The following is a 55,966-nucleotide window of genomic DNA, read 5'->3' as shown; positions in this document are numbered from 1 at the left end:
GCGCCCGGGCGGAACAGGTTCGGCAGCACCGGCACGGCGTTGGCGATGTCGGCGTAGATGTTGCGGTGGGTCAGCACGCAGCCCTTGGGGCGGCCGGTGGTGCCGCTGGTGTAGATGATCGTGGCGACGTCGTCGGCCTTCAGCGTCGAGCGGCGTACCTCGACCTCGGCCGGGTCGACCGACGCGCCGGCGGCGACCAGCTCGTCCACCGCGCCCAGCTCGATCTGCCAGACTTCGCGCAGCTCGGGCAGCCGGTCGCGGACCCCGGCGACGAGGGTGGCGTGCGCGGTGCTCTCCACCACGACGGCGACCGCGCCGGAGTCGGAGAGGATCCAGGCGGCCTGCTCCGCGCTGGAGGTCTCGTAGATCGGCACGGTGACCGCGCCGGCGGCCCAGATCGCGTAGTCGACGAGGGTCCACTCGTAGCGGGTGCGGCTCATCAGCCCCACCCGGTCACCGGGGGAGATGCCGGCCGCGACCAGGCCGCGGGCCACCGCGACGACCTCGTCGCGGAACTGCCGGCAGGTCACGTCGATCCAGGCGCCGCCCGTGCCCTCGGCGCGCCGCACGAACTGCACGGTGTCGGGGGCGGACTCGGCGTTGTCCCAGACCGGGTCGGTCAGGTTGGCCGCGTCGCCGACGGTGACGATCGGCGGAACGGAGAACTCGCGCACCTGCACTCCCTCGTGCTCGCACTGGCGGGCCGGCCCGGGTCCGGCTCTGTCGAAACCTACCCGGCCGCTTCCGGGGAGAGGGTGGGGAGGTTGCCCGCCCGGCTGATGGGACACGCCCCCGTTCCCCGGCGCGCCCGCGATGGGCGGGGGTGGAGCGCCGCGCGGGGGTCGGCCGCCGGGTAGCCTCCCCCCATGGCGGACTCCTCCACCCAGTCGATCGTCGTCGGCGCGTCACCGGACCGGGTGGCGGCGGTCATCTGCGACTTCCCCCGCTACCCGGAGTGGGCCGAGGCGGTGCGGCGGGCCGAGGTGATCGAGGAGTACGAGGACGGCTACGCCAGCCAGGTCCGGTTCACCATCGACGCGGACGTGATGGCCGACGAGTACGTGCTGGCCTACGAGTACGCGGAGGACATCTCCCGGATCGAGTGGCACCTGGTGGCGCCCTCGAAGATGCAGAAGTCCCAGCGCGGGTCGTACGACCTGGTCGGCAACCCGGACGGAACGACCACGGTGACCTACACCCTCGAGGTGGAGCTCTCCGTGGGGATGCTCGGCATGTTTCGCCGCAAGGCCGAGAAAATGATCATGGATGCGGCGTTGAAGCAGCTCAAGCGCCGGGTAGAAGCACTCGGTGCGGCCCACTGACCCGACCGTCGTCGCGGTTGTCACGCTGGAGGAGCCGAACCATGGGCACCACTGATCCGGGTTCGGCCCGGGAAGAGGCCGAGCGTCTCGTCGCCATGCTGCTGGCCAGCGCGAAGCTGGCCGCCGCCGCGCCCGGGGCCGGCCCCTGGGGTCCGCTCGGTGGGATCCTGTCGGGTGTCCTCGGTCACACCCCGGGCGGCGCGGGCGCGGGCGACGGGGCATCCGCCCCCTCCGGTGGCGGGGCGGGTTTCGCGACCGGATCGCCGGAATGCTGCGTCTGCCCCGTCTGCCGGGGTATCGCGGCGTTGCGCGACCCGAATCCCGAATTCGCCGAGCGGCTCGCCACCGGCGCCGGCGATCTGGCGGCCGGGGTGGCCAGCCTGCTGCGCGCGTTCGCCCCGGCCGAGCCGGCCGGCCCGAGCGGGGCCGGTGGGTCCGACGGGGCGGCGGCCGGAGACCACGTGTGGCGCGAGGCGACCCGTACCGGGCATGATTCTCAGCCGGCACCCGAGCAGGACGTGTGGTCCGCCGCCACCCGGGGGGAGGGCGCGGCCGATGCGGTCGTGCCGCCCGTCGATGCCGCCGGGCCGGACGTGCCGGCGCAGAGCCGGCCGCCGGCCGGCCGTCCCGTGGTCCCCGCCTCGCGGGCGTCCGGCGAGGTGGGCGAGGACGCACCGGGCGACGGGGCCTGACCACCGGACATCCCGGGATCGCACGGCCGGTTCGGCCGGGGAGCCGGGCAGCACAGCAGAGGGGAGTGGCAGCGGTGACGCTGACCATCGGAGTCGACGTCGGTGGCACGAAGGTGGCCGGCGGTGTCGTGGACGACACCGGCAAGGTTCTCGTGCAGGCCCGACGGGACACCCCCGCCGACGACGTGGCCAAGACCCGCGACGTCATCACCGAGCTGGTCACCGAGCTGGCCACCGGCCGGACGGTCGACGCGGTCGGCATCGGCGCGGCCGGGTGGATCGACGCCTCCCGCTCCACCGTGCTCTTCGCCCCCAACCTGGCCTGGCGGGACGAGCCGCTGCGCGAGTACGTCAGCAACGCGACCGGCCTGCCGGTGATCGTGGAGAACGACGGGAACGTCGCGGCCTGGGCGGAGTTCCGCTACGGCGCGGCCCGGCACGCCGACGACTCGATGGTCATGTTCACCATCGGCACCGGCGTGGGCGGCGGCATCGTGCTCGGCGGCGAGCTGGTGCGCGGGGCCAACGGCATCGCGGCCGAGCTGGGGCACATGCTCACGGTGCCGGACGGCCACCAGTGCGGCTGCGGCCGGCTGGGCTGCATCGAGCAGTACGCCAGCGGCAGCGCCCTGGTCCGCTTCGCCCGCGCCGCCGCCCGCCAGGAGCCGCACCGGGCCACCGCCCTGCTGGAGCTGGCCGGCGGCGAGGCCGAGGGGATCAGCGGGCCGATGGTCACCGCCGCCGCCAAGGGCGGGGACCCCGTCTCCACCGAGGCGTTCGCCCAGGTCGGCCGCTGGCTCGGCACCAGCCTCGCGGACATGGCGCAGATCCTCGACCCGCAGGTGCTGGTGGTCGGCGGTGGCGTGATCGACGCCGGCGACCTGCTGCTCGGCCCGACCCGCCGGTCGTTCACCGACGCCCTGGCCCAGCGCAGCCGCCTGCCCGTCGCCGAGGTACGCCCGGCCGAGCTGGGCAACACCGCCGGCGTCATCGGGGCCGCCGACCTGGCCCGGCGGATCTGAGGTGCCGGCAGCAGGCGTGCCCCTGCGGGTGGTGTCGTACAACATCCACAGCCAGCGGGACGACACGGCCGCGCTGGCCGAGGTGATCCGGACCGCCGCGCCGGACGTGGTGATCGTCCAGGAGGGGCCACGGCGGTTCCGGTGGCGACAGAAGTGCGCCACGCTGGCCGACTCGTTCGGCCTGGTGGTGGCGGCCGGTGGCCTGCCCTCGTTGGGCAACCTGCTGCTGACCAGCCTCCGGGTGCGGGTGCTGGACACCCGCTGCGTGCGCTACCCGCTGACCCCCGGCCGGCACCTGCGCGGGGCCGCGTACGCCGAGTGCCTGGTAGGCGGCAGCCGGTTCCTGCTGGCCGGCTCCCACCTCTCCACCGACCCGGCGGAGCGGCCCGCCCAGGCGGCCGCGTTCAAGCGGGAACTGGCCGCCGCGACGCTGCCCGTGGTGGTCGGCGCGGACCTGAACGAGGGGCCGGACGGGGCGGCCTGGCGGACGGTCGCGGACGGGCTGGTCGACGCGGCGGTCGCGATGGACCGGGCCGACCGGCACACGTACTCCTGTGCGAACCCGCGCCGGCGCATCGACGCCCTCTTCGTTGACCCGCGTGTCGAGGTCGTCGACTACGACGTCGTGGACACGCCGCGGACGCGGCAGGCCAGTGACCACTTCCCGGTCCTGGTCGATTTGCTGCTGCCCGCCGGCGACTGACCGTCCCCGCCTACCGCACCGGGTGCAGCCACATCCGCATCGGCTACCTTGCGTGACCGCCGCGCGGTGGCCGCAGCCGGAGGGTGAGCGCGAGGTGGCAGCTCAGCGCGGTGCTGCGCGGGCGGGTGGCGGGCGAGCAGACCCCGGACGACACGCTGCGTGACCGAAGGGTCGGTTACCCAGCGCCACGGAGGCCGGTCGCCGCAACATCCCGGAGTGCGGGCGGCTGGACAACGGCGGGCATTGTCGGCAGGATTTCGCACCGACCCGGCACTCGTGCCGCACAAAAGGAGATTCCCGGTGTCCTCCTCCACCGACCTCGGCCACCCCGATCCGGACCCGACGGTCGCCCCGACCCGGGACGGCCGCCCGGTCTCCGACCGGGGCGACACTGTCTGCGTCATCGGCGCCGGGGCCAGCGGCCTGACCGCCGTGAAGAACCTCCGCGAGGCCGGCTTCGGCGTGGACTGCTACGAGCGGGAGACCGGCGTCGGCGGGGCGTGGAACTGGCGGCACGACCGCAGCCCGGTGTACGCCAGCACGCACCTCATCTCGTCCCGCCCGTTCACCCAGTTCCCGGACTTCCCGATGCCGGACGACTGGCCGGACTACCCGCACCACGCCCAGCTGCTGTCCTACTTCGAGCGTTACGCCGACCACTTCGACCTGCGCCAGCACGTCTGGTTCGGCACCGAGGTCGTCCGGGTGGAGCCCGTCGAGGGGGACCGCTGGGACGTCACCACCCGCAGCACCGGCGGCTACGGCCCGGAGCGCACCTCCCGCTACGCGGCGGTGGTGCTGGCCAACGGGCACAACTGGTCGCCGAAGCTGCCCCGCTACGAGGGGCTGGAGCAGTTCCGCGGCGAGGTCATGCACGCCTCGTCCTACAAGGACCCGGCCCAGCTGCGCGGCAAGCGGGTGCTCGTGGTCGGGGCGGGCAACACCGGCTGCGACATCGCGGTCGAGGCGGCCCAGCAGGCGTCCCGCTGCTGGCACTCCACCCGCCGCGGCTACTGGTACGCCCCGAAGTACGTCTTCGGCCGCCCCGCCGACCAGGTCAACGACACCCTGCTCGCGCTGCGGGTGCCGCTGCGGGTGCGGCAGTGGCTCTACCACTCGACGCTGCGGCTGACCGTCGGCGACCTGACCCGGTTCGGCCTGCCCCGGCCCGACCACCGGGTCTACGAGACCCACCCGATCGCCAACAGCCAGCTCGTCTACTACGTCGGCCACGGCGAGATCACCCCGGTGCCGGACGTCACGCGGTTCGGTGACCGCACCGTCGAGCTGGCCGACGGCCGCGAGATCGACCCCGAACTGGTCGTCTTCGCCACCGGCTACCTGCCGCGCTTCGAGTTCCTGGCCGGGAAGGTGCTCGGCGACGCGGACGGCTCGGGCCGGCCCCGGCTCTGGCTCAACGCGTTCGCCGCCGGCCATCCCACCCTCGCCGTGGTCGGCCTGGTGCAGCCGGACTCCGGAATCTTCCCCATCTCGCACTGGCAGAGCGTGCTCTTCGCCCGGCTGCTCACCCTGCGCGCCACCCGACCGGACCGGGCCGCCGCGTTCGGCCGCAAGGTCGCCGCCGGCCTCGGCGAGCGGTACTCGGGGAAGGTCAAGGACAGCACCCGGCACTGGTTCGAGGTCGGGCACGCCGACTACCTACGCGCGCTCCAGCGGGCGCTCCACGACCTGGAGGGCACGTGAGCGCGAGGAACGCAGCGCAGCGGAGTCGCGCAGTCGCGAACGAAAGGGTGGCTCAGTGATGGCGGACCGGGTGCGGGTGGTCCGGGGATGGGAGTGGGCCCGTCCGGAGCGGCCGGCCCGCCGCGAGGTGGTCGCCGCGGTGCCCGAGCAGGATCAGGCGCGGCCGCCGTTGCTGTTCGTGCCCGGGTTCGGGCACGGGGCGTGGGCGTTCGCCGAGCACTGGCTGGGGCACGCCGCCGGTCGCGGCTTCCCGTCGTACGCGCTGAGCCTGCGCGGGCACGGCGGCAGCGAGCCGGCGCCGGAGGCGACGCTGCGGTCGTACGCCCATGACGTGGTCCAGGCGGCGGCGAGCCTGCCGCGGCAGGCGGTGCTGGTCGGGCACGGCGCCGGCGCCCGGGTGGTCACGCACGCCCTGGCCCGCTACCCGGCCCGGGCGGCGGTGCTCGTGGCGCCGGTGCTCGGCGGTTGGGGCACCCTCGGCACGGCGCTGCGCCGCAACCCCGTCGGCACCGTGCCCGCGGTGTTCGGCGCCGGCCTGCGCCTGAACCGCCGCCAGCTGTTCAGCCGGGAACTGCCCGACGCCGACGCCCGCCGGCACGTCTCCCGGCTGGGCCGGGCCGGCCGCCGGGCACAGTGGCAGCTGCTCACCGGGCGCCAGCCGGAGCCGGCGGTGGGCCGGCCGCCGGTGCTGGTGCTGGGCAGCCCCGACGACCGGGTGGTGCCGCCGGCCGCGCTGACCCGGGCGGCCCGCCGCTACGCCTCGGCCCCGCTGCTCTTCCCCGGCATGGGGCACGACCTGATGCTCGACGCGCGCTGGCGGGAGCCGATCGACGCGATCCTCGACTGGCTGGAGAAGGATCCCGCACGCGCCCTCGGGTGAGGGCCGGCGTCAGCCGCTCCTGGCGCGCCGGCCGAGCGGGGAGGTGGTCTCCTCCAGCGCGCTCAGGTAGGACCCCGCCCAGGCGTGGATGTCGTTGCGGCCCAGGTGCTCCCGCATCGCCCGCATCCGGGCCGCCACGTCCTCCGGCGCGGCCCGCAGCGCGGCCAGCAGCGCGGCCTTGAGCCCGTCCAGGTCGTGCGGGTTGACCAGGTACGCCTGCGCCAGCTCGGCGGCCGCCCCGGCGAACTCGCTGAGCAGCAGCGCGCCGGTGCCGTCCACCCGGGCGGCCACGTACTCCTTGGCCACCAGGTTCATCCCGTCCCGCAGCGGGGTCACCGCCATCACGTCGGCCACCCGGTAGAGGGCGACCAGCTCGGTGCGGTCGAAGGGCTGGCTGAGGTAGTGGATCGCCGGCTCGCCGACCCGGCCGAACTCGCCGTTGATCCGGCCGACCTGGTGCTCCACCCGGTCGCGCAGGATCTGGTACTGGGCCACCCGGTCCCGACTGGGCACCACCACCTGGACCAGCACGGTGTCCCGCACCTTGACGTCGCCGCTGGCGAGCAGCTCGTGGTAGGCCTTGAGCCGCTGTTCGATGCCCTTGGTGTAGTCCATCCGGTCGACGCTGAGGATGACCCGTTCCGGGCCGCCGAGGTCCTGGCGCAGCCGCCGGGCGCGCTCGGCCACGTCGGGCCGGGCCGCGAGCGCGGCCATCTCGGCGGTGTCGATGGAGACCGGGAACGCGCCGATCCGGACCACCCGGTCGCCGACCCCGATCCGCCGGTCGGTGGCGGGCAGGTCGAGCACCCTCGTCACGAGCTGGGCGAAGTTGTGCGCGGCCTGGGCCCGCTGGAAGCCGATCAGGTCGGCGCCGAGCATTCCGCGCAGCAGTTCGGCCCGGCGGGGGAGCTGCATGAACAGCTCCGGCGGCGGGAACGGCACGTGCAGGAAGAAGCCGATCCGCAGGTCGGGACGGAGGTCGCGGAGCAGCCCCGGCACCAGCTGGAGGTGGTAGTCCTGCACCCAGACCAGCCCGCCGGGCTCGGCCACCTCGGCCGCGGCCTCGGCGAACCGCTGGTTGACCCGCTGGTACGCCTCCCACCAGCGCCGGTGGTACTCGGGCTGTTCGACGGCGTCGTGGTAGAGCGGCCAGAGGGTGGCGTTGGCGAAGCCCTCGTAGTGGTCGCGGAAGTCCTCGCCGTTGAGCGGGACGGCGCGCATCCGGACCCCGTCCACGTCAGGCAGGTGCGGTGCCAGGCCGGTGCCGCCGGCCCAGCCCACCCAGGTCGCCGGGGTGTGCCGGAGCAGGGGGTGCAGGGCGTTCATCAGGCCGCCGGGGCTGCGGCGCCACTCGAAGGCGCCGTCCGGCGCCACACTGTCGTCGATGGGAAGGCGGTTGGCCACCACTACGAGGGGGCTCTGTCGCATCTCGGGCATTCCGATCTGCAGGGGACCGACCACCGGAGGAGGGGCCCAACCCGGACAGCCGGTGCGGGACGTGACGTACAGCGGTATTCCTACTGACAGTAAGTTACACCCCTGTTACGCCGCCGCCCCGGGCCAGCGGCGTCCCGCCACCCGGGCCGCCGGAGGCCGGTCAGACGACCGCGCCGTCGTCCGGGTCGTGCTCGTCGGAGTCGCCCGGGCGCAGCCGCCAGATCAGCATCACGAAGCCGGCCAGGATGCCGGTGAAGCCGAACAGCGTCACCACCGACGGGTCGACCGCCGACAGCATGGTGGGCGACAGGAAGAGCAGGAACCCGAGCACGATGCAGAGCACGCCCACCACCGCGTACTTCGAGAAGCGCGGCAGCGGTGGCGGCGGTGGCGGGGTGAAGTGCTCCTCGTCCTCGTCGCCGGGGAGGTCGGCGCCGAAGGTGTCCAGGCCGTCGAGGAGCGAGGGCTCGTCCTGCCGCCCCCGGCTCAGCGAGATGCCGGAGACGTCGGCCGCGTAGGGCAGCCGCCGCACGTCGGTGGCGGTCGGGCCGGCGGGCTCCTCGGCCCGGCCCGGGGCGCCGCCGCCCGGGGTGGCCGGGTCGACCGGGTCGTCGACGTCCTCGGCGGCCGGCCAGGGGTGGCTCCCGGCGCTCGGCGCCGTGTGGAAACCGGCGACGATCTTCGCCCATTCGGCCTCGATGTCCGGCTCGTCGTCGCGGGCCGGCTCGCGGCCCCCCTCGTCCGTGAGCTGGGTGAGGTAGTCGCGGGCGGTGGTCAGGTGGGAGCGGTCGACGTAGAGCCGGTCGATCGGGCGCGACGGGACGGTGGTGGTGCGGGTCACCGGGTTGAGGTCGGCCGAGGGCTGGAGGTAGGCGGCGATCCCGCCGGCCGCGAGCACGTCGAGCAGGTGCTCGCCCACGCGCGGATCGACGTCGCCCGCGACCGCGTACTCGGCCGCGTCGAGCCCGTTGTCCCGCCGTCCCCGGCGGGGCCCGCCCCCTGACACCGGACACCCCCTTCGCCGCACCCGTCGGTGCACTCCGCCCCGGCGCCCCGTACGCCTGCGATCAACGTCAGCCCGGCGCGTCGGACGCCGCGCCGCGGCCTGAAGCCGTCGTGCCCTGAATCGTGACACGTCGGGACCCGGTTCCGGGAGTGCGTTGTGGCGTGCCGCTCCCTGTTCGTACGCTCTTCCCCGACAGTCCGCTCGCCGACAACGCCCCGGGCGCGGTCCCGGCGGCCCCCGCCGCGCCCCGGCGACGGGGCCCGTCACCGCTCCCGCCTGGAAGGACTCCGGTGCTGTACTGGCTGCTGAAGTACATCATCCTCGGCCCGCTGCTGAGGTTGATCTTCCGCCCGCAGGTCGAGGGGCTGGAGAACGTCCCGGAGGCCGGCCCGGTGATCCTGGCCAGCAACCACCTCTCCTTCTCGGACTCGATCTTCACTCCGTTGATCGTCAAGCGAAAAGTTACATTCATCGCGAAAGCCGAATATTTCACCGGCAAGGGCCTCAAGGGCTGGCTGACCAAGATGTTCTTCGTCGGCTCCGGCACCATCCCGGTCGACCGCTCGGGTGGCCGGGCCGCCCGCGCGGCCCTGGACACCCAGCTCAGGGTGCTGCGCTCCGGCGGCATCGCGGGCATCTACCCGGAGGGCACCCGCTCGCCGGACGGCCGGCTCTACCGGGGCAAGACCGGCGTGGCCCGGCTCGCCCTGGAGAGCGGCGCCCCGGTGGTGCCGATGGCCATGCTCAACTCCGACGCGATCCAGCCCACCGGGCAGATCATCCCCAACCTCGGCCGGGTGCGGATCCGCTTCGGCGCCCCGCTCGACTTCTCCCGCTACGCCGGGATGTCCGGCGACCGGTTCGTCGAGCGCGCCGTCACCGACGAGATCATGTACGAGCTGATGGAGCTCTCCGGCCGCGAGTACGTGGACATGTACGCGCAGAAGGCGAAGGCCCAGCCCCGGCAGCCGGTGCCCGCCTGACGCCGCCGGAAGGGCGCCCGGCTCAGCAGGCGACCGCGGACCCGGCGTCCGGCACCGGGCGGCGGGCCAGCGCCAGCAGGCCCGGCGCGTCGTTGCGCTGGGCGAACGCCCGCACCTCGGCCAGCGGGGCGGGCTCCGGGTCGCCGGCCAGCTCCAGTTCGGCGGCGGCCAGGGCGAGGGCCAGCATCCGGTCGGTCACGTCCGGGATCCGGGCGTAGATCTCCGCCCCGGCCAGGTGCAGCTCGGCCGCCCGGCGGTGATCGCCGTCGGCCGCCGCGACCGCCCCGGTGACCGTCCGCAGCGCCGCCTCCGACCAGGGCGTGCGGTGGTCGAGGCGGTCCAGCATGGCCCGGACCCGAACGGTCGCGTCCCGGCCGGCCAGGGCGGCCGCGTACGCGGCGGTGGCGATCCACTCGCCGCTGGCCAGCGCGGGCACCGCCGACCAGGCGTCGGCCAGCTCGTCGATCAGCTCCGCCGCCTCCTCGGCCCGGCCCTGCAGCGCCCGGCAGAGCGCCGCCATGCCGAGCATGGTCCAGTGCGGCCGGTGGAAGCCACTGCGCCGGGCGCTGTCCAGCGCGGCGGCCACGTCGTCCCGGTGCCGGGCCGCCGCCGCGCCGTCGCGCGGGGTGGGGGCCGGTCGGGGCGCCGGCGGCACCGGCTGCCCGCGCAGCACCAGCAGGCAGGAGCGCAGCCCGCGCACCTGCATGTCCCAGCCACCGGTCGGGGTGTCCACGAACGCGTCCGCGGCGGTGATCAGCCGGTCGAAGTCCCCGTCGAAGTAGGCCCGCATGGCCTCGCCGGAGTAGCTGGTGGTCAGCGTCTGGCCACTCGCCGTCCGGGCCGGCGCGGTGGTCAGCAGCGCGTCCGAGCGCAGCCAGTCGCCCTCCTCGCGGACCGCGAACGCCAGGTTCTGCACCGCCCGGTGCAGCGCCAGCAACTGCTGCCCCCGGCTGTATCCCACGATCGCGTGCAGGTCGTCCAGGCCGGACCGGTCGCCCGCCTGGTAGCGGGCCGTGGCGGCGGTGATCCGGGCGTTGGTGCGGGTCTCCGACAGCCCCAGCCGCTCACCGATCTCCGCCGCGGTCTCGGCGGCGGCCACCGCCGCGTCCCGCTCGTAGTTGAGCATGTGCAGCCGGCCCAGCTCGGCGTACGCGTCGGCCTTCTGCGGGCTGTCCGGCAGCGGCTCGAACAGCCCGACCGCCCGGTCCAGGCAGGCCACCGCCGCGCTCCGGTCGGCGCGCAGCCAGGCCGCCTGGCCGAGCAGCGTCCAGGCGCGGGCGGCGCAGGCCTCGTCGCCGTGCGCGAGCAGCCGGTCGGCGAGCGCGTGCAACTGCTCCGGCCCGCCCCCGGAGAGGAACGCGTTGCCGTCCCGGTAGAACGAGATCTCCGTGCTGAGCAGCTCCAGCTGGAGCCGGCCCACCGGGTCGCTGTCGTCGGCCAGGCCGAGCGCCCGGCCGGCGTGCGCGGCCGCCGCGTCCAGCCCGTGCAGGGCGTACGCCCGGCGGGCCGCCCGGTGCAGCGCGGCGCGCGCCGGCCCGGCGTAGCGGTGGGTGTCCATGCCCAGGGTGCGGGCGATCTCGTGGGCCGCCCACCGGTGGTGGGCGAGCACCTCGGCCAGGTCGGTGTCCCGGGTGTGCGAGAGGGCGTCCAGCCAGTCCGCGGTCCGCTCGTGCCGGGCCACCCGCTCGGTGCGCGGCAGCCGCTGGTAGCAGACGTCCCGGACCAGCACGTGCCGGAACCGGAACTCCGCCTGCCCGGCCATCGTGGACGCGGCCTGCTCGTGCACGAAGTCGCGCTGCTCCAGCCGGCGCAGCGCCCGTTCCACCGGCTCGACCGGCTGGCCCAGCGCGGCGGCCACCGCGCCCGGCCAGAACTGCACGCCCACCACCGAGGCGGCCAGCAGCACCGCCCGGTCCTTGGCGTCGAGCAGGTCGACCCGGTTGGCGATGACCGCGTGCACGCTCTCCGGCATGGGCAGGTCGAGGTGCTTCTCCAGCGACCAGCCGCGCCCCGACTGGCGCAGCGCGCCCTGCTCGATGAGCATCCGGACGTACTCGTGGGCGTAGAGCGGGTTGCCGCCGGCCACCTCGACCAGCGGGGTGAGCATCTCGGCGGGGAACGCCGCCTGGCCGAACATGTGCGCGTAGAGCGAGGCGATGCCGGTGTCCCGCAGCGGGGGCAGGGTGACGGTGACCGAGCCGGTGATCGTCCCCGCCCAGCTCGGGTCCCGGTCGACCAGCTCCGGGCGGGCGGTGCAGAGGAGCAGCAGCGGCACGTCCCGGGCGGCGGTGCCGAGCAGCTCGACGAAGCGCAGCATGGCGTCGTCGGCCCAGTGCAGGTCCTCGAAGACCAGCACGGTGGGGCGCCGGACCGCCAGCGCCAGCAGGAACCGCCGCCAGGCCGACTCGGCCTCCTCGGCGGGCAGGGCGGTGCCGGTGAGCCCGACCAGCGGGCGCAGCGCGTCGACGAGGCGATCGCGCTCGGCCGGGCCGACCAGCTCGCTGACCGCGGCGGTGAGGCGCTGGGCGGCGGTGGACGCCGGGTCGGTGTCGAGGATGCCGGCCTCGGTCTTCACGACGTCGGCCAGCGCGGCGAAGGTGACGTTCTCGCCGAACGGCGGGCACCGCCCGGTACGCCAGGTCAGCGGCTCGTCGACCAGCCGGCCGGCGTGCTTGTGCAGCTCCCGGATCAGCCGGCTCTTGCCCAGCCCGGCCCGGCCGAAGAGGGTCACCACCTGGGGCAGCCGGTCCCGCAGCGAGCGGTGCAGCGCGTTGACCAGCAGCCCCAGCTCGTGCTCGCGGTCGATCAGCGGGGTGGTGTCCGGCTCGCGGTCGGTGGGCTGCCGGCGCACCGGGGCCAGGGCCAGCCAGACCTCGGTGGGGCTGGAGCGGCCGCGCAGGGTGACCGCCGGCTGCTCCTCGTAGCGGATGGCGTCCTTGGTGAGCGCGTGCGTGACGCCGCAGACCAGCACCCCGCCGGGCGGGGCCACCGACTGCATCCGGGACGCCGTGTTGACCACGTCACCGGCCACGATGGCCTGCCCGCCGTCGCGGGCCGCGGCCACGTCCACCAGCGCCTCGCCGGTGGCCACCCCGACCCGGAAGCGCAGCTCGTCGTGGCCGCTCGGGGCGAACCGGGTGAGCACCCGTTGCAACTCCAGACCGGCCCGTACGCAGCGCAGCGCGTCGGTCTCGGTGGCCACCGGGGCGCCGAAGAGCGCCATCACGGCGTCGCCGATGTACTTCTCCACCACCCCGCCGTACTGCCCGACGACCCGCTTCGCGGCGGAGAAGAAACCGGTCTGCATGCCCCGGACCTGCTCCGGGTCGGCCCGCTCGACGTACGGGGTGAAGTCGATCAGATCGACGAAGAGCACGCTGACCCGGCGGCGGTCCTCCTGCGGCGTCGGCACCGGCTGCCTGGCCCCGGCCCGGGGCGAGCCGCACGAGGTGCAGAACGCCACGTCGGTGGCGAGCGGGCGCAGGCAGTGCGGGCAGACGGCACCCAGCTCGGCGCCGCAGCCACCGCAGAAGCGGTCGCCCTCGGTCGCGGTACGTCCACAACGGTCACACTGCGCGGAGATGTCAGGCCTCCACTGGATCTGCCGGCCGGTCCCGGCCGGGCGCCGTCCCCCGCGGCGTCACGGTGAGTATCCCGCCCGCCGGCAGTGTCAGGTACCGGGCTGTTGGCTTGTGGACACTCGTCCGGGCGGCCGGTGGGGCCGTCGGGCGACTACATTCATGCCGCCGGACGACGACGACCGCGATCGAGGGGGACCAACCATGGTGTACGTGAAGCTGGAGAGCGACTGGACCGACGGCGACGGCGTCGCCCACGTGGCGGGGGAGTCCGTCGACGTGGACGCGGCCACCCTCGCCACGCTGCAGGCCGAGGGCATCGTCAGCGAGGGCTCCGGCGGCGGCAAGGACACCAGCGAGTGGGCCGGCCCGGGCAGCACCACCGCGTGGGCGGGGCCGGGCAGCGCCGGCGTCTGAGCCGGGCGGACGCACGACGAAGGGCCGGGGCGGCGTGCCCCGGCCCTTTCCGTGTCCGTCAGCGGTCGTTCATGCCGGCGCGGCGGCGCAGCGCGGCGACGTCGGTGACCACGATGCGGCGTCCTTCGGTGCGCAGCCAGCCCCGGCTGGCGAAGGATCCGATGGCCTGGTTGACGCTCTGCCGCGAGCCGCCGGCCATCTCGGCGAGCTGGCTCTGGTTGAGCTCGATGGTGATCATCGGGGCCTGGCTCTCGCCGGCCAGCCGGACCAGCGTCTTGGCCACCCGGCCGGGCAGGTCGAGGAAGACGTGGTCGGCGTTCTGTTCGGTGAGCCGGCGGATCAGCTGGCCGAGGGAGCGCATCACGGCGTCGAGGATGCGCGGGTTGGAGTGCACCAGCTCCATGAAGGCCGGCCGGGACAGCGCCAGCGCGGCGCTGTCCTCGATCGCCTCGGCCGACGCCGACCGGGTCGAGGCGTCCAGCAGCGAGACCTCGCCCAGCACGTCCGGGGGCCGGATCACCGACAGCACGGCGCGCTCGCCGGTCGGGGCGGTGCGGAACACCGCCACCGCGCCGCGGCGCAGCACGATCAGCGACTCGCCGGGGTCGTTCTCGACGAAGAGCAACTGACCCTTGCGGTACGTGCGCGGCACGGCCGCGGCGATGACCCGCTGCCGCACCTCCGGCTCCAGCCCGGCGAACATCTCCACGCCCGTGAGCGCGTCACCCGGCTCCGGCAGGCGAACCTCCACGGCCCAACCCCTCCCCGGTCAAGGACCACAACTCGCACACCGGGTGAACCCGCAAAGCCCGGTACGAGGCATCTCAACCGGTTCGGCGTCCGGTAGCGGTACACATCAGATCATGACGCTCCCGTCGCGTGCTGTACACCCCTGGAGACACTTCCGTGACCGTCACGAACTGCGGCGGACGCGCCGTCGACCTCGGCGGACGGCCCCGGCGACCAGCGGCCGGCGGCGGTGGGCGAGGATGGTGCCGATGGTCTACCGCTACTTCTACGACTGTGAGTTCATCGAGGACGGCCGCATCGTCGACCTCGTGTCGATCGGCGTCGTCGACGAGTACGGCCGCGAGTTCTACGCGGTCTCCACCGAGTTCGACGACTCCCGGGCGGTGCCCTGGGTGCGCCGCAACGTGCTGGACAAGCTCCCCTCGCCGGCCGACCGGGCCTGGCGCTCCCGGGAGCGGATCCGCGACGACCTCTACGAGTTCCTGATGGCGCCGGTCCGGGACCGGCCCGGCGAGCAGTTGGAGCTCTGGGCCTGGTACGCGGCGTACGACCACGTGGTGCTGGCCCAGCTCTGGGGGGCGATGCCGGCGCTGCCGCGGGAGATCCCGCGGTTCACCAAGGAGCTGCGCCAGCTCTGGGACGAGCGCGGCCGGCCGCGGCTGCCGGAGGCGGAAGCGGGCCGGCACGACGCGCTGGTCGACGCCCGGCACAACCTGGCCCGCTGGCGGGCGATGACCGTCCGGTGAGCTGTCGGCAGGTTTGACCGGTTCTGTCCCGGGCAGGATCGGCATCGAGCCGATCCGAGGGAGGGCCGCATGAGCAAGCAGCCGACCAGCGCCGCGGATGGCCGCCGCCGGTTCACCGAGCTGATCCGGGCCGCGCGCATCTGCCTGCTGACCACCAGCGCCGTCGACGGGCGACTGGTCAGCCGCCCGATGGGGCTCCAGGAGGCGGAGTTCGACGGCGACCTCTGGTTCTTCGCGTACGCGGACTCCGCCAAGGTCCGCCAGATCCGGGTCAACCCGCAGGTCAACGTGGGTTTCTCCGACCAGCGGCAGCACGCCTGGGTGTCGGTGGCCGGCACCGCCGCCGAGGAGTGGGACCGTGCGCGGGCCGAGCGGCTGTGGCACCCGCTGCTGAAGGCCTGGTTCCCGGACGGGCTGGACACGCCGGGCCTCACGCTGATCAAGGTGCACGCCGGCTCCGCCGAGTACTGGGACGCGCCGAGCAACACGGTGGTGAGCCTGCTCGGCCTGGCCCGGGCGGCGGTCACCCGGCACCCGCCGAAGGCGGGGCAGAACGGCGAGGTCAGCTACTGACCGGTAGCCGGTCCGGGGGTCGGAACGGGGCCGGGGCGCGGTGTCGGCGGGCACCCACGCCGACTACAGTGCGCACTGACGGCCCGCCCCGGGCCGGCAACGGCGCCGATGGTCTGATCTGACACATATCCTGGGGCTTATCCGGGCTTCACCTGATGCTCCAGGAGGATGAGCAGATCATGCGTATCGGCGTGCTCACCGGCGGCGGCGACTGCCCAGGTCTCAATGCGGTGATTCGGGCGGTGGTCCGCAAGGGCGTCGCCACCTACGGTCACGAGTTCGTGGGCTTCCGGGACGGCTGGAAGGGCCCGCTGGAGGGCCTGTCCAAGCCGCTGGGCATCGCGGAGGTGCGCGGCATCCTGCCGCGTGGCGGCACCATCCTCGGCTCGTCCCGGACCAACCCGTTCAAGATCGACGGCGGCGTGGAGCGGATCAAGGACAACCTCGCCGCGCAGGGCGTGGACGCGCTGATCGCGATCGGCGGCGAGGACACCCTCGGTGTCGCCACCAAGCTGCACGAGCTGGGCGTCCACGTCATCGGCGTGCCGAAGACGATCGACAACGACCTCGGTGCCACCGACTACACCTTCGGCTTCGACACCGCCGTGAACATCGCCATGGAGGCGATCGACCGGCTGCACACCACCGCGGAGAGCCACCACCGCACCCTGGTCGTCGAGGTGATGGGCCGGCACGCCGGCTGGATCGCCCTGCACGCCGGTCTCGCCGGTGGCGCCAACGTGATCCTGCTGCCGGAGCGGCAGTTCGACGTCGAGCAGGTCGCCGGCTACGTCGAGAAGCGCTTCCAGCACCAGTACGCCCCGATCGTCGTGGTCGCCGAGGGCGCCCAGCCGCTGGACGGCCAGATGGTGCTGCACAACCAGGAGCTCGACGCGTTCGGCCACGTCCGCCTCGGCGGCATCGGTCAGTGGCTCGCCGAGCAGCTGGAGGCGAAGACCGGCAAGGAGGCCCGCACCGTGGTGCTCGGCCACATCCAGCGCGGCGGCACCCCGACGGCGTTCGACCGGGTGCTCGCCACCCGGCTCGGCCTGCACGCGATCGACGCGGCGAACGAGGGCGACTGGGGCAAGATGGTCGCGATGCAGAGCACGGACATCGTCCGGGTTCCGCTGGCCGAGGCCACCCGCGAGCTGAAGACCGTGCCGCTGGAGCGGTACGCCGAGGCCGAGGTCTTCTTCGGCAGCTGACCGACGGCGGGCGGCGCGGCGGGTCCTCGAACGGGCCCGCCGCGCCGCACCTCCACTGAGAGGGGTACGGCTCATGGCACCCGAGGTGCACACGGTCGCGGTGATCGGCGCGGGCAAGATCGGCGAGCTGATGCTCTCCGGGCTGCTCCGCTCCGGCTGGCCGGTCGAGCGGCTGCTCGCCACCGCCCGCCGCCCCGCCCGCGCCGAGGAACTGACCGCCCGGTACGGCGTCCGGGTGGTGGACAACCTCACCGCGGTGGACGAGGCCGAGGTGCTCGCCGTCTCGGTCAAGCCGCAGGACGCGGCGGCACTGCTGGACGAGATCGGCCCGAAGGTGCCCGCCGACAAGCTGGTCATCTCGCTCTGCGCCGGCCTGCCGACGGCCTTCTTCAACCGCCGGCTGCCCGAGGGCACCCCGGTGGTCCGGGTGATGACCAACACCCCGGCGCTGGTCGACGAGGCGATGAGCGCGATCTCGCCCGGCGCGCACGCCACCGGCGCGCACCTGGCCCTGGCCGAGGAGATGTTCAAGCCGCTCGGCGCCACCCTGCGGGTGCCCGAGTCCCAGCAGGACGCGGTGACCGCGCTCTCCGGCTCCGGCCCGGCCTACTTCTACCTGCTGGTCGAGGCCATGATCGACGCCGGCATCCTGCTCGGCCTGCCGCGCCAGGTGGCGCACGAGCTGATCGTGCAGACCGCCATCGGTTCGGCCGTGATGCTGCGCGACTCCGGCGAGCACCCGGTGAAGCTCCGCGAGGCGGTCACCTCGCCGGCCGGCACCACCATCTCCGCCGTCCGCGAGCTGGAGAACCACGGCGTTCGCGCGGCCATGCTGGCGGCGCTGGAGGCGGCCCGCGACCGGGCCCGCGAACTGGCCGCCCAGGCCGACTGAGCCCCGTCAGCCGAGGGTGGCCAGCACGGCCGGCGCGACGTTGCCGCCGCTGAGCACCAGGACCGTTCGCTCGCCGGGCGCCACCTCGACCAGCCCCGCCCGCAACGCCGCCAGGGTGACCGCGGCGGCCGGCTCGACCAGCAGCTTCGTGGCCACCACCAGATCGGCCCAGGCCGGCAGGATGGCCGCCTCCGGCACCTCCACGACCGTGTCGACCAGCGCCCGGACGTGCGCCAGCGTGTGCCGCCCGGCGAACGGGGCGGCCAGGCCGTCGGCGACCGAGGCCGGGCGGACCGGCAGGGTGGGCGTCCCGGTCCGCAGCGCGTACGACATCGCGTTGGCCCCGTCCGGCTCCACCCCGACGATCCGGGTCGCCGGCGATCCCGCGCGCACGGCCGCGGCGATCCCGCTGATCAGCCCGCCGCCGCCCACCGGTACGAGCACAAGGTCCGGGCGCGGGCCGTCGGCCAGGATCTCCCGCCCGACGGTGGCCTGACCGGCGATCACGTCCGGGTCGTCGAAGGGCGCGAGCAGGTGGAAGCCGCGCTCGGCCGCGACCGTCTCGGCGGTGGCCAGCAGGTCGTCGGTGAGCACCGCCTCGGCGCCGAGCCGGCGTACCGCGGCCAGCTTGCTGGGCACCGCGTGCGGTGGCATGCAGACCACGGCGGGTAGCCCGGCCGCGCGGGCGACGTGGGCCACCGCGATCGCGTGGTTGCCGGCGGAGAAGGCCACCAGCCCGGCCGGCGTGCCGGCGCGCTCGGCGTGGGCGAGCAGCGCGTTGGTGGCGCCGCGGACCTTGAAGCTCCCGGTGTGCTGGAGGTTCTCCGCCTTCACCGCCAGCCGCAGGCCCAGGTCGGCGCCGAGGTCCGGCGCCTCCAGCAGCGGGGTGTGGACCACCCGTCCGTCGAGGCGCTTCTCGGCCGCAGTGATGTCGTCCCCGCTGATCAACCCCACCCGGCGAGCCTAACCCGCTCCGCGCGATGGCGAAAATCTTCAGTTGCGCTCACGTGCCCGGCAACGGTTTGTATCAATAAGCGTCTATCTGCAGTCGGCGCGAATCGTCGATCTTTCGTCGGCGTCCAATCTATTGGTATCTATCTCCCACCACCACTTCCCACCCCCAGGAGTGCGACGTGCGGAGATCCCGTCTAGCCACCCTCGCCCTGACCCTGGCCGCCTCCCTCGGCGTCACGCTGCCCCTGGCCGCCCCCGCCCAGGCGGCCCCGACCGATCGCTACGTCGCTCTCGGCGACTCGTACGCCTCCGGCGTCGGCGCCGACAGCTACACCTCCGAGAGCGGGTCCTGCCTGCGCAGCACCAACGCCTACCCGGCGCTCTACAACGCCAACATCAGGCCGGCCTCGTACCGCTCGGTCGCCTGCTCCGGCGCCACCACCACGGACGTCGTCAACAACCAGATCTCCGCGCTCTCCTCGACCACCACGCTGGTCAGCGTCACGATCGGCGGCAACGACGTCGGCTTCTCCAGCATCATGAGCACCTGCGTGCTCCAGGGCGAGACCCAGTGCGTGGCCGCGGTCCAGGCCGCCGAGGACAAGGCCCGCACCCAGCTGCCCGGCAAGCTGGCCAACGTCTACAACGGCATCCGGAGCCGGGCCCCCTCGGCCCGCGTCGTGGTGGTCGGCTACCCCGTCTTCTACCAGCTCGGCACGGTCTGCGTCGGCCTGAGCGCCACCTCGCGGGCGAAGATCAACGAGGGGATCAACCTGGTCGACGACATCACCCGGACGGCGGCCACCTCGGCCGGCTTCACCTTCGCCGACGTCCGGTCGATCTTCGTCGGGCACCAGCTCTGCAGCTACGGCGAGAAGTGGCTGCACGCGTTGAACTACCTGAACCTCACCGTCTCGTACCACCCGACCGCCGCGGGGCAGTCCGGCGGCTACTACCCGGTCTTCCGCTCCGCCGCGGGCTGACCCGGGCGCGTCCCCCGCTCCGCCCGACGGACGAGTGGAGCGGGGGCCGCGGGGTGGGCCCGGTCAGTAGAGCAGGTACGGACGCCGCCGCTGCTCGAAGGCCGCCAGCTCGTCGGCCCAGGCGCCGACCACGTCGTCCACCTCGGCTCCGGCGTCGATCATCGTGCGCAGCCGGGGCGAGCCGGTCAGCTTGTCCACCCAGTACGGCCGGGCGTCCCACGAGTCGATCCGCCACGCGAACGCCGGGTACTTCCGCGCCTCGACCAGCATCGCCACCGCGGTGCGGATCGGGTCGTAGGCGGCCCGGTCGATGATCTTGACCTCGACGCCGGCGCAGAGCTTGTTCAGCAGGGCCGGCTTCTGCCCCGCCGCCGTGGGGGAGAAGTAGGCCTCGCGGAACTCGACACCCGGCAGGTTCCGAGCGTTGAGCCGGTCTCCCCAGTGGTGGTCGAAGTCGCCGGCGAGCCCGCCGATCAGCTCGAACGGCCGGCAGGTGCCCCGCCCCTCGGTGATCGAGGCGACGCCCTCGAACAGGCAGGTGCCGGGGTAGACCAGCGCGGTGTCCGGCGTGGGCATGTTCGGACTGGGCATCACCCAGGGCAGGTCGGTGTCGGCGGCGAGCAGGTCACGCTTCCAGTTCCGGCAGCGCACCACCTCCAGCTCGACCGACCGTCCGGCCTCAGCGGGCAGGAACTCCGCGTTGAAGAACCGGGCCAGCTCGCCGACGGTCATGCCGTGCTGCTGGACGATCTCCTTCAGCCCCACGCCGGACGTGAAGGCGGGCGTCATCATCGGCCCGTACGCCCGTCCGCCGACCGGGTTGGGCCGGTCGAGGACCACGTACCGCTTGCCGACCCGGGCCGCCGCGACCATCGACGTGTACATCGTCCAGATGTACGTGTAGAAGCGGGCGCCCACGTCCTGGATGTCGAAGACGACCGTGTCCACGTCGGTGGACGTGAACAGGCTCTCCCATTTGGCCTGGCTGGCGCCGTACGCGTCGTAGACCGGGATGCCCGTGCGGGCGTCCGTGCCGGTGCCCTCGCTGCCGCCGGCCTGGGCGGATCCGCGGAATCCGTGCTCGGGGCCGAACGCCGCGACCACCTGCACGCGGCCCGACTCGTGCATGAGGTCGACCAGGTGCCGGTAGGCCGCGTCCACACCGGTGGGGTTGGACACCACCCCCACCCGCTGGCCGGCCAGTGCGGCGAATCCGGAATCGACCAGCACGTCCAAGCCGGTCGCCACCCGACGGATGCCGGGCACCGCCTGCCCCGCCGTGCCCGGGGCCGCCGCGGCGACCGCGCCCGCGGTGACCGCACCCGCGCCGGCCAGGAACCTTCTGCGCTCCATCATGACCTCCTCGTCCGAGGTCATTGAAACTTAGCTACAGCTCGATGGGCGGTCAAGGAAGGTTCCCTACAAAGGTGGGCGTCAGCCGACCGGCAGCACCTTCTCGACCGCGGCGCGCAGCTCCGGAGCGTCGGGCGTGATCGTGGGGGCGAACCGGGCCGCCACCGTGCCGTCCGGCGCGACGAGGAACTTCTCGAAGTTCCACCGCACGTCGCCGGTGTGCCCCTCGACGTCCGGGGTGGACACCAGTTCGGCGTAGAGCGGGTGCCGGTGCGGGCCGTTGACGTCGACCTTTTCGGTCAGCGGGAACGCCACGCCGTAGTTGACCTGGCAGAACTCCTCGATCTCCGAGGCGGTGCCGGGCTCCTGCCCGGCGAACTGGTTGCACGGCACGCCGAGCACGGTCAGCCCCCGGTCCGCGTACTCGTCGGCGAGGGCCTGGAGGCCGGCGTACTGCGGGGTGAGGCCGCACCGGGAGGCCACGTTGACCACCAGCAGGGCGCGGCCGCGGTACTGCCCAAGGTCGGCCGGGCCGCCGGCGAGGGCGTCGATCTGCACGTCGAAAACGGTCATGGGACGAGGCTACGGGGCTGGCCGGGCCCGCCGGCGCCGGACCCGATGAATCGATGTATCTACATCTTGACGAAGTGGTGACGCGTGAGTAGCGTCTCAGCATCCAATCTGGAAAGTTTCCTAACTGTTTGGGGAGACGCCGTATGAAGAGATCGCTCCGCCGGGCCCTCTGGGCCACCGGCGCCGTGGTCGCGCTCGCGGTCGCGGCGGTGCCGATGGCGACCGCCTCCGCCGCGGGCAGCGTCACCGCCACGTTCACCAAGGTGCAGGACTGGGGAACCGGTCACGAGGCGAAAGTGACCATCACCAACGGCACCAGCGCCAGCGTCGACACCTGGCGCATCGAGTTCGACCTGCCCGCGGGCACCACCATCAGCAGCTCCTGGGACGCCGACGTCACCAGCAGCGGCAACCACTACGTGGCGGTCAAGAAGAGCTGGGCCGGCCCGCTCGCCGCGGGCGCCAGCTTCAGCTGGGGCTACAACGGCACCGGGGCGTACAAGGCGCCGCTGACCTGCACGGTCAACGGCGCGTCCTGCTCCGGCGGCACTCCTCCGACGACGACCGCGCCGACCACGACGCCGCCGCCGACCACCACTCCGCCCACCACGGCCCCGCCGACGACCACGCCTCCGCCGACCACGCCTCCGCCCACCACGACCCCGCCGAGCGGGGGCAAGAAGGTGGTCGGCTACTTCACCGAGTGGGGCGTCTACGGCCGCAACTACCACGTGAAGAACGTGCACACCAGCGGGTCCGCCGCCAAGCTGACCCACCTGCTGTACGCCTTCGGCAACACCACGGGCGGGCGGTGCAGCATCGGCGACAGCTACGCCGACTACGACAAGGCGTACACCGCGGCGGACAGCGTCGACGGCGTGGCCGACACCTGGGACCAGCCGCTGCGCGGCAACTTCAACCAGCTCCGCAAGCTGAAGAAGATGTACCCGAACCTCAAGGTGATCTGGTCCTTCGGCGGCTGGACCTGGTCGGCCGGCTTCACCCAGGCCGCGCAGAACCCGGCCGCGTTCGCCGACTCCTGCTACTCCCTGATCAAGGACCCGCGCTGGGCGGACGTCTTCGACGGCATCGACATCGACTGGGAGTACCCGAACGCCTGCGGCCTCCAGTGCGACACCAGCGGCCCGAACGCCTTCAAGAACGTGATCAGCGCGCTGCGGAGCAAGTTCGGCTCCAGCTTCCTGGTCACCGCGGCGATCACGGCCGACGGCAGCACCGGCGGCAAGATCGACGCGACCGACTACGCCGGCGCCGTGCCGAACCTCAACTGGCTGATGCCGATGACGTACGACTACTTCGGCGCCTGGGCGGCCCAGGGCCCGACCGCCCCGCACTCGCCGCTCACCTCGTACACCGGCATCCCACAGCAGGGCTTCTGGTCCGACGCGGCGATCCAGAAGCTCAAGTCCAAGGGTGTCCCGTCCGACAAGCTGCTGCTCGGCATCGGCTTCTACGGCCGCGGCTGGACCGGGGTGACCCAGTCGGCACCCGGCGGCACCGCCACCGGCCCGGCGCCCGGCACCTACGAGCAGGGCATCGAGGACTACAAGGTGCTCAAGAACACCTGCCCGGCCACCGGCACGATCGCCGGCACCGCCTACGCCAAGTGCGGCAGCAACTGGTGGAGCTACGACACCCCGGCGACCATCGGCGGCAAGATGACCTACGCGAAGAACCAGGGCCTCGGTGGCGCGTTCTTCTGGGAGCTCTCCGGAGACACCAGCAACGGTGAGCTGATCAGCGCCATCAAGGGCGGTCTCGGCTGAGCCGAGGGCCGACGCACCACCCACCCGGCGGGGAGGGGCCGCACCGGCCCCTCCCCGCACGGTGTCGGTTCAGGTACGGATGCTGCGGTCCCGGTGCTCGCGGGGCGAGAGCCCGTACGCGGCACGGAACGCCCGGCTGAAGTGAGCCCGGTCCCGGAAGCCCCAGCGGGCGGCGACCTGGTGGACGGCGAGGTGCCGCAGCCCCGGGTCGGCCAGGTCGCGGAAGCAGCGGTCCAGGCGGGCCGTGCGGATCAGGGCCGCCACGGTCGTGTCGGCGTCGTCGAAGAGCCGGTGCAGTGCGCGCACCGAGAGGTGGTGCGCCTCCGCCACGGCGGCCGGGTTGAGCCCCGGGTCGGCCAGGTGCCGCCGGATCCACGCCTCCACCCGGGCCCGCAGGCCCGTGATCCGCACCTCGACGGGCAGTTCCCCCTCCACCTCCAGCTGCCGGGCCAGGGTGCCGGCGATCAGGTCCAGGGCGATCCGGTCGAGCCCGGGCGCGTCCGAGGCGGCGTACTGCTCGGGGTGGGCCACCAGCCGGCGCAGGAAGTTGGCCAGCAGGGCGCCCATCCCGGCGTCGGCGGGGATCTCCGCGGCGAGCAGCGCCGCCGCCCGGCGCGGGGGCAGCGGCAGCGCCCGGTGCGGCACCAGCGCGGTCAGCGTCTCCAGCGGGCCGGCGGCCCGGTCCGGCGCGTGCCGGGAGCCGTGCGGGCGGACCGTGTCGATGAAGGCGAAACCGGACGGGTCGAGCCGGGCCGACCGCCGCTGCTGCGACACCACACCGTGGCCGTTCAGCGGCAGGGCGAGCTGATAGAACTCGGGGTCCGAGCTGCGGATCAGCCGGGGGGTGCGGGCCAGCTCCAGCGACGGGTACCGCCAGACGCCGAGCCGGACCACGCCCAGGTCGACGGCCCGGGCCGAGGCGGCGAAGTCGGCCGCGTGCGCGCTGCTGATCCGGGCGGCCGCCGAGTCGCGGGCCACGACGTCCTGCCAGAAGGCGAACCGCTCGGCCGGGGGCAGCCCGGCGGTGTCGATCGATGCCACGGCGAGGACGACCATCACCTCCTTCAGGGGTACGCCATTGTCGGCGCCGGCCGGCCCGGCGTCCAACCGGTGGGGGCCGGACGCCGATCCGCGTGCCGCTCTGGCCGGCCGGGGCGATCCGGGCGAGGATGGGCAGGTCGTCGAGGGCGGTGGCAGCCGCCCGCCGGCCGGCCTGGCGGGCCGGCATACGACGGCGTCGATGTGACAGACTCGCCGCTCGGCATGTCCCGATGCCCGCGCGATGGAAGGGGACCGATGGGCCTGACGCACCCGAGGGCGGTGGCCGGCGGCGCGCTGCTCGCGCTCCTGACGGTCACACTGGCCGGCTGCGGCCTCGGCGGCGGGGACGACGCCGCGGGCACCCCGGCCAGCCAGTCGCAGCGGGCGCCGGCCGAGGAGGCGGCGGCCAAGAGCCGGGAGCGGGTCCAGGCGTACCTGGACGCGATGGCGGCCAAGGACGTCGACGCCGGGCGCAGCCAGCTCTGCGCGCCCATGCAGACCGCCTTCGACGCCGCGGCCACCGGCCCGAACGGCGACTTCGCCGACCACTTCACCGTCCCGCAGGCCACCATCACCGACGTCCGGTCCGGCCCGCACGGCGAAGAGGTCAGCACCACGATCACCGTCGCCGTCGGCTCCCGCAAGGCCACCCGGTCGCTGCTGTTCACGGTCACCCGGACCGGCGCCGACTGGTGCATCGCCGGCGAGGCGCTGGGCGGCAACACCCCGGAGCCGGCGGCCACCCCCTGACCCCGCACCCGCCCCGACCTGCGGCGGTTCCGGAATGTGTCGATGATCTCCCAACCACCGGAACCGTCCCCCTCGGCGACGGGCCGCCCCGGCGGTCGCCGTACGCTTTCTCCCATGCGCCATGAGTGGCATCAGCTGAGTCACCCCGCGGTGGGCAGCCCGGGGCTCCAGACCAGTCGTCCGACCGCCGACTCCGCCGAGGACGCGGCCCTCGGCCTGGACCGCTGGCGGGAGCTCCCACGCGCGCAGACCCCGCCCTGGCCGAACCAGGAGCAGGTCGCCGAGGTCTGCAAGGTGCTGGACACGGTGCCGTCCGTGGTCGCCCCCTACGAGGTCGACCAGCTCCGGCAGCGGCTGGCCCTGGTCTGCGAGGGCAAGGCGTTCCTGCTCCAGGGCGGCGACTGCGCGGAGACCTTCGCCGACAACACCGAGAGCCACCTGCTGGCCAACGCCCGCACCCTGCTCCAGATGGCGATCGTGCTGACCTACGGCGCGTCGCTGCCGGTGGTCAAGGTCGCCCGGGTCGCCGGCCAGTACACCAAGCCCCGGTCCCTGCCGACCGACGCGCGGGGCCTGCCGGCCTACCGCGGTGACATGATCAACTCGCTGGAGGCCACGCCGGAGGCGCGGGTCGCCGACCCGCAGCGCATGATCCGGGCGTACGCCAACTCGGCCGCCGCGATGAACATGCTCCGGGCGTACCTGGCCGGCGGGCTGGCCGACCTGCACGCGGTCCACGACTGGAACAAGGGCTTCGTCAAGCAGTCCCCGGCCGGCGAGCGCTACGAGGCGATCGCCCGGGAGATCGACCGGGCGCTGGCCTTCATCCGCGCCTGCGGGATGACCGACGACGAGGCGCTGCGCACCGTCACCCTCTACTGCTCCCACGAAGCGCTGGCGCTGGAGTACGACCGGGCCCTCACCCGGATCTCCGGCGGCCGGGCGTACGGCCTGTCCGGGCACTTCCTCTGGGTCGGCGAGCGGACCCGGCAGCTCGACGGGGCGCACCTCGACTTCATCTCCCGGATCGCCAACCCCATCGGGGTGAAGCTCGGCCCGACCACCACCCCGGACGAGGCCATCGAGCTCTGCGAGAAGCTCAACCCGGACAACGTCCCCGGCCGGCTCACCCTGATCAGCCGGATGGGCAACCACCGGGTGCGGGACGCGCTGCCCCCGATCGTCGCCAAGGTCACCGCCGCCGGCGCCAAGGTCGTCTGGCAGTGCGACCCGATGCACGGCAACACCCACGAGTCCTCGAACGGCTACAAGACCCGGCACTTCGACCGGATCGTCGACGAGGTGCTCGGCTACTTCGAGGTGCACCGCGGCCTGGAGACCCACCCGGGTGGCCTGCACGTCGAGCTGACCGGCGAGGACGTCACCGAGTGCCTCGGCGGCGCCCAGGGCATCGAGGACCTCGACCTGCCCGACCGGTACGAAACCGCCTGCGACCCGCGACTGAACACCCAGCAGTCGCTGGAGCTGGCCTTCCTCGTTGCGGAGATGCTGCGTGGCTGACGCGAGGAGTGAGCTTGCGAGCCCCGCAGTCGGCAGCCGAAAGGACAACCGTGGCTGACTTGATCGATCTTCGTTCGGACACCGTGACCCGGCCGACCGCCGGGATGCGGGAGGCGATGGCCACCGCCGAGGTGGGTGACGACGTCTACGCCGAGGACCCCACGGTCACCGCGCTGGAGGCCGAGGTCGCCGCGCTCTTCGGGCACGAGGCGGCGCTGTTCGCCCCGACCGGCTCGATGGCCAACCAGATCGCTCTCCAGCTCCTCGTCCCGCCCGGGGACGAGCTGCTCTGCGACGCCGACGCGCACGTGGTCACGTACGAGATCGGCGCGGCCGCCGCGTACGGCGGCATCTCCTCGCGGACCTGGCCGGCGGTGGGCGCGGAGATCGACCCCGAGGTGGTGGCCGGGATGGTCCGGCCCGACGGCTACTTCGCGGTGCCGACCCGGGCCATCGCCGTCGAGCAGACCCACAACCGGGGCGGCGGCGGGGTGATCCCCCTGGCGACCCTGCGTGAGCTGCGCCGGGTCGCCGACGAGCACCGGCTCGCCCTGCACTGCGACGGCGCCCGGATCTGGCACGCGCACGTCGCCGACGGGGTGCCGCTGGCCGAGTACGGCGCGCTGTTCGACACCCTCTCGGTCTGCCTCTCCAAGGGCCTCGGCGCCCCGGTCGGCTCGGTGGTGGTCGGGAGCGCCGAGAAGATCGCCCGGGCGCGGTTCGTCCGCAAGCGGATGGGCGGCGGCATGCGGCAGGTCGGCATCCTGGCCGCCGCCGGCCGGTACGCGCTGGCCCACCACGTCGAGCGGCTCGCCGAGGACCACGCCAAGGCGGCCCGGCTGGCCGAGGCGGTCGCCCCGTACGGGGTGCTCGCGACCGTGGTGCGGACCAACATCGTCCCGCTCGACCTGGCCAAGCACCCGCTCGACGCGCCGGCCCTGGCGGCCGCCGCCCGGGCGGAGGGGCTGCTGATCTCGGTGCTCGGCCCGCGTACCGCCCGCCTGGTCACCCACCTGGACGTCTCCGACGCCCAGGTCGACCGCGCCGCGCAGATCCTCACCGGCCTCCTCCGCGCCTGACCCCTGGGCTCCACGCCTCGTTGATCAAGAGGTTTGCGTCATCCGCGGCGCGGATCCCGACGCGAACCTCTTGATCAACTCGGATGGGCGGGGATCAGGGGGGATCAGGGGTGGAGGCGTTTGAGGGTGGCGATGTCGGCGGCGTGGCCGACGTGCTTCTCCGTCGGGGTCTCCACCAGGATCGGGACGCCGGCGGTGGCGGGGTGGCGCATCAGCTCGGCGAACGCGGGCTCGCCGATGGTGCCCTTGCCGATGCTCTCGTGCCGGTCCCGGGTGGAGCCGCACAGGTCCTTCGAGTCGTTCGCGTGCACCAGCTTCAGCCGGTCCGCGCCGACCGTGGCCACCAGCGCGTCCAGCGTGGCGGTCATCCCGCCCTCGGCGGCCAGGTCGTGCCCGGCCGCCCAGGCGTGGCAGGTGTCGAAGCAGACGCCCATCATCGGGTGCCGGTCCACCGCGTCCAGGTAGGGGCCCAGGTGCTCGACCCGGGAGGCCAGCGACCGGCCGCCCCCGGCGCTCGGCTCGACCAGCAGCATCGGCCCGTCGCTGGCCGCGCTCTCGTCGAGCAGCGGCAGCAGGGCCGCGCGGACCTGCCGCATGGCCGCCTCGGCGTGGCCCGCGTCGACGGCGCTGCCGGCGTGGAACACCACGGCCTGCGCGCCGATGGCCCGGCCCCGGCGCAGCGCGTGCGCCAGGGTCTCCGCCGACCGCTCGACCGTGGCCGGCGTGGGTGAGCCGAGGTTGACCAGCAGCGAGGCGTGGATGAAGACCGGCAGGCCGCGCTCGCCGCAGCCGTCCCGGAACAGCACGTCCTGCTGCGGGTCGCCCGCCGGCAGCGCCCAGCCGCGGGAGTTGGAGACGTAGACCTGCACCGCCTCGGAGGCGGCCGCGTCGGCGTAGGGCAGCGCCGCCTTGGCCAGCCCGCCGGAGGTGGGGGTGTGCGAGCCGACCCGCCGCCGCGCGCTCACGCTCTGCTCGCTCACAGGCACGTCACCGTGACCGGGGTGCCCGGCGGCACCGGGGTGTTCTCGCCGGGGTTCTGGAAGCGGGCCACCCCGTTGGGGTTGAGCTGGATGTTGACCGGGAAGCCCTGGCTCTCCAGCACCTGCTTGGCCTGCTGGCAGGGCAGGTCGACGACCCGGGGGACGGGCACCTGGGCGGGGCCCTTGCTGACCTCCAGCTTGACCTGGGCGCCCTTCTCCACGCCGGTGCCGTCGGCCGGGCTCTGGCCGAGGATCTCGTCCTTCGGCTTGTCGGAGTCCTTGTAGTTCTCCACCGGGGTCAGCCCGAGCTGGCCGAGGATGGTGCGGGCCTCGGTGAGGTTCTTGCCCACCAGGTTCGGCACGGTCACCGGGGCACGGCCCTTGCTGAGGATGACCGTCACCTTCGACCCCGGTTTGACCACCGTGCCGACCTTCGGGTCGGTGGCCAGCACCACGCCGGCCGGCAGCGCGTCGTCGTAGCGCGAGCTGCCCTTGACCGGCGCCAGCTTGGCGTCGGTCAGCTCGGCCTGGGCCAGCTCGAAGTCCTTGCCCACCACGTCCGGCACCGGCAGCCGCTCGGGGCCGAGCGAGAGGGTCAGGGTGATCGTGCCGCCCTTGACGATCCGGGTGGCGGAGACCGGGTCCTGGCCCAGCACCGTGTCCTTGGGGATCTTCTCGTCGTAGCGGGGTTCGGCGTAGCGCAGGGTGAAGCCGCCCCGGGTGGCCTGCGCCTCCGCGTCGACCTTGCTCAGGCTCACCAGCTGCGGGGCGACCGTGTAGCGGCCCACCCCGAACCACCAGCCGCCCATCGCGGCCACCAGGCCGAGCACCACGGCCGCCGCGGCGACCGCCAGCCGGCCGCGCGGCGAGCCCATCACCCGGGTACGCAGCCCGGCCAGCCGGCTGCCCAGGCCCTCGTCCTCGACGGCGCGGCGGCGGTGCGAACGCTGGCCGCCGCCTTCGGGCAGCCGGGCCCAGGCGGGGCGCTCGGCCGGGCGGACCGCCGCTACCACCATGGTCGGCTGGGCGAGCACGGCGGTCTCGTCGCCCACCTGCCGCAGCACCGCGGTGCGCGAGTGGCCGTTGCCCAGCTCGTCCCGGGCGGCCTGCACCTCGGTCAGCAGCGCGCCGGCGTCGGCCGGGCGGGCGGCCGGGTCACGCCGGGTGGCCCGGGCGACCAGCTCGTCGAGGACCGGGGGCAGCGCCGGCACCAGGGTCGACGGGGCCGGCACGTCCCGGTCGACGTGCTGCCAGGCGACTTCCACCGGGCGGTCGCCGTCGTAGGGCACCCGGCCGGTGAGCATCTCGAACAGCACGATGCCGGCCGAGTAGACGTCGGTGCGGGGGTCCGCGTGGCCCTGGGTGACCAGCTCCGGAGCGACGTACGCCACGGTGGCCATGAGCTGGTTGCCGTTCTCCTCCTCGGCGCTGGCCTCGACCGCGCGGGCCAGCCCGAAGTCGGCAACCTTGACCACGCTGTCCACCAGGCTGGTGGTGGTGCCGCCGGTGGGCGCCTCGGCGACCAGCACGTTCTCCGGCTTGACGTCGCGGTGCACCAGGCCGGCCCGGTGCGCGGCGGCGATCGCGGCGAGCATCTGCTCGGCGATGGCCAGCGCCTCGTCCGGGGCGAGCCGGCGCCGCTCGGCGAGCACGTCGCGCAGGGTGCGGCCGCGCACGTACTCCATCACCAGGTAGGGGAGGCCGGCGTGGCTGCCCTGGTCGTAGACCGCCACCACGTTGGGGTGGGTGAGCCGGGCGATGGTCTTCGCCTCGTCGGTGAAGCGCTCGACGAAGCCGGCCATCCGGGCCCGGGCCTCGGGCGCCTGGGTCGGGTGAATGATCTTGACCGCCACGGTGCGCTCCAGGCGCTCGTCGGTGGCGGTGTACACGGTCGCCATGCCGCCGCGGGCCACGCGACCGCGAATGCGGTAGCGCCCGTCGATCAGCGAGCCCAGCAACGTGTCGGCGACCTGTGTGTCCATCGGCAGGCAGTCTATGTGTCGGGAGGGTGAAGGTTGAACAGGATGCTACAGCCGGGTTGGGACCGTGGTGGAACGCCGCGGGCCGCCGGCGGGGTACGGGGTGCCGCCGACCGGCCCCGGCGGGCACGTGGCAGGGTGGTCGGGTGACCGATTCCGTACCCGCCGAGACCGCCGCCACGGGCGCCGACCTGCCCGGACCGACCGACCCGGCCGGCTGGCTGACCCTGCCGGACGTGGCCGAGCGCCTCGACCTGTCGATCAGCAAGGTGCACCAGATGATCCGCGACCGGGAGCTGCTCGCGGTGCGCCGCGACGGCGTCCGCCGGATCCCGGCCGACCTGGTGGCCAACCGCACCGTGCTCAAGCACCTGCCCGGCGTGCTCAACCTGCTCGCCGACGCCGGCTACGACGACGAGGAGGCGCTGCGCTGGCTCTACCAGGAGGACCCGAGCCTCCCCGGCACCACGCCGGCCGCCGCCCTCGCTGGCGACCAGGCCCGCGAGGTCAAGCGCCGCGCCCAGGCCCTCGGCTTCTGACGGGCGCCCAACCCCGTCGATCATGAGGTTGGCGGCACTTCCGGAGATCGACTTCGCCGTCAACCTCATGATCGCCCGGGGGGATGCCGGGGGAGTGGGGATCGGGGTCAGTCGGTGCGGCGGGTGGCGGCGATGGCCAGGTCGACCAGGGACTGGCGGGCCTCAGTGTCGAGGTCGACCGTGGTGAGGGCCGCCAGGGCGCTCTCGGTGAGGGTGGCGATGCGCCGTTCGGTGCGGTCCAGGGCGCCGCTGGCGGTGATCAGCTCGCGCAGCCGGGCCACGCCGGCGGCGTCCAGATCCGGGTCGCCGAGGCCGCCGAGCAGCAGGTCGCGGCCGGTGTCGTCGAGCGCCTCGAGGGTCGCCGCCACCAGATACGTCCGCTTGCCCTCGCGCAGGTCGTCGCCGGCCGGCTTGCCGGTGCGCTCCGGGTCCCCGAACACCCCCAGCACGTCGTCGCGGAGCTGGAACGCCTCGCCCAACGGCAGCCCGTACGCCGAGTAGGCCGCGTGCACCTCGGCCGGCGCGTCGGCCAGCGCGGCGCCGAGCAGCAGCGGCCGCTCGACGGTGTACTTCGCCGACTTGTAGCGGGCCACCTTGCCGGCCCGCTCCAGCGAGGTGTCCCCGGTGGCCTGGGTCAGCACGTCCAGGTACTGCCCGACGGTCACCTCGGTGCGCATCTCGTCGAAGACCGGGCGGGCCCGGGCCACCGTGCGCGGGTCCAGGCCGGCGGAGTGCAGCAGCTCGTCGGACCAGACCAGGCAGAGGTCGCCCAGCAGGATCGCCGCCGCGTCGCCGAACCCGTCCGGGTCGCCGCTCCAGCCTGCCGCGCGGTGCCGGGCGGCGAACCGCCGGTGCACCGCGGGCTCGCCCCGGCGGGTGTCCGAGCGGTCCATCAGGTCGTCGTGGATCAGGGCGCTGGCCTGCACGAACTCCAGCGCGGCCAGGGCGGCGACCACCTGGTCGGAGTCGACCCCACCGGCACCCCGGTAGCCCCAGTAGCCGAAGGCCGGGCGCAGCCGCTTCCCGCCGCCCAGCACGAACGCCTCGATCGCCTCGGCGACGGGCACCAGGCCGTCGTCGAGGGTGGTCAGCCAGCCGCGCTGGCCGGCGAGAAACTCGGTGAGGGCCTTGTCGATCCGCTGGCGCAGGCCGGCGCGGTCGACGGGGGACACGGGAGCAGCGTGGGTCACGCCGACGACGCTATCCGGTGTGCGCCGCTCGCGCCCTACCCCCCGTCCCGGCGTGCCGCGCGCGGCATCGACCGGGACCGTCGCGCCCGCGCCGCCGGGGGCGTGACCGGCAGGTACGGGCGGGCCGCCGCGAGCAGCCCCGCGTAGCGCCGGGCGGCCGGCTCGTGCGGGTGCCCGGCCAGCCGGCGGCGTACCTCGGTGAGCTGGCCGACCGCCCGGGGCGAGCCGGACCGGACGGCGTCGAGCAGCGCCGCGCCGGCCACCGCGCAGGCCCCGGGGATCTCGCCGAGCTGGAGATAGCCCCGGGCCAGCCAGCCGCCGTAGACGGCCGCCCGGCGCGGCCGGCCCCGCCCGCCGGCCACCGGCCGGAGCAGCGGGACCGCGGGCCCGGGGCGGCCCAGCGCGACCAGGGTGCGCCCGGTCAGCGCCGCCAGCTCCGCCTCGTCGAGCCAGTACAGCCAGGGCGGCTCCCGGCCCGGGTCGGGCGTGTCGGCCCGGGCGGCCCCGGCCAGCGCCTGCCCGGCGGCGCCCGCCCGGCCGGCGAGCGCGGCGGCGAGGGCCACCCGGTGCAGCAGCAGCGCCCGCAGCCCGGGGGAGGCGGCCGCGCGGCAGCCGGCGTAGCCGATCCGGGCCAGCGTCAGCGCCCCCGCCGGGTCCCCGGCGCCGGCCAGCAACTGGCTGGCGGACCCGAGCACGTGCCCGGCGAGCGGCGGGTCCCCGGCGGCCACCGCGGCGCGCAGCGCCAGCCGGTAGGTCGTCAGCCCGCCGGCCAGGTCCCCGGCGTCGGCGGCCAGCCAGCCGGCCAGCTGCGCCGACTCGGCCAGCACCGGCAGCAGCCGGCGCCGGCCGGCGGGCCCGGCCGCGCGGTAGCCCCGGGCCGCGTGGCGCAGCCGGCGGGCGCCGTGCCCGGCCAGGTCGGCCCCGCCCAGCAGGTCGTCCCAGCGCCGCAGCTCGGCCAGGTCGCCGCCGCCCGGCAGGTCGTCGGGGCGGGGCGGCTCGGCCGGCGCGAGGTCGACGAGCGGGCCGCCGAGCGTGGCACCGGACGGGTCGGCCGCCCAGCGGTGCGCCAGGGTGAGCAGGGCCAGCCGTGCGCGGGAGCCGGCCGGGCCGACGGCCGCCGGCACCGCACCGAGCCGGCGGCTGTGCGCGGCGGCCTCCGCGAGCAGCTCGCCCGGCACCCCGAGGACCACCGCCAGCCAGCCGGACCAGAAGTCGCCGGGGAGCCGGCGCTGCCGCTCCCACCGGGACACCTCGTGCCGGGTCAGGGTCGGCACGCCGGCGGCCGCGCAGAGCTCGGCGGCGACCCGCTGCTGACTCCAGCCGCGGGCCACCCGCAGCTCGACCAGGAGCGGCCCGAGCAGGCGCGGGCCGGGTGACGGGGACGGGGTCATCGGGTCCTCCGGAGGCGACGGCGCGGGCGGCGACGCGGACGCCCGGCGGTGCCGGACCGACGCGCCGCCGATCGTGGCGACCCCCGCGCGGGCCCCCGGGACCGGCCACCGGCCGGCCCCACCGCGCTGCCCCCTTCCTACCCCCGGGGTACGACGCTCCGCCCCGCTCGTGCTCGCGGGCTGGGAAGATCCTGGGCCGGCCCGGACCCGCCGGTTACAGTCGGTCCGTGGCGCTCGGTCTTCCCTCGGTCCTCCCCAACCCTCAGCCGGCCATCGGCGAGTTGATCCGTGACGGCCGGCCCACCTTCTCCTTCGAGTTCTTCCCGCCGAAGACCCCGCAGGGGGAGCGCCTGCTCTGGCAGGCCATCCGCGAGCTGGAGTCACTGCGTCCCTCGTTCGTCTCGATCACCTACGGCGCGGGCGGCTCGACCCGGGACACCACGGTCGCCGTGACCGAGCGGATCGCCACCGAGACCACGCTGCTGCCGATGGCCCACCTCACCGCGGTCGACCACTCGGTCGCCGAGCTGCGGCACGTCATCGGCCGGCTGGCCTCGGTCGGGGTGCGCAACGTGCTGGCCGTGCGCGGCGACCCGCCGGGCAACCCGGGCGGCGAGTGGATCAAGCACCCGGAGGGCGTGTGGTACGCCGAGGAGCTGGTCCGGTTGGTCCGGGACGCCGGCGACTTCAGCGTCGGGGTGGCCGCCTTTCCGTACAAGCACCCCCGCTCGCCCGACGTGGCCAGCGACACCGCGCACTTCGTCCGCAAGTGCCGGGCCGGGGCCGAGTTCGCGATCACCCAGATGTTCTTCGACGCCGACGACTACCTGCGGCTTCGCGACCGGGTGGCCGCCGCCGGCTGCGACACCCCGATCCTGGCCGGGGTGATGCCCGTGACCCAGCTGGGCACCATCGAGCGGTCCGTGCAGCTCTCCGGCGCGCCGTTCCCGCCGGCCCTCGCGGCGCGGTTCGCCGAGGTGGCCGACGACCCGGAGGCGGTCCGCCGGCTCGGCATCGAGCAGGCGAGCGAGATGTGCGCGAAGCTGCTCGACGAGGGCGTGCCGGGGATCCACTTCATCACCCTCAACCGCTCCACCGCCACCCGGGAGGTCTGGCAGCGCCTGCGCGCCGCCGCGCGGGTGTGAGCACCCGGCCCACGACACCCGCACCGTCCTTCTACGGTTGATCCCGTGGTGGGCACACAGCTGAACTGGGACCAGTACGCGACCGCGTGGGCGCGACTGCACGGCGGCTTCGATCCCCGGGCGGCCGCGCCGGTGGTCCGCGCCTGGCTGCGCCTCGCCTACCACGTGGGCTACATCCTGGGCCGGCTGCGGGTCGGCCCGACCCCGGTGACCGTGGTCGGGGTGCTGCTCTGCTTCTGCGTACCCCTGCTGGTGGGGCGGGTGGGTGACGGGCCGTTCCTGGGCGCGCTGTTCGTGCTGCTGGCCGCGGTGGCGGACAGCGTCGACGGCGCGGTGGCGGTGGCCACCAACCGCACCACCCGGCTCGGCTACGTCTACGACTCGGTGGCCGACCGGCTCGGCGAGGCCGCCTGGCTGACCGCGTTCTGGCTGCTCGGCGCGCCCGGCGCGCTGGTCGCCGCAGCCGGCGGCCTGTCCTGGCTGCACGAGTACGTGCGGGCCCGGGCGGTCTCCGCCGGGATGCGGGAGATCGGCGCGGTGACCGTGGGGGAGCGCCCCACCCGGGTCTGCGTGGCGCTGGTCGGGCTGCTGGTGGCCGGGCTCACCGGGCTGGTCGACGCCGACCTGATGGCCGGCACCATCACCATGGCCACCACGGTCTGGGTGCTGCTGGCCGGCTTCGGCCTCGGCCAACTGCTCTCCGCCGTCCGCCGCGCGCTGATCGACGCCGACTGACCCCGGCCTGATCCGGCGCGGGCGACCGGGCCTACCAGGCCGGGCCGATGGCGTCGGCGACGATCTCCGCCGACAGGGTGACCATGGGGAGGCCGCCGCCGGGGTGGCTGGAGCCGCCGACCAGCCAGAGCCCGGCAGCCGGGCCCCGGTTGGCCGGGCGGAGCAGCCCGCCCGCGGTGCCGTAGATCGCGCCGCCCGGCGCGCCGGTCGACGCGTCCAGGTCGGCCGGGGTGCGGATCTCCCGGAACACCAGCCGGTCCCGCACGTCCACGCCCCGTTCGGCGAGCACGTCGAGGATCCGGTCGGCGTACGCCTCGGCCAGCCCCGGCCGCCGCCAGTCGACCGCGCCCGCGGCGGTGCCGTGTCGGGCCGCGTTGACCAGCACGAACCACGCCTCGTGCCCGGCCGGGCGGACCGTCGGGTCGTCGGCCACGGTGACGAAGACGGTCGGGTCCAGTGCCGGCCGGACCCGGACGCCCCGCCCCGGGTCGCCGAAGACCGCGTCGAACTCGGCGTCGTGGTCGCGCGGGAAGAAGACGGTGTGGTGGGCCAGCCCGGAGTCGCCGCGGACGCCGAGCAGCAGCACGAATCCGGCCAGGCTGCGGTCGGTGAGCGCGGCCAGCCGGCGCGGGGTGGGCAGCAGGTCCCGGTAGAGGGTCAGCGCGTCGACGTTGGCCACCACCACGTCGGCGGGGACCGGGGCGGCCACCCCGGCCAGGCGTACCCCGTGCACCCGGCCGCCGGCCGCGTCGATCCGGGTGACCGTGGCGCCGGTCCGCACCACCACGCCGAGGTCCAGGCAACGCGACAGCAGCGCGTCGGCCAGGGTGCCCAGCCCGCCGCGCAGATACCAGCCGCCGTACGCCAGTTCGGCGTAGGGGACGGCGACCAGCGCGGCCGGGGCGCGGCGCGGGTCGGCGCCGGTGTAGGTGGCGTACCGGTCGAGCAGCATCCGCAGCCGGGGGTCGGACAGGTGCCGGCGGCCCAGCCCGCGCAGGCTGCGGCCGGGGCCGATGGCGGCGAGGTCGCCCAGCCGCCAGGCCAGCGCGGCCAGGTCGCGGGGGGAGTCCACGGTGCGGCGCAGCACTTCCCGGTGCGAGGCCGCCCACACCCGGCCGGCCCGCCGCCAGAGCCGCTGCCAGTCGGCGGCGGCCCGGTCGCCGAGCGCCGCGCCGATCCGGGCGGTGAACTCGGCCGGGTCGGCGCAGGAGTCGAGGGTGGGGCCGCCGCCGGGGAAGACGTGCCGGACGATCGGGTCCAGCGGCACCAGGTCCAGGTATTCGTCGAGCTTCGCGCCGGTCGTCTCGAACAGGTCGTGGAACACCTGCGGCAGGGTGACCAGGCTCGGCCCGGCGTCAAAACACCACGACCCCTCTGGGGTGTCCTGCCGGTGCCGGCCGAGCTTGCCGCCGACCGTGTCGGCCCGCTCGAAGACGGTGACCTCGTGCCCGGTGACCGCCAGCCGGGCGGCGGCGGCGAGCCCGCCCACGCCGGCGCCGATGACCACGATCCGCGCCATGCCGCCCCCTCCTAGCCGACCGGGCGACCCCGCCAGGTGATCCGGCGTCGCTTTCGCAGATGGTACGACCGGAAAGTCAGCCAACCGAGGACCACGACCGATACGGGGTGTGCCAGCGCGTCGGGCCACGCCCGCCCGCCGGTGGCCCGGGCGCTGACCGCCCGCCCGGCGACGCCGAGCAGGTAGGCGGCCAGCGCGAGCCCGGCCGTCACCGGCGCGCCGGCCACCAGGGCGCCGGCCGCGACCAGCGGGGGAGCGGTGTAGAGCAGGAGCAGCAGGGTCACCACCACCGCCGCGACGGTGGGATGCCCGAACGAGGCCCAGAGCGACTTGGTGTAGCCGTCGCGCAGCTGCGGCCAGTTCTCGTACATCCGGCAGGCGGCCAGCCGCGCGCCGTCCGCGAGGGCGATCCGGCCGCCGGACCGCTTCACCGCCCGGGCCAGCTCGATGTCCTCCAGGACCCGGGCGGCCACCGCCGCGTGCCCGCCGGCGCGCAGGTAGCCGGCCCGGTCCACGACCAGGAACTGCCCGCCCGCCGCGGCCAGCGACGGCCGCGGCGAGCGTTCCATCGCGCGCAGCGGCAGGAAGGTCAGCCACAACCACTGCAGCAGCGGCTGCACCAGCCGGTCGGCCGCCGTCCGCACCACGATCCGGGGGTACGGCGACAGCAGCGTCGCCCCGGCCGCGCGCAGTTCGGTCACCGCCGCCGCGACCGCGTACGGGGTGAGCACCACGTCGGCGTCGACGAAGGCCAGCACGGTCGGGGCCGGGCCGGTGCGGGTGGCGAGCTGCCAGCAGGCGTGCGGCTTGCCCAGCCACCCCGGCGGCGGGGCGACCCCGGTGAGCAGGGTGACCCGCGGGTCGTCGCCGGCCACCGCGCGGACCACGTCGGCGGTGCCGTCGGTCGAGCCGTCGTCGAGCGCCACGATCCGCAGCTCCGGCACGCCGCGCTGGGCGAGCAGCGCGCGCAGGCACGGGGCGACCCGGCCGGCCTCGTCGCGCAGCGGCAGCAGCACCGCCACCGCCTCGGTGACCTCGACCGGGCCGGCGCCGGGCCGGCGCAGCCACACGGTGGCGTTGACCAGCGTGTGCACGGTGAGCGCGGCGACCGCCGCAGCCAGGACGAGCGCGGGGATCATGCCGGCGCGTCGACGCGAGACGCCGGCTCGGCCGCCCGGCGACCGGCCCCGTCCCGGCGGGCGCGCAGCAGCGTCACCGCCAGCGGCACGGCGGCCACCGCCATCCCCGCCGCGCCCCAGACCGCCGAGGCGGGCAGCCGGAGGAAGACCGCGTGCGCCAGCACGCTGGAGACGTACGTCCACAGGTAGAGCGCGAACATCGGCCCGTCCCGGTCGCCGGCGCGGTCGACGACCGGCCCGGCGAGCGGGCGCAGCGCGGTCATCAGCAGCACCGCGAAAAGCAGCCAGCCGAGGTAGTTGCTGACCGGGATGCCGGGCAGGCCGGGCAGGGCCGGGGTGGCGTCCCGCCAGCGCCAGTAGCCCTCGGCCACCATCTGCGGGTCGAGGAAGAGGTCCCAGGCGGCCAGCCCGACCGCGGCGAGGGCGACCCGGCCCGGGCGGGAGCCGGTGAGCCGCACCGCGGTGAGCCAGGCCGGCCAGGCCATCCAGGTCCAGGCCAGCGGGATGATCAGCGGCACCCCGGCCAGCTTCGGGCCCAGCTCGCCGGAGTAGTCGTAGCTGCCGAACGGGAAGCCGGTGGCCACTCCGAGCGCCTCGATCGCGAAGCCGCCGCCGGTGGCCACGGCGACCAGCGCGAGCGCCGGGCGCGCGCCCCGGCTGAGCAGCGCGTGCCCCACAGAGAGCAGCCAGCCGAGCCCGACGGTGGCCACGGTCAGCCCGGCCCGGGTCGCGCCGCCGGTGAGCGGGTAGCAGATCTGGGCCAGGACCAGGACGGCCAGCAGTGCCCAGGGCAGCCGGCCCCGGCTCACGGCACCACCTCGGTTCGCGACTGCGGGGCTCGCAACCCCGGCTCACTCCTCGCGCTCACGGCGTGTCCGGGGCGGGTGCGCCGCCGGGGCCCGGTGGAGGCAGCGGCAGGTCCCGGCCGAGCACGCCGAACGGCCGCTCGTCGCCGGGGAAGTGGAAGTGGCGCAGGATGTCGACGAAGCCGAACCGGCGGTAGAGCCGCCAGGCCCGGGACTTCTGCTCGTCGGCCTCCGGCGTGGAGAGCAGGGTCGTGCTCCCCTCGGCCATGGTGAGCAGGGCACGCAGCTGGCCGGCGCCCAGGCCGTGCCCCTGCGCGGGCGGGCGGACGTGCAGCTCGACCACCTCGAAGCAGTGGCTCAGCCAGCGCTGCCGGGTCTCGGCGTCCAGCGCCCGGTGCACCTGGTCGTGCCACCACTGGCCGGCGGCGCCGAGGTAGCCGTAGCCGAAGCCGGCCAGGTGTCCCTCGGTGGTGAGGCTGGCGACGGCGCGGAAGCCGGGCCGGCGGACGTGGGTGGCGATGTAGCCGCGCCGGGCCTCCAGCAGGTCGGCGCGGTAGCCCATCGCCTCGCCGTAGACGGCCACCACGTCGTCCAGCCGCCGGACCAGATCGTCCGGCGTCCACCGCACCAACCTCATGCGTTCCCTCTCGCCGTTTCCGGGTCGCTCTCGGGGGCGCCCCATCCCAGCACCGTGCGGTCGCCGACCACCTCGCCCACCGCGAACCGCGCGAACAGTTCCTCCGCGTACCAGCCCTCGATGGGGGTGCGGGTGATCGCGGCGCGGTGCTCCGGCTGACGGTACGCGAACGCGACCAGGTCCGCCGCGTCGCGCCACAGGCTCACCGTGCCCTGCCAGCCCAGCGGGGCCTCGCCGACGCCGAACCGGGCGAGCAGGCCGGGCGCGGCGTGCAGGGCGGCGGCGACCGGCGGGACCGCCCGCCAGAAGGTGGCCGCCCGGCGGGCCCGGAGCCGGGCCCGGGTCAGCGCGAGCACCGGCCCGGCGACCCGGCCGCCGGACGGCTCGCCGAACGGGCGGCGGCCGGACCACTCGCCCCGGCTGGTCAGCGGGCGCAGCTCCACCCGGACGCCGGCGCGGGCGAGCCGGGCCCAGGAGCGGCCGACCGGGGAGGCGTCGAAGCGGGCCGCCGCGGCGGGGGAGTCCCACACCACCAGGGCGGCCCACCGGGTCAGGTCGGCGTCGCCGGGGCCGAAGCCGGTGCCGGTCCCGGTGCCGAGCAGCTTGGCGAACCGGACGCCGGGCATCCGGCGCAGCCGCGCCGGGTGGGTCGCCATCCGGGCCAGCGCCCGGGGGACGGCCGCCCGGGGGATCCGCCAGACGTGCAGCGTGACGAGTTCGGGGGTCACGCCACCTCGGTCGGGGTGCCGGAGGTGAGCCGGAGCAGCTCCGCGTACGTGGTGGGGAAGACCGCCTGCGGCACGCCGCCGGCCGCCCACACCTCGTCGTACGCCGCCAGTGCGGTGTCCACGATGGTGCGCAGCGGCTGCGGGTGGCCGATCGGGGCGACCCCGCCGATCACCTGCCCGGTGTGCCCCTTGACGAACTCCGGGGTGGCCCGGCGCAGGTGGGTGACCCCGAGGGAGGCGGCCAGTTCGGCGGTGTCCACCCGGTGCGCGCCGGAGGTGAGCACCAGCAGGGGCGTGTCGTCGGCGTCGAAGACGAGCGAGTTGGCGATGGCGCCGACCTGGACGCCGAGCGCCTCGGCCGCCGCGGCGGCGGTGTGCACGGCCTCGGGCAGCAGGCGGACCTGGCTGGGGCCGCCGGAGCCGTCCCGCGCCCCCGCGTCGTCGAGCGCCCGCTGCACCGCCTGCACGTTCGGGTGTGGCTGCATGCCCCTCATTCTCCCCACCGCGCCCGGTCCCACGCCCCCGCCCCACCCCCGGCGCGTCGATCGTGAAGCTCCTGTCGCGACACGCCGGCGGCCGGCGCGACGACTGTCATGACCGACGGGTCGAGCGGGCGGTGACGAGTGCCTCGATGCCGTCCAGGATCCGGGCCAGGCCGAAGTCGAGGGCCGCGTCGGTGGCCTCCGGGTCGATGCCGCGCAGGGCGGCGTCCAGCGCGGGGAACCGCTCCTCCCGGCCGCGGACCAGGACGCCGAAGGCGGTCTCCCGGCTTCCGGCGGGCGCGCCGTCCGGCGCCGCGTGCTGGGCCAGGTTGCGGGCGTGCCCGACCAGGAGCACCGCGACGTCGAGCTGCTCGGCGCCGGTCAGTCCGGTGCCGGTGAGGGCGGCGACCACCCGTTCCACCCAGGCCAGCTCGTTCGGGCCGGGCAGCCGGGCGCCGACGGTCGCCGCCTGGGCCCACGGGTGCCGGCGGAACCGGTCGAACAGCTGCCGGGTCCAGTCGTCGAGCTGGCCACGCCAGTCGGCGCCAGGCGGCGGCGCGGGCGGCTCGCCGATCGCGGCCTCCAGCATCAGCGCCACCAGTTCGGCCCGGCCGGGCACGTAGCGGTAGAGCGCCATTTTCGTGACGTCCAGCGACTCGGCGACCCGCTGCATGGTCAGCCCGTCGAGCCCGTCGGCGTCGGCGATGGTGATGCCGGCGCGGGCGATCGCGGCCAGCGTGAGGGTGGGGCGGGGCCCGCGCCGGGGCCCGCTCGGGGTGCCCCACAGCAGCTCGAACAGCCGACGTTTGTCGACGCCACCGGTCTCCACGATCACCCCTCTTGTCCCGTCCCGAAACTGTGTCTAGAGTACTCTGTATCCGAGGGACACAGTTTAGAACGGGGAAAGACATGCCGACTCCACTGCACGGCTTTCGCGTGCTCGTCTCCGGCGCCGGGGTGGCCGGCCCGGCGGTGGCCTGGTGGCTGGCCCGGCACGGGGCCGAGGTCACCGTCGTCGAGGCCGCCCCGGCGCTGCGCACCAGCGGCTTCGCGGTCGACTTCCGCGGCCCGACCCACCTCGGCGTGCTCGCCGCCATGGGCGTCCTCGACGAACTGCGCGCGGTGCAGACCCACGCCGGCGCGATGAGCCGGGTGGACGAGCACGACCGGGAGATCTTCCGGCTGCCGGCCGAGTTCGCCGGCGGCGAGCTGGAGGTCCGCCGCCGGGACCTGTCCCGGATCCTCCACGAGCACGGCGCCGACCGGGTCGGGTACGTGTTCGGCGACCGGATCACCGCGCTCACCGAGACCGCCGACGGGACGCGGGTCGACCTCGCCCGGGGCGCCTCCCGCACCGTCGACCTGGTGGTCGGGGCGGACGGGCTGCACTCCGGCGTACGCCGGCTGGCGTTCGGGCCCGAGTCGGCGTACGTGACCCATCTCGGTTACCACCTGGCCGGCTGGGACCTGCCCAACGACATGGGGGCGGGCCCGGTCCCGCGGCAGTACAACGTGCCCGGCCGGATGGCCAGCGTGGCCGCCGACCAGCGGGAGCCGGAGCGGGCGGGCGCCTTCGTCGTGTTCGCCTCGCCCCGACAGGACCACGAGCGGCTCGACCTCGACCGGCAGAAGGCGCTGGTCGCCGACGCCTTCGCCGGGCTGGGCTGGCACGTGCCCCGGCTGCTCGCCGGGCTGCGGGACGCGCCCGAGCTCTACTTCGACGCGATCGCCCGGGTCAGCGTGCCCCGGTGGCACGTCGGCCGGGCGGTGCTGGTCGGCGACGCGGCCTGGGGGGTGACCCTCGGCGGGATGGGGGTGGGCACCGGCCTGGTCGGGGCGTACGTGCTCGCCGGCGAACTGGCCCTGGCCGGCGGCGACCACCGGGTGGCGCTGCCCGCGTACGAGCGGCGGATGCGGGCCTACGCCGGCCGCTGGCAGCGCGGCGCCAGCCCTGGCCACTTCCTCGCCCCGGCCAGTGGCTGGGGGCTTTGGCTGCGCGACCGGCTGCTGGCCACCCGCCCGGTCCAGGCACTGCTGGTGCGCGGCACCGGCTCGCTGGCCACCGAGGCCGACCTGCCCGACTACGCGGCGCGGGTTTGAGCCGCCGGCCGGGATCCGGGCCAGTTCGGGGTGGCCCGGATCCCGCCGGCGGCGTCCACCAGCAGGGCCGCGTACCCGTCCAGGGTGGCCAGCCAGTCGAGCGCGTCCGCGCCGCGGGCGACCGCCGCGGTGGCGTACACGTCGGCCCAGAGCAGTTCGGGCCCGACCACGGTGACCGACCGGACGGCCTCGGCCGGCCGCCCGGCGCGCGGGTCGGTGATGTGCGCGCCGCGTCGCGCGGTGCCCGACGTGGCGACCGCGCCGTGCCGGCGGGCGACGACGTCGAGCAGCCGCTCGGGGCGGTCCGGGTCCTCGATCCCGACCCGCCAGGCCGGCCGGTCCGGCGCGGTACGCAGCAGCACGTCCCCGCCGGCGTTGAGGCACAGGTCGTGGTCGGGCAGCGCCAGCCAGCGCGCGGCCCGCTCCACCGCCCACCCCTTGACCAGTCCGGACGGGTCGAAGCCGGCGCCTCCGCCGGGCAGCGGCAGCCGCCGGGCGTCGAACCACCCGCCGGTGCGGAGGCGGGCCGCCTCGCAGCGCTCGACCACCTCGCGCACCAGCGGTTCCGCGGCGGCCGGGTCGGGCATCGCCCCGCCGAGCCGGCCCAGCACGCTGTCCGGCCGGTACGTGCTGAACGTCGCGTCCACCGCGCGCAGCTCGGCGAAGACCCGCGCCACCCGCTCGGCCACCGCGTCGGTGCGCACCCCGGGGCCGCGCAGGTGCACGCTGACCGGCAGCCCCATCACCTGCACCACCCAGGCGCGCCGGTCCGGTCCGGTGGGCACGGTCCCGCTCACCCCAGGTGCGCCGCGTCGATCGCGGACTGGAGGGACTCGCGGTAGCCGTCGCTGGTGACGGTGGCCCCGGAGACGGTGTCGATCCGCGCGCTCTGCGCCGCGAGGGCCTCCTGCCGCAGGACCGGCACCGCGTAGTCGTTGATCTCCTGGTCCCGGTGGTTGCCGTCCGGCACCTGGAGCACGGCGACGTCGGTGATCTTCCCGCCGGAGACGGTGATCCGCACCTGCACCGGCCCCCACCGGGTCTGCGCCACCGACCCGGTGGCCGTGCCGTCGCCGCCGGACGAGCCGGTCGACGACGGGTCCGTCCCGGCGGAGCCGGTGCCGCCGCCGTCCGTGCCGCGCCAGGTGCTGCCGGCCGAGCCGTCGGCGCCCGAGGTGACCGCGCTGCTCTCCCCGCCCGCGCCCATGGTGCTGGTCCGGTAGCTGAACAGCAGCACCAGTGCCGCCACGGTGGAGAGCAACCAGCCGGTGATCCGTCGCACGGATCCTCCCTTCGCGCCCGTCACCAGGCGAACCGTTCGTGGTGGGTGTGCGCGTCGGGGACCCCCGCCGCGCGCGTCGCGGCGCGGGCGGCGTCGACCCAGCCGTCCGGTCCGCAGAGGAAGACGTCGTGGCCGGCGACGCCGGGGGAGAGCCGGCGCAGCGCCTCCGCGTCGGAGAGCCCCTCGGCGTAGGCCGGCAGCCAGGACGGGCGCGCCGCCCGGGGACCGACCAGGTGGTGCACGACCAGGCCGCGCTCCGCGGCGAGCCGGTCCAGCTCCGCCCGGAAGGCCAGGTCGGCAGGGGTACGCGCGCGGTAGAGCAGCACCGCCTGGCCGGGCGCGTACGGCAGCTCCCAGAGCAGCGCCAGCAGCGGGGTGATGCCGACCCCGCAGGCCAGCATGGTGATCCCGCCGCCGCGCCAGCGCTCCCCGGTGAGCCGCCCGTACGGCCCCTCGACGAGCACCCTCGTGCCGGGGCGCAGGGCGGCCACGCGGGCGCTGCCGTCGCCCAGGTCCTTGACCGTGATCCGCATCAGGTCGCCGTTCGGCGGCGCGGACAGCGAGTACGGGTGGGCCCGGGACCAGCCGGGGCCGTCCAGGAATCGCCAGAGCAGGAACTGCCCGGCCCGGACGGGCAGCCGGTGCAGGTCGCGCCCGCGCAGCCAGACCGAGGTGATCCCGGGCGCCTCGGGGACCACCGCGGACACCTCGATCCGGTGCCGCAGCGAGCGCCAGGCGGGCAGCCCCAGCCGCCAGACCAGCACGCTGGCCAGCGCCAGCAGGTAGACGGTCCACCAGTAGGCGCGGGCCGGCGGCGAGGCGAGGAAGTCGGCGCCGGTCCAGAGCTGGTGCGGCAGCGCCAGCGCGACGCCCAGGTACGCGTACAGGTGCAGCAGGTGCCAGGACTCGTAGCGCAGCCGGCGCCGGGCCGCGCGGACCGAGGTCACCACCACCAGCGCCAGCAGGGCCAGCGCCGCGGTGGCCAGGAGCATCCCCGGGTACGTGACCACCAGGTCCCAGGTCTCGGCGAGCACCCCCCGGCGGGCGGTGCCGGCGTAGCCGAGGACGGTCAGCAGCACGTGCGCCAGGAGCAGGTGGAACGAGGTGAAGCCGGTGAGCCGGTGCCAGCGGGCGATCCGGTCCTGGCCGAAGCGCCGCTCGACCAGCGGCACCCGGGCCATCAGCACCACCTGCACGAGCATCAGGTCGGCGCTGACCAGGCCGGCGAGCCGGCCGAGTGAGGTGAGGCCGGTGGCCGCGCCGCCCAGCAGCTCCTGCACGCCACGGTCGGCGGTCCAGAGCGCGGTGACCACCAGCAGGCTGAGCACCGCGGCGACGCCGGCCACGTCGGCCCACCAGGCCGGGACCGCCGGCAGGGTCCGGCGCGGGGTACGCCGGTCGGCGACGGCGGTACGGCTGACGTCCATGTCGTCAACCCTGGGGCCCCGACCTCGGCGGCTCCTTTGCCGATGCTGTGCGCGCCCTGAGAGTTCACCGGCCGGCGCTCGGCACGCCGGTGCGTCACACGTTGCATTTTCGTCGGAGGGGAGGTGTACTGTCAGAGCAGTTAGAACGAGTGTTCGATTCAGTCGTACGCCCGTTCCAACGTCCGGGAGCGGTGTTTCGCGGCGCCGGCTCCCGGGAGGTGCGGTTCCGCGGACCGCACCGGGCTCCGGACAGTCGCGAGTCCGGACCCATCAGGCAGGATCGTCGCCCGCCGCCCACGACCCCCGGGCGGCGGGCGACGGACCCGCCGGTACGCCGGCCGGGTGTGGTGTGGGGAAGCATCCACACCCGGCCGGCCACCACCCTGGTGCGTCTTCCTCCGCACCGCCCGTTCCGGGCGTCCCGGGCGACGGTTTCCCGTCGCGTGGGCCGCCCCGCCCCGGCCCACGCGGAGGAGAGACCATGTCGACCAGTCCGGCCCAGGCGCCCACGGTGCCCGCGCACGTGCTGCCGCACCGCACCCCCGCCCAGCTGCTCGTGGTGGCCCGCCACGGGCTGGCCGAGGCCGCCCGGACCCGGCCCGACGGCCTCCGGTACGCCGCCGCCCACCTCGCCGCGCTGCGCGCCGCCGCCGCCCTGCTGGCCGCCCGTGCCCGCCCCGCACCCACCCGGCGCAACCGGATCACCAGCGTCTGGGTGCTGCTCGCCGCCGTCGCCCCCGAGCTGGACGAGTGGGCCAACTACTTCGCCGCCGGAGCCGGCAAGCGGGCCGCCGCCGAGGCCGGCATCCCCCGGGTGGTCACCGCCCGGGAGGCCGACGACCTGCTCCGCGCCGCCGAGGAGTTCGTGACCGTGGTGGAGACCGCGCTCGGCCTGGCGCACCAACCGGCGCTCGACGGGCCGCACCCACTCCGGCTCGGCGTGTCCGACGCCGCGCCGCGGCCCGGAGCAGCCGCCGCCTGAGTCGTGGCGCCCGGCCATCACCGGCGGGACCCCGGGTGGCCGGGCGCCACTCCCGGCGGCGGCGAGTACGCCGCGCCGCGCCGGGCCGCATGCGTCCCGCACGCACGATCCAAGCACCATCCACGGGCCGGTGCCCGTGGTCAACACATGACGGGGGGTAGGTCCGATGGCGGGCCGCATGGTGGTCGGTTCCGCCGCCCTGGCCGAGCTGGTACGCCCGGCGAGCGCGCCCGACCCGGCGGGTGGCCACCGGGTGCTCCCCGTCCGGCCCGAGCTGACCGGGCTGCTGCCCAACCGCGGGCTGCGGCGCGGCAGCACCATCGCGGTCGGCGTCGGCCAGCCCCGCCGCAGCGGCGCCACCTCCCTGATCCTCGCCCTGCTCGCCGAGGCGTCCCGGGCCGGCTCGTGGTGCGCCGTGGTCGGCGTACCCACCTTCGGGGCCGGCGCGGCGGCCGAGGCCGGCATCGCCCTGGACCGGCTCGCCCTGGTGCCGAACCCCGGGCCGGAGTGGCCCACCGTCGTGGCCGCGCTCATCGACGGGGTCGACGTGGTGGTCACCGCCGTGCCGACCACGGTCTCCGCCTCGGTCGCCAACCGGCTGGCCGCCCGGGCCCGGCAGCGCGGCAGCGTGCTCGTCCCGTACGGCCGGTGGGACGGCGCGGACGTGACGCTCCAGGTGGTCCGCGGGGTCTGGGAGGGGCTCGGGCCGGGCCGGGGCCGGCTGCGCCGCCGGGAGGTGACCGTCTCGGCCCGCGGCCGGGGCGCGGCCGCCCGCCCCAAGGAGATCAAGGTCTGGCTGCCCGGCGACGAGCTGACCCGGGTGATCCCCCGGTCGACCGGCGCCGGCGCCGTCCGCGCCGCCGCGCCCCGCCGGCTCCGTGTGGTGGCCCCGGCCGCCGCCGTCCGGCCGCTCACCGTGGTCGGGTCGGCATGAGCGGTACGCCGGCACGGACCCTGCTGCTCTGGTGCCCGGACTGGCCGGTCCTCGCCGCCGAGATCGTCGACGGGGTGCCGGCCACCGACGCGGTCGCGGTGCTGCACGCCAACCGGGTGGTCGCCTGCTCCGAGCGGGCCCGCGCCGAGGGCGTCCGCCGGGGGCTGCGCCGGCGGGAGGCGCAGGGGCGCTGCCCGCAGCTCATCGTCGTCGACCACGACCCCGCCCGGGACGCCCGGGCGTTCGAGCCGGTGGTGGCCGCCGTCGAGGAGGTGGTCGCGGGGGTCGAGGTGATCCGCCCCGGGGCCTGCGCGCTGGCCGCCCGGGGCCCCAGCCGCTACCTGGGCGGCGAGGAGGCGGCGGCCGAGCGGATCGTCGAGCACGTCGCCCAGACCTGCGCGGTGGAGAGCCAGGTCGGCATCGCCGACGGGGTCTTCGCCGCCGGGCTGGCCGCCCGGGACGGGCGGATCGTGCCCCCCGGCGGGGCCCCGGAGTTCCTGGCCGGCCTGCCCGTCGAGGCGCTCGGCCTGCCCACCCTGACCGACCTGCTGCGCCGGCTGGGAGTACGCACCCTCGGCGACTTCGCCGCGCTGCCCGCCGGGGACGTGCTGGCCCGGTTCGGCTTCGACGGGGCGCTGGCCCATCGGCTCGCCGCCGGCCGGGACCACCGGCCGCTCGCGGTCCGGCAGCCGCCCGCCGACCTGACCGTCACCGCCGACCACGACGAGCCGATCGACCGGGTCGACGCCGCGGCGTTCGCCGCTCGCACGCTGGCCGAGCAGTTGCACGAGCGGCTTGCCGGATACGGGCTGGCCTGCACCCGGCTCGGCATCGAGGCGGTCACCGCGCACGGCCAGGAGCTGCACCGGGTCTGGCGGCACGACGGCCTGCTCACCGCCGCGGCCATCGCCGACCGGGTCCGCTGGCAGCTCGACGGCTGGCTCTCCGGCAGCAACGGCCGGGGCGGCGCCCGCCCGGCCCGCCCCACCGCCGGGATCATCCGGCTGCGGCTGGTGCCGGACGGGGTACTCGCCCAGGCCGGCCTGCAACCCGGCCTGTGGGGGGAGACCGGCGAGGAGCGGGAACGGGCGCACCGCGCGTTGAGCCGGGTGCAGGGCATCCTCGGCCCCGAGGCGGTGGTCACCGCCGTGCTCGGCGGCGGCCGCTCCCCGGCCGATCAGGTGCGCCTGGTCCCGTGGGGCGACGAGCGCCTGCCCGCCCGCCCCGGCCCGCCACCCCTGCCGACCGCCGCGCCCGTGCCCGCCTCTGCCGCCGCGCCCGGCTCTGTCGCCGCGCCCGGCTCTGTCGCCGCGCCCGGCTCCGCCACCGGGCCGGCGGTGCCGACCGGGCGGGCCGCGGCCGGTGCGGTGGCGCGGCCGGACCGAGCCGGTGCGGTGGCGCGGCCTGGCCGCCCGGCCAAGAGCGGTGGGGCGGCGCCGGCGCCGCCGTGGCCGGGGCGGATCCCGCCGCCCGCGCCGGCCGTCGTGCTGCCCACCCCACTGCTCGCCGCCGTGCACGACGCCGCCGGCGAGCCGGTCGTGGTCAGCGCCCGGCTGGCGGTCAGCGCGGCGCCCGCGCGGCTGACCGTCGGCACCGGCCAGCCGGCCGAGATCGTCGGCTGGGCCGGCCCATGGCCGGTGGACGAGCGCTGGTGGGCGCCGGCCGAGGCCCGCCGCCGGGCCCGGTTCCAGGTCTGCCTGGCCGACGGGGCCGCCCTGCTGCTCGCGGTCGAGGGCGGCCAGTGGCTGGTGGAGGCGATCTATGACTGAGCGCCGTGCCCTGGCCCCGGGCCGTGCCTCGGTCGCGGGCCGTGCTCCGGTCGCGGGCCGTGCTCCGGTCGGGGGTCGTGCCCCGGCCGCGGGCCGTGCTCCGGCCATGCGGCACGCCGACGTGCCGCCCCGGCTTCCACCCGTCGGAGGCTACGAACTTGATGACGTGAACGGATCGCCATCCGTTCCCGCTTCCGCTTCTGCTTCTGCTTCTGCTTCTGCTTCCGCTTCCGCTTCCGCTTCCGCCTCCGCTTCCGCCTCCGCCTCCGCTCCCGCTCCCGCTTCCGCGATTCATCCGCGTCATCAAGTTCGTAGTCAACCAACGGTTACCCGCCGCCCGGCGGGGGTGGAACCAGATCCTGGGGGAATCCGGCCCCGCCGGGGGCCGCAACCGGCCAGGATCTCGACGCGGAACCCTTCGGGAGCCGACCGGTGAGCTTCCACAACCCGAAGATGCCCTGGTCGGAGCTGGAGCAGGTGCTCTCCGGGCGGCCCGACGGGCGGTCCGGCAAGGGGCGGCCCCGGGGCGAGCGGCACCTGCACGTGGTGGACCCGCTCGCAGTCGACGCCGACGGCGGCGACTCCCCGGCCTGGAGCCGCAAGCGCCAGGACTACCGGCCGCCGGAGCTGGACCGCCCGGACGACGCGGTGCCCTACGCGGAGCTGCACGCGCACTCCAACTTCAGCTTCCTCGACGGGGCCAGCCATCCGGAGGAGCTGGCCGAGGAGGCCGCCCGGCTGGGGCTCACCGCGCTCGCCGTCACCGACCACGACGGCTTCTACGGCGTGGTGCGCTTCGCCGAGGCGGCCCGCGCCCTGCACCTGCCGACGGTCTTCGGCGCCGAGCTCTCCCTCGGGCTGCCCGGCCCGCAGAACGGCGAGCCGGACCCGCACGGCGCGCACCTGCTGGTGCTGGCCCACGGCCACGAGGGGTACGCCCGGCTCGCCACCACCATCGCCCGGGCCCAGCTGCGCGGCGGCGAGAAGGGCCGCCCGGTCTACGGCGAGCTGGCGGAGGTCGCGGAGGAGCTGCGCGACCACGTGCTGGTGCTCACCGGCTGCCGCAAGGGGCACGTGCCCGCCGCGCTGCTCACCGAGGGCGTCGACGCGGCGGCCCGGGAGCTGGACCGGCTCACCGCGCTCTTCGGCGCCGAGACGGTGGCGGTGGAGCTGACCGACCACGGCCACCCGCTCGACGCCGACCGCAACGACGCGCTGGCCGAGCTGGCCGCCGCGGCGGGGCTGCTCACGGTGGCCACCAACAACGTGCACTACGCCACCCCGGGGCGGCGCCGGCTGGCCACCACCGTGGCGGCGGTGCGGGCCCGGCGCAGCCTGGACGAGATCGACGGCTGGCTGCCCGCCGCCGCCACCGCCCACCTGCGCAGCGGCGCGGAGATGGCGGCGCGGTTCGCCGCGTACCCGGGGGCGGTGGCCCGGGCCGCCGAGTTCGGCGCGGAACTCGCCTTCGACCTGCAACTGGTCGCGCCGCAGCTGCCGGCGTACCCGGTGCCGCCGGGGCACAGCGAGATGAGCTGGCTGCGCCACCTCACCATGGCCGGCGCCCGGGAGCGCTACGGCCCGCCCGAGGCGCACCCGGAGGCGTACGCGCAGCTGGAGCACGAGCTGCGGATGATCGAGGACTTGGGCTTCCCGGGCTACTTCCTGGTGGTCTACGACATCGTCGCGTTCTGCCGCGAGCAGGACATCTACTGCCAGGGCCGGGGCTCGGCGGCCAACTCGGCGGTGTGCTACGCGCTGCGGATCACCAACGTGGACGCGGTGCGCCACCGGCTGCTCTTCGAGCGGTTCCTCGCCCCGGAACGGGACGGCCCGCCCGACATCGACGTGGACATCGAGTCCGACCGCCGGGAGGAGGTGATCCAGCACGTCTACGCCCGGTACGGCCGGGAGCGCACCGCCCAAGTCGCCAACGTCATCTCCTACCGGCCGCGGTCGGCGGTGCGGGACGTGGCCAAGGCGTTCGGTTTCTCGCCCGGGCAGCAGGACGCCTGGAGCAAGCAGATCGACCGCTGGGGCTCGGTCGCGGCGGTCGACGTCGAGGACATCCCCGAGCAGGTGGTGGCGTACGCCAACGAGCTGCAGACGTTCCCCCGGCACCTGGGCATCCACTCCGGCGGCATGGTGATCTGCGACCGGCCGGTGATCGAGGTCTGCCCGGTGGAGTGGGGGCGGATGCCCGGCCGCAGCGTGCTCCAGTGGGACAAGGACGACTGCGCCGCCGTCGGCCTGGTCAAGTTCGACCTGCTGGGCCTCGGCATGCTCTCCGCGCTGCACTACGGCTACGACCTGATCGGGATGAGCCTGGACCTGGGCGACATGACCCTGGACGACCCCGAGGTCTACGACATGCTCTGCCGGGCCGACTCGGTCGGGGTGTTCCAGGTGGAGAGCCGCGCCCAGATGGCCACCCTGCCCCGGCTCAAGCCCCGCGAGTTCTACGACCTGGTGGTGGAGGTGGCGCTGATCCGCCCCGGCCCGATCCAGGGCGGCTCGGTGCACCCGTACATCCGGCGCAAGAACGGCCAGGAGCCGGTGACCTTCGCGCACCCGCTGATGCGCAACGCGCTGGAGAAGACTCTCGGCGTGCCGCTGTTCCAGGAGCAGCTCATGCAGCTCGCCATCGACCTGGCCGGCTTCGACGCGGCCGGGGCCGACCAGCTGCGCCGGGCCATGGGGGCGAAGCGCTCGGTGGAGCGGATGGCGCAGATCGCCGACCGGCTCTACGCCGGGATGGCCGAGCGGGGCATCACGGGCGAGCTGGCCGACGACGTCTACCGCAAGCTCACCGCGTTCGCCAGCTACGGCTTCCCGGAGAGCCACGCCATGAGCTTCGCCTACCTGGTGTACGCCAGCTCCTGGCTGAAGCGCTACCACCCGGGACCCTTCCTGGCCGCGCTGCTCAACGCCCAGCCGATGGGCTTCTACTCGCCGCAGACCCTGGTCGACGACGCCCGCCGGCACGGCGTCGAGGTCCGCCGGCCGGACATCAACGCCAGCGGCGCCAAGGCGGTGCTGGAGTCCACGCCGGAGACCCGGTGGGGGAGCCAGCCGAGCGAGCCGCCGCACGCCTGGGGGCTGGGCGGCCCGGCGGTCCGGCTGGGGCTGTCCGGCGTGCGTACCCTCGGCGACGAGGTGGCCGAGCGGATCGAGGCGGAGCGGACGGCCAACGGGCCGTACCGCGACATGCCGGACCTGGCCCGCCGGGTCGGCCTGACCGCGGCGCAGCTGGAGGCGCTGGCCACCGCGGACGCCTTCGCCTGCTTCGGGCTGACCCGGCGGCAGGCCCTCTGGGCCGCCGGCGCGGCGGCCCAGGACCGGCCGGGCCGGCTGCCCGGCACGGTGACCGGCACGGCCCCGCCCACCCTGCCCGGGATGGAGGCGGTGGACCGCCTGGTCGCCGACGTCTGGGCCACCGGCCTGTCCCCGGAGAGCCACCCGGCCCGGTTCATCCGGGACCGGCTGGACGCGCTGGGCGCGGTGCCGATCGCCCGGCTGGGCCGGGTGGAGCCCGGGCAGCGGATCCGGGTCGGCGGGATCGTCACCCACCGGCAGCGGCCGGCGACCGCCGGCGGGGTCACCTTCCTCAACCTGGAGGACGAGACCGGCATGCTCAATGTCACTTGCTCCCCCGGGCTCTGGCAGCGCTACCGTCGAGTCGCCCGCACCAGCAGCGCGCTGGTGGTGCGGGGCCGGTTGCAGCGGCACGAGGGTGTCGTCAGCCTCACCGCGGACCGGCTGGATGCGATCGAGCCGCCCGTCACGCCGGCGTCCCGGGATTTCCGTTGAGTGGAGTGATCCACATTACGGTTTCCCGGCCCCGGAGGCGGGAGACTCCCGGCACGGGTGGGCAGAGTGGCCCACCTGCGTTATGGGGGATGAACCGATGACCTTTCACAGCACGTACCCCGGTGGCGTGGCGAACGCCCGACGGACCCGGCTGGGCGCCGGCTGGGCGCCCACCCACGAGGTGGAGCCGCGGGAATACCAGGTGACCGACGGCCCGGTGGCCAACGCCCAGCGGTCCCGCGCCGAGGAGGACCCCGCCGGCGGTGGCGAGTCCTGACCCCGGGCCCGGGGGTGACTAGGCTCGGCGGCGTGGAGCGCACCCGAACCCTGACCCCCCGGACCGCCGTGATCTGGGCGGTGCTCCGGGCCGAGCTGGACCGGCGGGCCGGCGAGCGGCTCACGGTGCTCGACGTCGGCGGCGGGACCGGCGGCTTCGCCGTCCCGCTCGCCGAGGCCGGCCACCGGGTCACCGTGGTCGACGCCAGCCCCGACGCGCTCGCCGCGCTGACCCGCCGGGCCGCCGAGGCCGGGGTCGCTGAGCGGGTACGCGCGGTGCAGGGCGACGGCGACGCGCTCGCCGGGCTGGTCGAGCCGGCAACCGTCGACCTGGTGCTCTGCCACTCGGTGCTGGAGGTGGTGGACGACCCCGCCCCGGTGGTCGCCGCGCTGGCCGCCGCCCTGCGCCCCGGCGGCGCGGCCAGCGTGCTGGTCGCCGGCCGGGCCGCCGCCGTGCTGGCCCGGGCGATGAACGGCCACCTCGACGTGGCCGCCGCGCTCGCCGCCGACCCGGCCGGCACCGCCGGTGCCCGGGACACCCTGCGCCGCCGCTACGACGCCGACGGCGCCACCGCCCTGCTCGCCGCCGCCGGTCTCACCGTCGAGGAGATCCACGGCGTACGCGTGTTCGCCGACCTGCTCCCGGCCGCGGTGGCGGACGGCCAGGCGGCCGCCCTGGTCGAGCTGGAGCGGACCCTCGCCGCCCGGCCGCCGTACCGCGACCTCGCCGCCCAGCTGCACCTGTTCGCCCGCCGCCCGGCATGACAGGCCCGGCGGTGGGTCCGCTCGACCGGGTGGCGCCCCGCTACGGCGGCGGCAGCCTGGTCGACGTGCTGCCCAGCGCGCTCGCGCTGCTCGGCGTGCCCGGCGCCGCCGACCTGCTCGGCCTGGCGCCCCGGCTGGCCGGGGTGCGCCGGATCGCCGTGCTGCTGGTCGACGGGCTCGGCTGGTACCAGATCCCCACCGCCGCCCCGTACGCGCCGACGCTGGCCGGGCTGGCCGCCACGGTCGGCGTCCCGCTCACCGCCGGCTTCCCCTCCACCACCCCGACCAGCCTGGTCAGCCTCGGCACCGGCACCCCGTCCGGCGCACACGGGGTGCTCGGCTTCAAGGTCCGGGTGCCGGGCACCGACCGGGTGCTCAGCCACATCGAGTGGGCCGCCGACCCGGATCCGCTGCGCTGGCAGCCCGTCGCCACCTGGTACGAGCGGGCCCGCGCCGCCGGGGTGGCGGTCACCGTGGTCAGCCGCCCGGAGTACGGCGGCAGCGGCCTCACCCTGGCCGCGAACCGGGGCGGCGACTACCGGGGCGCGGCCGGCGTCGACCCGCTCGCCGAGCGGATGCTCGCCGCCCTGGCGGCCGGTCCCGGGCCGGCACTGGTCTCCGGCTACCACCCCGACCTGGACCGGCACGGGCACCTCAGCGGCGTGGACTCCGCGCCCTGGCGGCTGGCCGCCGCCGAGGTGGACCGGTTGCTCGCCCGGCTGGTCGACGGGCTGCCGCCGGACGCCGCGCTGCTGGTCACCGCCGACCACGGGCAGCTCAACGTGCCCGACGGGCACCGGATCGACCTGGACACCGACCCCCGGCTGCGGGCCGGCGTCCGGGTGGTGGCCGGCGAGCCCCGGGTCCGCTACCTGCACGTCGAGCCGGGCGCCACCGCCGACGTGGTGGCCGCCTGGTCGGCGGTGCTGGACGACGCCGCCCGGGTGCTGACCCGGGCGGAGGCGGTGGCCACCGGCTGGTTCGGGCCGGTGCCGGAGGCACACCTGGGCCGGATCGGGGACGTGGTGGTGGTCTGCCGCGACACGTACGCCGTGGTCGCCACCCGCTCCGAGAAGCCGATGGAGTCGCGGCTGGTCGCGTACCACGGCGCGGACACCGCCGCCGAGATGACCATCCCGCTGCTGGTGGTCCGCGGCTGACCCGCCGGGGCGGAACTGTCGGACCGGGCGGCTAGCCTGCGGGGATGGGCCGCAGCCAGTCGTTGCCCCGGGGCGGTGATCCGCGCTTCGGGCCGGACGCCGACGACACCGGCTGCCCGATCCTGCACGTCGACATGGACGCGTTCTTCGCGTCGGTGGAGGTGCGCCGCCGCCCCGAGCTGCGCGGCCGCCCGGTGGTGGTGGGCGGGATCGGTCCGCGCGGGGTGGTCAGCTCGG

52 protein-coding genes (2 of these 52 running past the window's edge) are annotated in these 55,966 nt (G+C 75.3%); 29 read left to right on the top strand and 23 right to left on the bottom strand.

Translation table 11 applies throughout. The features are described 5' to 3' along the window. Window positions 1-674, bottom strand: partial view of an AMP-dependent synthetase/ligase gene (locus tag AC0OLQ_RS27265; RefSeq protein ID WP_484528632.1) — the 5' portion only. It extends 1,132 nt beyond the left edge of the window; 674 of the gene's 1,806 nt are visible here — the first part of the coding sequence; it begins with the start codon at window positions 672-674; the stop codon falls past the left edge of the window. 192 nt (window positions 675-866) lie between these two features. Here AC0OLQ_RS27265 and AC0OLQ_RS27260 point away from each other — a divergent pair, with 192 nt between their 5' ends. The 6 genes from AC0OLQ_RS27260 to AC0OLQ_RS27235 all read left to right on the top strand — a co-directional run bounded on the left by AC0OLQ_RS27260 (window position 867) and on the right by AC0OLQ_RS27235 (window position 6,323). After that, window positions 867-1,322 carry an SRPBCC family protein gene (locus AC0OLQ_RS27260; RefSeq protein WP_484528631.1) on the top strand — a complete coding sequence of 152 codons (456 nt, stop codon included), beginning with the start codon at window positions 867-869 and terminating at the stop codon, window positions 1,320-1,322. 41 nt (window positions 1,323-1,363) lie between these two features. Beyond that, on the top strand, window positions 1,364-2,014 hold the full coding sequence (locus AC0OLQ_RS27255; RefSeq protein ID WP_484528630.1) for a hypothetical protein: 651 nt from the start codon (window positions 1,364-1,366) through the stop codon (window positions 2,012-2,014). A gap of 65 nt (window positions 2,015-2,079) precedes the next feature. Continuing rightward, window positions 2,080-3,036: an ROK family glucokinase gene (locus AC0OLQ_RS27250; RefSeq protein WP_484528629.1), complete on the top strand. Its 957-nt coding sequence runs from the start codon at window positions 2,080-2,082 to the stop codon at window positions 3,034-3,036. Between the two features lies 1 nt (window position 3,037). Continuing rightward, complete coding sequence (locus tag AC0OLQ_RS27245) at window positions 3,038-3,739, top strand: endonuclease/exonuclease/phosphatase family protein (protein ID WP_484528628.1); 702 nt, start codon at window positions 3,038-3,040, stop codon at window positions 3,737-3,739. Window positions 3,740-4,039: 300 nt separating this feature from the next. Further along, window positions 4,040-5,443: a flavin-containing monooxygenase gene (locus AC0OLQ_RS27240; protein ID WP_357335484.1), complete on the top strand. Its 1,404-nt coding sequence runs from the start codon at window positions 4,040-4,042 to the stop codon at window positions 5,441-5,443. A gap of 58 nt (window positions 5,444-5,501) precedes the next feature. Next, window positions 5,502-6,323 (top strand): alpha/beta hydrolase, encoded by an 822-nt coding sequence (locus tag AC0OLQ_RS27235; protein ID WP_484528627.1) that lies wholly within the window; start codon window positions 5,502-5,504, stop codon window positions 6,321-6,323. Between the two features lie 9 nt (window positions 6,324-6,332). Here AC0OLQ_RS27235 and AC0OLQ_RS27230 read toward each other — a convergent pair whose 3' ends face one another. Next, window positions 6,333-7,751 carry an alpha,alpha-trehalose-phosphate synthase (UDP-forming) gene (locus tag AC0OLQ_RS27230; RefSeq protein ID WP_484528626.1) on the bottom strand — a complete coding sequence of 473 codons (1,419 nt, stop codon included), beginning with the start codon at window positions 7,749-7,751 and terminating at the stop codon, window positions 6,333-6,335. A gap of 169 nt (window positions 7,752-7,920) precedes the next feature. Continuing rightward, the gene (locus AC0OLQ_RS27225; protein WP_484528625.1) at window positions 7,921-8,766 is read right to left on the bottom strand and encodes a DUF308 domain-containing protein; all 846 of its coding nucleotides are present in this window, start codon (window positions 8,764-8,766) and stop codon (window positions 7,921-7,923) included. Between the two features lie 290 nt (window positions 8,767-9,056). On the opposite strand from AC0OLQ_RS27225, the gene AC0OLQ_RS27220 reads away from it, so the two are divergent. After that, a complete protein-coding gene (locus AC0OLQ_RS27220; RefSeq protein ID WP_484528624.1) occupies window positions 9,057-9,749 on the top strand; it encodes a lysophospholipid acyltransferase family protein in 693 nt (230 codons plus the stop codon). A gap of 22 nt (window positions 9,750-9,771) precedes the next feature. Here AC0OLQ_RS27220 and AC0OLQ_RS27215 read toward each other — a convergent pair whose 3' ends face one another. Continuing rightward, entirely contained in the window at window positions 9,772-13,332 is a 3,561-nt protein-coding gene (locus tag AC0OLQ_RS27215; protein WP_484532447.1) for an ATP-binding protein, read from the bottom strand. 199 nt (window positions 13,333-13,531) lie between these two features. On the opposite strand from AC0OLQ_RS27215, the gene AC0OLQ_RS27210 reads away from it, so the two are divergent. Next, the gene (locus AC0OLQ_RS27210; protein ID WP_357335473.1) at window positions 13,532-13,744 is read left to right on the top strand and encodes a hypothetical protein; all 213 of its coding nucleotides are present in this window, start codon (window positions 13,532-13,534) and stop codon (window positions 13,742-13,744) included. 58 nt (window positions 13,745-13,802) lie between these two features. Here AC0OLQ_RS27210 and AC0OLQ_RS27205 read toward each other — a convergent pair whose 3' ends face one another. Continuing rightward, a complete protein-coding gene (locus AC0OLQ_RS27205) occupies window positions 13,803-14,495 on the bottom strand; it encodes a Crp/Fnr family transcriptional regulator (protein ID WP_357335470.1) in 693 nt (230 codons plus the stop codon). A gap of 247 nt (window positions 14,496-14,742) precedes the next feature. Here AC0OLQ_RS27205 and AC0OLQ_RS27200 point away from each other — a divergent pair, with 247 nt between their 5' ends. From AC0OLQ_RS27200 to proC, 4 genes are all read left to right on the top strand, one after another. Further along, window positions 14,743-15,240, top strand: coding sequence for a polyadenylate-specific 3'-exoribonuclease AS (locus AC0OLQ_RS27200; RefSeq protein WP_484532446.1), 498 nt, complete (start codon window positions 14,743-14,745; stop codon window positions 15,238-15,240). Between the two features lie 69 nt (window positions 15,241-15,309). Next, window positions 15,310-15,813, top strand: coding sequence for a pyridoxamine 5'-phosphate oxidase family protein (locus AC0OLQ_RS27195; protein WP_484528623.1), 504 nt, complete (start codon window positions 15,310-15,312; stop codon window positions 15,811-15,813). Between the two features lie 179 nt (window positions 15,814-15,992). Beyond that, window positions 15,993-17,021 carry a 6-phosphofructokinase gene (locus AC0OLQ_RS27190; RefSeq protein ID WP_091320179.1) on the top strand — a complete coding sequence of 343 codons (1,029 nt, stop codon included), beginning with the start codon at window positions 15,993-15,995 and terminating at the stop codon, window positions 17,019-17,021. Window positions 17,022-17,094: 73 nt separating this feature from the next. Further along, window positions 17,095-17,913 carry a pyrroline-5-carboxylate reductase gene (proC, locus tag AC0OLQ_RS27185; protein WP_484528622.1) on the top strand — a complete coding sequence of 273 codons (819 nt, stop codon included), beginning with the start codon at window positions 17,095-17,097 and terminating at the stop codon, window positions 17,911-17,913. A gap of 6 nt (window positions 17,914-17,919) precedes the next feature. On the opposite strand, the gene AC0OLQ_RS27180 is transcribed toward proC, so the two are convergent. Next, complete coding sequence (locus AC0OLQ_RS27180; RefSeq protein ID WP_484528621.1) at window positions 17,920-18,867, bottom strand: threonine ammonia-lyase; 948 nt, start codon at window positions 18,865-18,867, stop codon at window positions 17,920-17,922. 179 nt (window positions 18,868-19,046) lie between these two features. Between AC0OLQ_RS27180 and AC0OLQ_RS27175 the strand changes: the two genes are divergently transcribed. Next, on the top strand, window positions 19,047-19,850 hold the full coding sequence (locus tag AC0OLQ_RS27175; RefSeq protein WP_484528620.1) for an SGNH/GDSL hydrolase family protein: 804 nt from the start codon (window positions 19,047-19,049) through the stop codon (window positions 19,848-19,850). 63 nt (window positions 19,851-19,913) lie between these two features. On the opposite strand, the gene AC0OLQ_RS27170 is transcribed toward AC0OLQ_RS27175, so the two are convergent. Together AC0OLQ_RS27170 and AC0OLQ_RS27165 are read right to left on the bottom strand one after the other, a co-directional pair. Next, the gene (locus tag AC0OLQ_RS27170) at window positions 19,914-21,227 is read right to left on the bottom strand and encodes an exo-beta-N-acetylmuramidase NamZ family protein (RefSeq protein ID WP_484528619.1); all 1,314 of its coding nucleotides are present in this window, start codon (window positions 21,225-21,227) and stop codon (window positions 19,914-19,916) included. Window positions 21,228-21,284: 57 nt separating this feature from the next. Beyond that, window positions 21,285-21,776: a glutathione peroxidase gene (locus tag AC0OLQ_RS27165; RefSeq protein WP_484528618.1), complete on the bottom strand. Its 492-nt coding sequence runs from the start codon at window positions 21,774-21,776 to the stop codon at window positions 21,285-21,287. A gap of 143 nt (window positions 21,777-21,919) precedes the next feature. Here AC0OLQ_RS27165 and AC0OLQ_RS27160 point away from each other — a divergent pair, with 143 nt between their 5' ends. Continuing rightward, on the top strand, window positions 21,920-23,563 hold the full coding sequence (locus tag AC0OLQ_RS27160) for a glycosyl hydrolase family 18 protein (RefSeq protein ID WP_357335451.1): 1,644 nt from the start codon (window positions 21,920-21,922) through the stop codon (window positions 23,561-23,563). A 69-nt stretch (window positions 23,564-23,632) separates the two neighbouring features. Here AC0OLQ_RS27160 and AC0OLQ_RS27155 read toward each other — a convergent pair whose 3' ends face one another. Further along, window positions 23,633-24,619, bottom strand: coding sequence for an AraC-like ligand-binding domain-containing protein (locus tag AC0OLQ_RS27155; protein ID WP_484528617.1), 987 nt, complete (start codon window positions 24,617-24,619; stop codon window positions 23,633-23,635). Between the two features lie 240 nt (window positions 24,620-24,859). Here AC0OLQ_RS27155 and AC0OLQ_RS27150 point away from each other — a divergent pair, with 240 nt between their 5' ends. From AC0OLQ_RS27150 to AC0OLQ_RS27140, 3 genes are all read left to right on the top strand, one after another. Then, window positions 24,860-25,354, top strand: a complete 495-nt coding sequence (locus AC0OLQ_RS27150; protein ID WP_484528616.1) for a hypothetical protein — start codon at window positions 24,860-24,862, stop codon at window positions 25,352-25,354. Window positions 25,355-25,468: 114 nt separating this feature from the next. After that, the gene (locus AC0OLQ_RS27145) at window positions 25,469-26,875 is read left to right on the top strand and encodes a class II 3-deoxy-7-phosphoheptulonate synthase (protein WP_484528615.1); all 1,407 of its coding nucleotides are present in this window, start codon (window positions 25,469-25,471) and stop codon (window positions 26,873-26,875) included. Window positions 26,876-26,925: 50 nt separating this feature from the next. Beyond that, a complete protein-coding gene (locus AC0OLQ_RS27140; protein ID WP_484528614.1) occupies window positions 26,926-27,954 on the top strand; it encodes a threonine aldolase family protein in 1,029 nt (342 codons plus the stop codon). Window positions 27,955-28,058: 104 nt separating this feature from the next. Here the strand turns inward: AC0OLQ_RS27140 and AC0OLQ_RS27135 are convergent, their stop codons facing one another. Continuing rightward, window positions 28,059-28,919: a deoxyribonuclease IV gene (locus AC0OLQ_RS27135; protein ID WP_484532445.1), complete on the bottom strand. Its 861-nt coding sequence runs from the start codon at window positions 28,917-28,919 to the stop codon at window positions 28,059-28,061. 11 nt (window positions 28,920-28,930) lie between these two features. Continuing rightward, window positions 28,931-30,916 (bottom strand): Stk1 family PASTA domain-containing Ser/Thr kinase, encoded by a 1,986-nt coding sequence (gene pknB / locus AC0OLQ_RS27130; RefSeq protein ID WP_484528613.1) that lies wholly within the window; start codon window positions 30,914-30,916, stop codon window positions 28,931-28,933. A 143-nt stretch (window positions 30,917-31,059) separates the two neighbouring features. On the opposite strand from pknB, the gene AC0OLQ_RS27125 reads away from it, so the two are divergent. Continuing rightward, entirely contained in the window at window positions 31,060-31,452 is a 393-nt protein-coding gene (locus tag AC0OLQ_RS27125) for an Rv2175c family DNA-binding protein (RefSeq protein ID WP_484528612.1), read from the top strand. A gap of 107 nt (window positions 31,453-31,559) precedes the next feature. Here the strand turns inward: AC0OLQ_RS27125 and AC0OLQ_RS27120 are convergent, their stop codons facing one another. Both AC0OLQ_RS27120 and AC0OLQ_RS27115 read right to left on the bottom strand, forming a co-directional pair. After that, on the bottom strand, window positions 31,560-32,642 hold the full coding sequence (locus tag AC0OLQ_RS27120) for a polyprenyl synthetase family protein (protein ID WP_484528611.1): 1,083 nt from the start codon (window positions 32,640-32,642) through the stop codon (window positions 31,560-31,562). Window positions 32,643-32,677: 35 nt separating this feature from the next. Beyond that, the gene (locus AC0OLQ_RS27115; RefSeq protein ID WP_484528610.1) at window positions 32,678-34,033 is read right to left on the bottom strand and encodes a helix-turn-helix domain-containing protein; all 1,356 of its coding nucleotides are present in this window, start codon (window positions 34,031-34,033) and stop codon (window positions 32,678-32,680) included. 227 nt (window positions 34,034-34,260) lie between these two features. Here AC0OLQ_RS27115 and metF point away from each other — a divergent pair, with 227 nt between their 5' ends. Both metF and AC0OLQ_RS27105 read left to right on the top strand, forming a co-directional pair. Further along, window positions 34,261-35,178 carry a methylenetetrahydrofolate reductase [NAD(P)H] gene (gene metF / locus AC0OLQ_RS27110; RefSeq protein WP_484528609.1) on the top strand — a complete coding sequence of 306 codons (918 nt, stop codon included), beginning with the start codon at window positions 34,261-34,263 and terminating at the stop codon, window positions 35,176-35,178. Between the two features lie 45 nt (window positions 35,179-35,223). Then, the gene (locus AC0OLQ_RS27105) at window positions 35,224-35,913 is read left to right on the top strand and encodes a CDP-alcohol phosphatidyltransferase family protein (protein ID WP_484528608.1); all 690 of its coding nucleotides are present in this window, start codon (window positions 35,224-35,226) and stop codon (window positions 35,911-35,913) included. 31 nt (window positions 35,914-35,944) lie between these two features. On the opposite strand, the gene AC0OLQ_RS27100 is transcribed toward AC0OLQ_RS27105, so the two are convergent. The 7 genes from AC0OLQ_RS27100 to AC0OLQ_RS27070 form a co-directional block, all read right to left on the bottom strand. Continuing rightward, complete coding sequence (locus AC0OLQ_RS27100) at window positions 35,945-37,432, bottom strand: phytoene desaturase family protein (RefSeq protein WP_484528607.1); 1,488 nt, start codon at window positions 37,430-37,432, stop codon at window positions 35,945-35,947. A gap of 11 nt (window positions 37,433-37,443) precedes the next feature. Further along, window positions 37,444-38,571, bottom strand: a complete 1,128-nt coding sequence (locus AC0OLQ_RS27095; RefSeq protein WP_484528606.1) for a glycosyltransferase family 2 protein — start codon at window positions 38,569-38,571, stop codon at window positions 37,444-37,446. Beyond that, a complete protein-coding gene (locus AC0OLQ_RS27090; RefSeq protein WP_484528605.1) occupies window positions 38,568-39,380 on the bottom strand; it encodes a carotenoid biosynthesis protein in 813 nt (270 codons plus the stop codon). Before AC0OLQ_RS27090 ends, AC0OLQ_RS27095 begins: the two co-directional genes overlap by 4 nt. 55 nt (window positions 39,381-39,435) lie before the next feature. Further along, window positions 39,436-40,014, bottom strand: coding sequence for a GNAT family N-acetyltransferase (locus tag AC0OLQ_RS27085; protein WP_357335431.1), 579 nt, complete (start codon window positions 40,012-40,014; stop codon window positions 39,436-39,438). Then, window positions 40,011-40,742: a monooxygenase gene (locus tag AC0OLQ_RS27080; protein ID WP_484528604.1), complete on the bottom strand. Its 732-nt coding sequence runs from the start codon at window positions 40,740-40,742 to the stop codon at window positions 40,011-40,013. Before AC0OLQ_RS27080 ends, AC0OLQ_RS27085 begins: the two co-directional genes overlap by 4 nt. Further along, window positions 40,739-41,227: a YbaK/EbsC family protein gene (locus tag AC0OLQ_RS27075; RefSeq protein ID WP_357335428.1), complete on the bottom strand. Its 489-nt coding sequence runs from the start codon at window positions 41,225-41,227 to the stop codon at window positions 40,739-40,741. Before AC0OLQ_RS27075 ends, AC0OLQ_RS27080 begins: the two co-directional genes overlap by 4 nt. 106 nt (window positions 41,228-41,333) lie before the next feature. Continuing rightward, entirely contained in the window at window positions 41,334-42,053 is a 720-nt protein-coding gene (locus tag AC0OLQ_RS27070) for a TetR/AcrR family transcriptional regulator (RefSeq protein ID WP_484528603.1), read from the bottom strand. An 80-nt stretch (window positions 42,054-42,133) separates the two neighbouring features. Between AC0OLQ_RS27070 and AC0OLQ_RS27065 the strand changes: the two genes are divergently transcribed. After that, complete coding sequence (locus tag AC0OLQ_RS27065; protein ID WP_484528602.1) at window positions 42,134-43,324, top strand: FAD-dependent monooxygenase; 1,191 nt, start codon at window positions 42,134-42,136, stop codon at window positions 43,322-43,324. Here the strand turns inward: AC0OLQ_RS27065 and AC0OLQ_RS27060 are convergent. From AC0OLQ_RS27060 to AC0OLQ_RS27050, 3 genes are read right to left on the bottom strand one after another with little or no spacing between them, the layout of a single operon-like run. Then, window positions 43,306-44,109, bottom strand: coding sequence for an FAD:protein FMN transferase (locus AC0OLQ_RS27060; RefSeq protein ID WP_484528601.1), 804 nt, complete (start codon window positions 44,107-44,109; stop codon window positions 43,306-43,308). The genes AC0OLQ_RS27065 and AC0OLQ_RS27060 overlap by 19 nt on opposite strands. A gap of 8 nt (window positions 44,110-44,117) precedes the next feature. Further along, window positions 44,118-44,606: an FMN-binding protein gene (locus AC0OLQ_RS27055; protein ID WP_484528600.1), complete on the bottom strand. Its 489-nt coding sequence runs from the start codon at window positions 44,604-44,606 to the stop codon at window positions 44,118-44,120. 20 nt (window positions 44,607-44,626) lie between these two features. Next, window positions 44,627-46,033 (bottom strand): ferredoxin reductase family protein, encoded by a 1,407-nt coding sequence (locus AC0OLQ_RS27050; protein ID WP_484528599.1) that lies wholly within the window; start codon window positions 46,031-46,033, stop codon window positions 44,627-44,629. 481 nt (window positions 46,034-46,514) lie between these two features. Here AC0OLQ_RS27050 and AC0OLQ_RS27045 point away from each other — a divergent pair, with 481 nt between their 5' ends. From AC0OLQ_RS27045 to AC0OLQ_RS27010, 8 genes are all read left to right on the top strand, one after another. Then, window positions 46,515-47,015, top strand: coding sequence for an SAV_6107 family HEPN domain-containing protein (locus tag AC0OLQ_RS27045; RefSeq protein WP_484528598.1), 501 nt, complete (start codon window positions 46,515-46,517; stop codon window positions 47,013-47,015). A gap of 166 nt (window positions 47,016-47,181) precedes the next feature. Then, the gene (locus AC0OLQ_RS27040) at window positions 47,182-47,949 is read left to right on the top strand and encodes a hypothetical protein (RefSeq protein WP_357346205.1); all 768 of its coding nucleotides are present in this window, start codon (window positions 47,182-47,184) and stop codon (window positions 47,947-47,949) included. Continuing rightward, entirely contained in the window at window positions 47,946-49,718 is a 1,773-nt protein-coding gene (locus AC0OLQ_RS27035) for a DNA polymerase Y family protein (protein ID WP_484528597.1), read from the top strand. The genes AC0OLQ_RS27040 and AC0OLQ_RS27035 overlap by 4 nt, the downstream gene beginning before the upstream one ends. Before the next feature lie 432 nt (window positions 49,719-50,150). Beyond that, window positions 50,151-53,528, top strand: a complete 3,378-nt coding sequence (locus AC0OLQ_RS27030; protein WP_484528596.1) for an error-prone DNA polymerase — start codon at window positions 50,151-50,153, stop codon at window positions 53,526-53,528. Window positions 53,529-53,625: 97 nt separating this feature from the next. Continuing rightward, window positions 53,626-53,805: a hypothetical protein gene (locus AC0OLQ_RS27025; protein ID WP_091268414.1), complete on the top strand. Its 180-nt coding sequence runs from the start codon at window positions 53,626-53,628 to the stop codon at window positions 53,803-53,805. Between the two features lie 14 nt (window positions 53,806-53,819). Then, on the top strand, window positions 53,820-54,569 hold the full coding sequence (locus AC0OLQ_RS27020; RefSeq protein ID WP_484528595.1) for a methyltransferase domain-containing protein: 750 nt from the start codon (window positions 53,820-53,822) through the stop codon (window positions 54,567-54,569). After that, window positions 54,566-55,729 carry an alkaline phosphatase family protein gene (locus AC0OLQ_RS27015; RefSeq protein ID WP_484528594.1) on the top strand — a complete coding sequence of 388 codons (1,164 nt, stop codon included), beginning with the start codon at window positions 54,566-54,568 and terminating at the stop codon, window positions 55,727-55,729. The genes AC0OLQ_RS27020 and AC0OLQ_RS27015 overlap by 4 nt, the downstream gene beginning before the upstream one ends. A gap of 44 nt (window positions 55,730-55,773) precedes the next feature. Then, on the top strand, window positions 55,774-55,966 hold the beginning of the coding sequence (locus AC0OLQ_RS27010) for a DNA polymerase IV (protein ID WP_357342773.1). Its footprint extends 1,067 nt past the window's final position; the window shows 193 of its 1,260 coding nt (coding positions 1-193); it begins with the start codon at window positions 55,774-55,776; its stop codon lies off the right edge, out of view.

This window comes from Micromonospora sp. Utrum1, from assembly GCF_057197805.1.
This window is presented reverse-complemented; position numbering and strand designations above follow the sequence as displayed.

Excerpts from the sequence above, each read along its gene's own strand:
- AC0OLQ_RS27050 (WP_484528599.1), bottom strand. The coding sequence starts at position 46,033 with ATGGACGTCAGCCGTACCGCCGTCGCCGACCGGCGTACCCCGCGCCGG.
- AC0OLQ_RS27200 (WP_484532446.1), top strand. The coding sequence starts at position 14,743 with ATGGTCTACCGCTACTTCTACGACTGTGAGTTCATCGAGGACGGCCGC.
- AC0OLQ_RS27255 (WP_484528630.1), top strand. The coding sequence starts at position 1,364 with ATGGGCACCACTGATCCGGGTTCGGCCCGGGAAGAGGCCGAGCGTCTC.
- AC0OLQ_RS27235 (WP_484528627.1), top strand. The coding sequence starts at position 5,502 with ATGGCGGACCGGGTGCGGGTGGTCCGGGGATGGGAGTGGGCCCGTCCG.
- AC0OLQ_RS27145 (WP_484528615.1), top strand. The coding sequence starts at position 25,469 with ATGCGCCATGAGTGGCATCAGCTGAGTCACCCCGCGGTGGGCAGCCCG.
- AC0OLQ_RS27160 (WP_357335451.1), top strand. The coding sequence starts at position 21,920 with ATGAAGAGATCGCTCCGCCGGGCCCTCTGGGCCACCGGCGCCGTGGTC.
- AC0OLQ_RS27170 (WP_484528619.1), bottom strand. The coding sequence starts at position 21,227 with ATGACCTCGGACGAGGAGGTCATGATGGAGCGCAGAAGGTTCCTGGCC.
- AC0OLQ_RS27045 (WP_484528598.1), top strand. The coding sequence starts at position 46,515 with ATGTCGACCAGTCCGGCCCAGGCGCCCACGGTGCCCGCGCACGTGCTG.
- AC0OLQ_RS27100 (WP_484528607.1), bottom strand. The coding sequence starts at position 37,432 with ATGGCGCGGATCGTGGTCATCGGCGCCGGCGTGGGCGGGCTCGCCGCC.
- pknB (WP_484528613.1), bottom strand. The coding sequence starts at position 30,916 with ATGGACACACAGGTCGCCGACACGTTGCTGGGCTCGCTGATCGACGGG.
- AC0OLQ_RS27065 (WP_484528602.1), top strand. The coding sequence starts at position 42,134 with ATGCCGACTCCACTGCACGGCTTTCGCGTGCTCGTCTCCGGCGCCGGG.
- AC0OLQ_RS27260 (WP_484528631.1), top strand. The coding sequence starts at position 867 with ATGGCGGACTCCTCCACCCAGTCGATCGTCGTCGGCGCGTCACCGGAC.
- AC0OLQ_RS27150 (WP_484528616.1), top strand. The coding sequence starts at position 24,860 with ATGGGCCTGACGCACCCGAGGGCGGTGGCCGGCGGCGCGCTGCTCGCG.
- AC0OLQ_RS27035 (WP_484528597.1), top strand. The coding sequence starts at position 47,946 with ATGAGCGGTACGCCGGCACGGACCCTGCTGCTCTGGTGCCCGGACTGG.
- AC0OLQ_RS27230 (WP_484528626.1), bottom strand. The coding sequence starts at position 7,751 with ATGCGACAGAGCCCCCTCGTAGTGGTGGCCAACCGCCTTCCCATCGAC.
- AC0OLQ_RS27085 (WP_357335431.1), bottom strand. The coding sequence starts at position 40,014 with ATGAGGTTGGTGCGGTGGACGCCGGACGATCTGGTCCGGCGGCTGGAC.
- AC0OLQ_RS27155 (WP_484528617.1), bottom strand. The coding sequence starts at position 24,619 with ATGGTCGTCCTCGCCGTGGCATCGATCGACACCGCCGGGCTGCCCCCG.
- AC0OLQ_RS27040 (WP_357346205.1), top strand. The coding sequence starts at position 47,182 with ATGGCGGGCCGCATGGTGGTCGGTTCCGCCGCCCTGGCCGAGCTGGTA.
- AC0OLQ_RS27075 (WP_357335428.1), bottom strand. The coding sequence starts at position 41,227 with ATGCAGCCACACCCGAACGTGCAGGCGGTGCAGCGGGCGCTCGACGAC.
- AC0OLQ_RS27015 (WP_484528594.1), top strand. The coding sequence starts at position 54,566 with ATGACAGGCCCGGCGGTGGGTCCGCTCGACCGGGTGGCGCCCCGCTAC.
- proC (WP_484528622.1), top strand. The coding sequence starts at position 17,095 with ATGGCACCCGAGGTGCACACGGTCGCGGTGATCGGCGCGGGCAAGATC.
- AC0OLQ_RS27210 (WP_357335473.1), top strand. The coding sequence starts at position 13,532 with ATGGTGTACGTGAAGCTGGAGAGCGACTGGACCGACGGCGACGGCGTC.
- AC0OLQ_RS27195 (WP_484528623.1), top strand. The coding sequence starts at position 15,310 with ATGAGCAAGCAGCCGACCAGCGCCGCGGATGGCCGCCGCCGGTTCACC.
- AC0OLQ_RS27025 (WP_091268414.1), top strand. The coding sequence starts at position 53,626 with ATGACCTTTCACAGCACGTACCCCGGTGGCGTGGCGAACGCCCGACGG.
- AC0OLQ_RS27095 (WP_484528606.1), bottom strand. The coding sequence starts at position 38,571 with ATGATCCCCGCGCTCGTCCTGGCTGCGGCGGTCGCCGCGCTCACCGTG.
- AC0OLQ_RS27165 (WP_484528618.1), bottom strand. The coding sequence starts at position 21,776 with ATGACCGTTTTCGACGTGCAGATCGACGCCCTCGCCGGCGGCCCGGCC.
- AC0OLQ_RS27115 (WP_484528610.1), bottom strand. The coding sequence starts at position 34,033 with ATGACCCCGTCCCCGTCACCCGGCCCGCGCCTGCTCGGGCCGCTCCTG.
- AC0OLQ_RS27190 (WP_091320179.1), top strand. The coding sequence starts at position 15,993 with ATGCGTATCGGCGTGCTCACCGGCGGCGGCGACTGCCCAGGTCTCAAT.